Genomic DNA, 57671 nt, shown 5'->3' with positions numbered 1-57671 from the left:
TACCTGCTGAGCAATCCGCACAACCCGATCGGCAAGACCTATAGCCGCGACGAACTGCGCACGATCGCCGAAATTTGCGTGGCGCAGGATGTGTTGATCATCAGTGACGAGATCCACGCGGACCTGCAGTTCGATGGACGTCGGCATATCCCTGTTGCGTCGCTGTCGCCGGAAGTGGCCCAGCGCACCATTACCCTGATGTCCGCGAGCAAGACCTACAACGTGGCGGGGCTCAAGACAGGCTTTGCAGTGATCCAGAATCCCTCGTTGCGCGCCCGCTTCGACGCAGCACGGGTGGGCATGGTGGACAGCGTCAATCCGCTGGGGATGGAAGCCACCCATGCCGCCTATGCGCAGCCGGGCGAGTGGTTGGAACAGCTGAAAACCTATCTGCAGGGCAATCGCGACTACCTGCTGGAAACGATTCGTACGCGGCTGCCCGGCATCGTGGTGCATGCGCCACAAAGCACTTACCTGGCCTGGCTGGACTGCTCGGCTTTGGGCCTGGACAATCCGCAGCGGTTTTTTCTTGAACAAGCTCGAGTGGGCCTGAGCGCCGGCCCGGAATTCGGCGAAGGGCTGGAGCAATTCGTTCGCCTGAATTTCGGCTGCCCGCGCGCATTGCTGACCGAAGGCCTAGCCCGCATCGAACGCAGCCTGCAACACCGCACCCCGTAGCAGCGGCGCGAGCCGCGTCCGGGTTCGGTGCGTTCGTCTAGATACACCGCGGGTGCCGCCGACGCAGCTTGCGCAGCTGCTACAGGGGTTGCGACCGCGTCTGGCCTCACCGGCCCCACCGCATTCCCCTGTAGCAGCGGCGCGAGCCGCGTCCGGGTTCAACGCGGTCATCCAGAAACACCGCAGGTACCGCCGACGCAGCTCGCGCAGCTGCTACAGGGATTGCACCGTATCTGGCCTCACCGGCCTCACCGGCCTCACCCCATTCCCCTGTAGCAGCGGCGCGAGCCGCGTCCGGGTTCAACGCGGTCATCCAGAAACACCGCGGGCACCGCCGACGCAGCTTGCGCAGCTGCTACAGAGATTGCGGCCGCGTCTGGCCTCACCGGCCCCACCGCATTCCCCTGTAGCAGCGGCGCGAGCCGCGTCCGGGTTCAACGCGTTTATCCAGATACACCGTAGGTACCGCCGACGCAGCTTGTGCAGCTGCTACAGGGGTGGATTTTCTGGAGGGTTGGTGGTGCGCAGCGCGTCTGCTGTCGCGGCGCCGGAGGCGGTGTTGTCGAATATGCACCATACCTCGGCGTCGGTGGCGGCTTCGGCCAGGAGCAGGCGCAGGTGTGCCAGATATTCAGCACTGTACGCGTCGTGATAGATGCGCGGTGAACCGTGCAACCGCCAATAACGAAAGCCGCGCCAGCCTCCAGGGATGGTATCGGTGGCGATGCGTGAAGGATCGACCGCCGCTTGGGCAATGCGGTAAGCCTGCAGGATCGGCTCGGCCTCGACCCAGGAAGCATGGCGCGGTTCGAGCACCACATGGCCTGCAAATCGCTCGCGCAAACAACGGAAGAAATCCTCGGCAGCCTGCACTTCGAAAGCCAGAGACGGCGGTAATTGCACCAGCAGGCAGCCGAGCTTGCAGCCCAATTCACCACATTGCGCCAGGAATTCATCGAGGGCCGCTGCGCAGTCGCGCAAGCGCTGCACATGGGTGATCTGTTTCGGCACCTTGACCGAGAAGCGGAAGTCGTCGGGCACCGACGCGGCCCAGCGGGCATAGGTCTGTGGGCGATGCGGACGATAGAACGAACTGTTGATCTCCACGCAGCGCAGCCGCGAGGCGTAACGCTGCAAATGGATGCCGTCGCCCGTGAAGTGCTCAGCGTACTCGCGCGGCAGGCTCCAACCGGCGCAGCCCACGCGCACCCGGTCCATGCTCAAAACAAGACTCCACCGGCTTCGCGCATGAAGATCTCCACGGTTTTGGGCCCCACCCCGTCGAACTGTGCCAACCTGCGCTCAAAATCCCTGCGATCGGCACTGGCCTCACGCATCTGGCTGACACTGCCGCCGTACTCCGCCGTCAATGTCTTCGCCAGCGCGCTCAGCCGCGTCGCCGTGCTCTCGTCATAGCGCACGTAATGCGCCTCGCCCAGCATGGCCACCAACTCGCGATGCGTGCAGTGGCCCAGCTTGCGCGGCGTATCGCGACCGTGTTTTTCGACCAGCACCCGATAGGCCTGAACGGCGATATCGGCCTGAATGCGCTTACCCATCAGAAAGCTGGCCAGCAACCACTTTAACAGGCCGTGCTGCTCGGTGATGTCGATGCCCAGATCCTGGGCGGTGATGGACTTGCTCATCGGCGGTATCCCTGATTGGCTGCGGCACGGACGCTGCCCGGTAGACGCCAGCCCCACTCGGCGGTTCGATCCGTCTTCCCGCAACAGACAGCGCTGCGACGCGCGGGCCGTGCCGTTGTGGTCATTCGCCGCTACAATAGCGACCTTGACCGTGATGACTCAGACCAGAAAAACATGTCCCTGCCCAAGCACCACCTCGAACTGCTCAGCCCCGCACGCGACGTAGCCATCGCCCGTGAGGCCATCCTGCATGGCGCCGACGCCATCTACATTGGCGGGCCCAGCTTCGGCGCGCGTCACAACGCCAGCAACGAGCTGAGCGATATCGCCGAGTTGGTGACCTTCGCTCGCCGCTATCACGCGCGGGTGTTCACCACGCTCAACACCATCCTGCACGACAACGAACTGGAACCGGCGCGCAAGCTGATCCACCAGTTGTACGACGCCGGCGTAGATGCCTTGATCGTGCAGGACCTGGGGGTCATGGAGCTGGACATTCCGCCGATCGAGCTGCACGCCAGCACCCAGACCGACATCCGCACCCTGGCGCGGGCCAAATTCCTCGACCAGGCCGGCTTCTCCCAGCTGGTGCTGGCGCGGGAGCTGGATCTGGGCGAGATCCGCGCCATTGCCGCGGAAACCGATGCAGCGATCGAGTTCTTCATTCACGGTGCGTTGTGCGTGGCGTTTTCCGGGCAGTGCAACATCTCCCATGCGCAGACCGGTCGCAGTGCCAACCGCGGCGACTGCTCCCAGGCCTGCCGCCTGCCCTACACCCTCAAGGATGACCAGGGCCGCGTAGTGGCCTATGAAAAACACCTGCTGTCCATGAAAGACAACAACCAGAGCGCCAACATTCGCGCGCTGGTCGAGGCCGGCGTGCGTTCGTTCAAGATCGAAGGCCGCTACAAGGACATGGGCTATGTGAAGAACATCACCGCCTATTACCGCCAGCGCCTGGACGACGTGCTGGAGGACCGTCCGGATCTGGCCCGGGCTTCCAGCGGTCGCACCGCACACTTCTTCGTGCCGGACCCGGACAAGACCTTCCACCGCGGCAGCACCGACTATTTCGTCAGCGAGCGCAAGATCGACATCGGTGCGTTCGATTCGCCCACCTTCACCGGCCTGCCGGTCGGACGCGTGGAGAAAGTCGCCAAGCGTGACATGCTGGTCGTCAGCGAGCAGCCGCTGTCCAACGGCGACGGCCTGAACGTGCTGGTCAAGCGCGAAGTCGTGGGTTTCCGCGCCAACATCGCCGAGCTCAAGGGCGAGTTCGACGAAGATGGTCAGAAGCGCTATCGCTATCGCGTCGAACCCAACGAGATGCCGGCTGGGCTGTTCCAGTTGCGCCCCAACCACCCGCTCAATCGCAACCTGGACCACAACTGGCAGCAGGCGCTGCAGAAGACTTCCGCCGAGCGCCGAGTCGGCGTGGCCTGGCGCGTGCAGTTGAGCGAGCAACGTTTGCAACTGACCGCCATCAGCGAAGAAGGCGTGCGCGTGGACGTAGCGCTGGAAGGCCCGTTCGGACCGGCCAACAAACCCGAGCAGGCGCTGGATCAACTGCGTGACCTGCTAGGGCAACTGGGCACTACCCAGTACCATGCAACGGCCATCGAACTGGATGCACCGCAGGCGTTTTTCATTCCCAACTCGCAGCTCAAGGCGATGCGTCGCGAAGCGATCGAGGCGCTGACCACCGCGCGCGTGCAGGCCCATCCGCGTGGCAGCCGCAAGGCCGAGACGACGCCACCGCCGGTGTATCCGGAATCGCACCTGTCGTTCCTGGCCAACGTGTACAACCAGAAGGCTCGCGATTTCTATCATCGCCACGGGGTCAAGCTGATCGATGCCGCGTACGAGGCCCATGAAGAGCCGGGCGAAGTGCCGGTGATGATCACCAAGCATTGCCTGCGCTTCTCGTTCAACCTGTGCCCCAAGCAGGCCAAGGGCGTAACCGGGGTGAAAACCAAGGTCGCGCCCATGCAGTTGATTCATGGCGATGAAGTGCTGACCTTGAAGTTCGACTGCAAGCCGTGCGAGATGCATGTGATCGGCAAGATGAAGGGACATATCCTGGACCTGCCGCAGCCGGGCAGTGGCGTCAATGTGGTGGGTCAGATCAGCCCGCAGGATCTGATGAAGACCATCCGCCGCGCGCCCCATTGATACGGTGGGTTGATCGCGCCGTGTCTGGGCTGTCGCATTGGCGCCCGACGCGGCCACCCAATACCTGTAGCAGCTGCGCAAGCTGCGTCCGATGGCACTGCGTGGGGTCAGATGATCCGCGTGGCCTGTGACGCGGCTCGCGCCGCTGCTACAGGGGAATGTGAGGCCGGATACTGATGCCGGCCCTGTTTCACAGCCGGAACTCAAGCACCTGCAATGAATATCTTCACCCGCCTCTGGCCGACCCGCCAACCGATCAATGCCCGGGAAAAATGGCGTGCCTGCATCGGTGCCGCCCTGGGCGTGCTGGTGGTCGGGGTGCTTGCAGCGCTGGGCCTGCAGGGGCACTGGGCCTCCGAGCACGGCGCCCTGGGGCTGGCCATCGTGGCGCCCATTGGTGCCAGCGCCGTGCTGGTGTTCGCCCTCCCCGCCAGCCCCTTGGCCCAACCCTGGGCAGTGGCCGGTGGCAATACGCTGAGCGCGCTGGTCGGCATTGCCTGCGCCAAATGGATTCCCGATCCGACCCTGGCCGCCGCCCTCGCCGTAGGCTTGGCAATCGCACTGATGCTCGCCGCCCGCTGCCTGCACCCACCCGGTGGCGCGGCGGCATTGCTGATGGTCGTGATGGGGTGCGAACACTTCGCCTATGCCGTGAATCCGGTCCTGCTCGATTCGCTGCTGCTGGTGGCCGCCGGCCTGCTGTACAACAACCTGACGCGTCGGCCCTGGCCTCATGTGCCTGCCACGCCCCAACCGTCGGCGACAGGGAGATTCAGCCGAGCCGACCTGGACGCCGCGCTGGTGCACTACAACCAGGTCCTCGACGTCGATCGCAACGACCTGCAGGCGTTGCTCGAACTGGCCGAAGCTTCGGCCTACCAGCGCAACATGGGCGAGCTGCGCTGTGCCGAAGTCATGAGTCGGGAACCGATCACCGCACGCCAGGAGATGCCGCTACGCGAGGCCTGGGCACTGATGCGCAAGCACAAGATCAAGGCCCTGCCCGTCATCGACCGCCAGCGCCATCTGATAGGCATCGTCACCGTGGCCGATTTCATGCGGCAACTGGACCTGGACGCCCACGACGGCGTGGCCTGGCACCTGCGCGCCCTGCTGCGACCCGGACGCAATCGGCCGACGACCAGCAGCGTCGGGCAGATCATGACCCGCTCGGTGCGCGTCGCCAGCGCCGATCGGCTGCTGACCGAGCTGGTGCCGGTGTTTTCGGAGAACGGCCATCGGCACATTCCGATCATTGACAGCGAGCGCCGTCTGGTGGGCATCATCACTCAGTCCGACTTGATCCGCGCGCTGTACCGGGCGGTCAGCGCCTAGTTGGCGTTAGCACCGGCAAGCTGGATATCGGTCAGCCCCATCCGTGCCGCCTGCTCCAGAACCTGCTCGTCGCTGTCCTCGGCGGTGGGCATCACCAGGCTGTTTTCGCCGTCGCCAAAGTGCAATTGCAGCAGGTGCATCACCACAGCGTGGAGGCCTGGCTCGATCCGAGCCGGTGGCGTCCAGCTGCGCGGCTCACCGTTGAAGCGGTATTGAACGGATGCGGTCGCCATGGGACATCTCCTCTTGGTAGCGGACGGGTGGGCGCGCTCGGCCCTGCAGCAACTGACTGGAGTGATCCGCCAGCGTTCCTTCGGTTCGGCGCGAGAGGCACCGGGAGATTGTCTTGAACGTCTGCGTGCAGGTGCTTTCTGAACACTGTGCTTTCTGAACACGGAACCGGGCAATGCCGTGCATTGCATCCCCACACCTGCAGGAGAAATGTGCATGAAGATCTTGATGGTTCTCACGTCCCACGATCAGTTGGGCGATACCGGCAAGAAAACCGGCTTCTGGCTGGAAGAATTCGCCGCCCCCTACTATGCCTTCATCGACGCCGGCGCCGATGTGACGCTGGTGTCGCCCAAGGGCGGCCAGCCACCACTGGACCCCAAGAGCGACGAGCCGGATGCGCAGACCGACGCCACCCGCCGCTTCGCCGACGATGCACAGGCCAAATCTGCCCTCGCCGACACCTTTCCGCTGAGCGAAGTCGACCCCTACGATTTCGATGCCGTGTTCTATCCCGGTGGGCACGGTCCGCTGTGGGACCTGGCTGAAGACACGGATTCGAAAACCATCATCGAAGCGTTCTATGCCGCCAACAAACCGGTCGCTGCCGTCTGCCATGCACCGGGTGTGTTCAAGAACGTGAAGTCGCCGGATGGCGATTCCATCGTCAAAGGCAAGAAGGTAACAGGCTTCACCAACTCCGAAGAAGACGCGGTCGGGCTGACGGATGTGGTGCCCTTCCTGGTCGAAGACATGCTCAAAGCCAATGGCGGTGAGTATTCCAAAGGTCCGGACTGGGGCAGCTATGTGGTCGAGGACGGCCACCTGATCACAGGGCAGAACCCTGCGTCCTCCGAAGCTGCGGCTCAAGCCTTGATCAAGCGACTGCAGCAGGAAGAGAGTGCCTGATTGGTGACTGCCTGACACACGGCGGCGCTCTGTTCGCGGCCGATGACCGCTCCTACAAGGAGTGCCGCGTAGGAGCGGTCCGTGGCCGCGAAGGGCCTCACCGGTTTCCCATGACACACAGTGGCGTTTTTTGCGGCCGGTGACCGTTCCTACGAGAAATGCTCGCACAGCGGCAATTTCAAATTTTCACGTTATATCGTAACATTCGCATCCCGATTTATTTTTGGATGCCTGCCCATGGCCGACGCTGCCCCTTCACCATCCTTTCCCAGTTCGCTTTCCACGGCCTCGACCCAAGCGGTATCACGCACGCGCATGCTGGCGATCGATGCACTACGTGGATTGGTCATGCTGTTCATGCTCGTCGATCATGTGCGCGAAACGTTTTTTCTGCATGTTCAGGTCAGCGATCCCATGGATCCGGTCAACACACCTCCCGAACTGTTCTTCACTCGCATCAGCAGCATGGTCTGCGCCCCGGTGTTCGTTTTCCTTACGGGCCTCTCGGCTTGGCTGTACGGACAATCCCATAGCCCACGGGAAGTCTCGATATTCCTCCTCAAGCGCGGACTGTTTCTGGTCTTTCTGGAACTGACGCTGGTCAACTTCGCCTGGAACGCGACTCTGGTGCCCACCACCTTGTGGCTGCAAGTGATCTGGGCCATCGGCCTGAGCATGATCGCGCTGGCCGCGCTCATCCATCTGCCCCGTACTGCGCTGGCGATCGTGGGTGTCGTCATCGTCGCCGGCCACAACCTGCTGGACGGCATCGTTCTGACCGCAGAGTCGCCCTTCTTCGAGATCTGGTCGATCCTGCACCAGCGCGCGTTCCTGGAAATCACCGAGTTCACCCGCGCGCGCACGACCTACCCCATCCTGCCGTGGATCGGGCTGATCGCACTGGGCTACTGCGCCGGCCCCTGGTTCGGTCGCGACGCCGACCCGGCACGGCGCCTGCGTCTGCTGCTGAACTGGGGTGTGGGTTTGCTCGTGGGGTTCATTGCCATCCGCTACCTGAACGGCTACGGCGAGAAGCCATGGAGCGTGCTGGACGACAACGTCCGCACCTTCATGAGTTTCATGTCGCTGACCAAGTACCCACCGTCACTGCTGTACCTGATGCCCACTATGGGCGCCGGGCTGCTGCTGCTAGCCTTGTTCCAGCGCCTCGAAGGCCGCCCGGTGCTCGAAGTGCTGTCACGCTATGGCGGCGCGCCGATGTTCTTCTATGTGCTGCACCTGCTGGTGCTCAAAGCCATGTACCTGATCGCGGTGCAGATCTGGGGCCTCAATCAGGGCAAGTACTACGGCTTCGACAGCCTGAGCGGGATCTGGCTATGGACCGTGGCACTGGCCCTTGCACTGTACTTTCCCACTCGCTGGTTCGCGCAACTCAAGCAACGCCGCCGTGACATCGGCTGGTTGAAGTATTTCTGAGCAAACCAGGGAGCATGCAGGCACAACCGCTGGCGCCGGGTAGACGACCGTTGATCGCTGCCCGTCCCCGCCTGCCGGGAAATAAAAGGCGGTCGCGCAATTTAAATGCGTAGAGGGGGTCCGACCGGTAGGCGTAGTGCTAATATCACCATGATGTCAAAATGACATGTCGTGACAGGAGGTCGCCGCTCCCCTCCTTGCTTGGATCCTTCATATGTTTGCAGCTGTTCCTGAAAACGCTACATCGAACACCGCTTTGAAAGGTCTGGTCCAGGCGGCAGCGGCGATCACTCAGTGTTGCGGCGGCTTGCTCATCGAGGGTCCGCCCGGTGCCTGGCGGGTGACCGCCGCCTACGGCACGACTCGGGACGTGCCGGTCGATGCGGCCACTGAGTCCTGGCTGCGCATGTTGATGTCCTACGGCGATGTGGTCGATATCGGTGACGGCTCGCCCTTCATCCATTCGGTCCCGGATTTCCTCGGGCCGCTCGCAGACACCTACCGTGTGTGCATCGCTGTGAAGGACAGCAGCGATGTCCTCGCCGGCATCGTCCTGCTGGCGCTGACACCGCCGTTCAAGCTGCTCAGCGCTGCGCAGATCTATGCGCTCAAGACCCACTCGGTCGCTCTGTACCACACCGCTCCGCACCCGGCGGTCAGCAATGGCCCCACCGGGGTCATCGAGCGGCTGCGCCTGCTGGAGTCGGTGGTCGTGCATGCCAAGGATGCGATCCTGATCACCGAAGCCGAGCCGATCGACCTGCCCGGCCCGCGTATCGTCTACTGCAACCCGGCGTTTCTGGCGACCACAGGGTTCAGCCTGGAAGAGATCGTCGGCAAGACACCACGCATCCTGCAATGCGAAGAAACCGATCGCAGCACCCTGGATCAGATCCGGAGCGCGCTGACCCGGTGGCAACCGGTCGAGGTCGAACTGATCAACACGCGCCGCGATGGCACCCGTTTCTGGGTGCAATTGAGCATCGTGCCCGTGGCCAACGAAAAAGGCTGGTTCACCCACTGGGTGTCGGTGCAGCGTGATATCAGCGAGCGCAAGGAAGCCGAAGAAGGCCTCAGACAAGCGCAGATCGACCGTGAGGAACAGGTGGCGTTGCGTTCTCGCCTGGTGGAGCGCGAGCGGATCGAAGAAGAGCTGACCTATGCTGCCTTCCACGACGACCTGACCCGGCTGAAGAACCGCGCCTACTTCATGGCGCAGATCCAGGAGGTCTTCAATCTGGCCCAGACCGAGCGCGATGCGGCGGTGCTGTACCTGGACCTGGATCGCTTCAAATACATCAACGACGGCATGGGCCACCGCGCCGGCGACATCCTGTTGCAGATCGTGGCGCAGCGACTGCAATCCTGCCTCACCGACAACGCTGTCCTGGCGCGCATCGGTGGCGACGAGTTTGCCATCCTTCACACCGGCCAGGCGTCCAAGCAGGCGGCCATCGAGACCGCAAAACGCGTTATCCAGGCACTCGGCGTCGCCGTCGAAGTCGAGGGTCAGGCGATCTTCACTTCGTGCAGTGTCGGCATCGTCACCCTCGACGCCGCGCACACGGGTGCCGAAGATCTGGTGCGCGACGCCGACGTCGCCATGTATGCCGCGAAGAAGCAAGGCCCGGGCAAATGGGCGCTGTTCGACCTGTCCATGCGCCAAGCGGCGGTGGACCTGCTGTTGATGCGCAATGCGCTGAAGCACGCCCTGGCGCGCGAAGAGTTCTACCTGGTCTACCAGCCCATTTTCCACGCCGGCTCGCGCCGCATCGCCGGCGTCGAAGCACTGGTTCGCTGGCAGCACCCGGTGCTCGGCAACGTACCGCCCGACGTGTTCATCGCTGTTGCGGAAGACATCGGCATCATCCACGAGATGGGCCGCTGGGTCATGCAGACCGCCTGTGCCGAGATCAAGCGCTGGGACGCCAGCCCCGCTGCGGGGTTGCGACTGAACGTCAACGTCTCGGGCGCCGAACTCAATCATGTGGGATTCGTGGCGAAGGTCGCGCAGATACTGGAAAGCACGTCGCTGAGCCCACGCGATCTGCAGATCGAAATCACCGAATCGGTGTTTCTCAACGAACCGGAAACCGTGGCCATTGCCCTGGCCGACTTGCGCAAGCTGGGCGTGCACATCGCACTGGACGACTTCGGCACCGGCTACAGCTCGCTGGGCTACATCGACCGCTACCCGATCGATTCGATCAAGATCGACCGTTCGTTCGTCACGCGCATGATGACCCACCGCCGCACCATCGCCATCGTCACCAGCATCCTGTCACTGGGCAGCGCGCTGGGCGTCGACATCGTCGCCGAGGGCGTGGAAACCCAGGACCAATTGGACCGCCTGCAATCGCTGGGTTGCCCGTTCGTCCAGGGTTACCTGCTCAGCCCGCCGTTGCGGGGCGAGGAGATGAAGCATTTGCTGGGGCTGCGCAACGAGGACTGAGCGCACCCGTGCGCCAGGCCAACACCAAGTAGCCTTTTGGAGCAGACAAAGGCTAAGCTGCGCGCTCAATGGAAAGGAGTCTGCAATGAAAGAATTGGCTGCGATATTGATCTTGGGCCTGCTAACCGGCTGCGCCTCCTACAGCGACAGAGGCACAGGCGAAGGCGGGCGTGAGATCGGTAGCAAGGGCTACACCGTACGCTGCGATGCCACCCCTGCCAATCAACCAGGCTGTTACTCTCCCCCGCCCTCCTACTCGTGGAACTTCATGAAGAACTTCCATCTCAAGCTGGGGCAGAACTGATCGGTTCGATTGGCTGCCCTCAAGGCTTCCAATGACCCCCTTCAACGATGACCAGATTGGGATCGGTGTCCGCTGGCAAGTCCTTGCGCACGTACTGGTCATAAAGCTTGAGCAGGGCTTTCTCTTCGCCAAGCTTTGCCAACTCCTCGTTCACCCAATCGCGCAACTCGGTGTTGCCCTTCTTCACGGCCGGCGCGATAGGCGCTTCATCACCCAGCTTCTCGGCAAGCACGCGATAACCGGGGTTCTGCTTGGCCCAGTTGAACAGCACCAGATTGTCCTGGGCGTAGGCATCGCCGCGGCCGCTGGCCAGGGCCTGCAGTGATTCGGAGTTCTTTTCGAACTTCAGCAACTTCCAGTCCGGGTGGTTCTTGGTCAACCACAGATCGGCCGTGGTGCCGGTGGTGACGATGGTGGTCTTGCCGGCCAGGTCATCGAGCTTCTGGACGCTGCTGGCATCGGCCACCAGCGCCTGCACGGCCACCCGCAGGTTGGGGTTGGTGAAGTCCACCACTTGGCTGCGCTCGGGGGTCACGGTCATGTTGGCCAGGATCAGGTCGACCTTGTCGCTTTGCAGAAACGGTATGCGGCTGGCCGGCTCGACGCTGACGAACTCGATTTTCTTCTCGTCACCCAGCAGGTCCTTGGCGAAGCGCTTGCCCAGGTCGGTGTCGAACCCGACGTATTCGCCTTGCTCGTTGACGAAACCAAAGGGCGGCTTGTCGCTGAATACCCCGACGATCAGTTTGTCGCGGGCCTTGATGGTTTCCAGGTAGCTGGTGGCAGGCTTCGCCGTCGCGGCCGGGGTGGCGGCCTTGGGCTCGGCCGGTTTGTCGCAACCGGCCAGCAGTCCAAGGGCGAGTACGGGTAGAACCAGGGCAGATTTGAAGTTCACGATGCTTTCCTTTTCGGCATGTTTTCTACGTAGGAAAACCTTTCCAGGAACTGCTGCGCGCGTGCGGTCTGCGGGGCGCTGAAGAAGGTTTCGGGATCGTTCTGTTCCGCGATGCGGCCGCGGTCCATGAACAGAATGCGGTCGGCCACCGCCCGGGCGAAGGCCATTTCGTGGGTGACGATGAGCATGGTCATGCCGCCCTGCGCCAGATCGAGGATCACCTCCAGGACTTCCTTGACCATTTCCGGATCCAGCGCAGCGGTGACTTCGTCGAACAGCATGACCTTGGGGTTCATGCACAGCGCCCGTACGATGGCGATCCGCTGCTGCTGGCCGCCCGAGAGCTCGCGGGGGTAGGCGTTGGCGCGCTCGGCCAGGCCAACCCGAGCCAGCAGCGCCTCGGCCTGCTGCCGCGCCTCCTGGGCATCGCGCTTCTGTACCTGCAGCGGCCCCAGCAGCACGTTCTGCAACACGGTCATGTGCGGAAACAGGTGATAGCTCTGGAACACCATGCCGATCTGCTGACGCACCCGGCGCCAGTCGGCATTGGCGGGCAGTCGCTGGCCATCGAAAGTGAAGGTGCCGCTGTGACCCAGCTCCAGGCCGTTCAGGCAGCGCAGCAAGGTACTCTTGCCACAACCGCTGGGGCCAAGGATCACCACCACTTCGCCTTCGCTCACGCGCAGATCGATGTCGGTCAACACTGGTGTGTCGGCGAATTTCTTGCTGAAGCTTGCGAGTTCGATCAATGCGCTCATGCGTGATTCCAGCGCCGTTCGAGCACGCGGGAGGCGGCCGACAGCGGATAGCAGACGATAAAAAAGAAGACGAACAGAAACCCGTAGATCAGCACCGATTCGTAGGTGCGCTCGATGATCTGCTGGCCGACCTTGGTGATGTCGACAACGCCGATCAGTACCGCCAGCGAGCTGGTCTTGAGCAAACGAGTGCAAACGTTGATGACCGGCGGGGTAAGGCGCTTGAGCGCCTGGGGCAGCAATACCCGGCCGTACAACTGGCCCAGGTCCAGGCCGATGGCCAGGCCCGCTTCGCGCTGCCCGCGGGGTATGGAGCGCAGCGCACCGCGCACGACCTCGCCAATCTCGCTGGCGCCCCACAGCGACAGCACCAGCACCGCGCACCAGAACGCAGGCAGGCTGACGCCGAAGAAGATCGGCAGGCCGAAGAAGAACAGGTACAACCAGACCAGTACCGGAATGGCGCGAAACAGCTCCAGGTAGACCCTCAGCGGCACGTCCAACCAGCGTTTGCCGAGGCTGCGCAGCACGCCATAGAGCAGGCCGCCGATACTGCTGAACAGGATCGCCAATGCGGAAATACCCAAGGTGCGACCGGCCCCGGTGAGCAGTTGCGGTGCCGATACCCAGAGCAACTCAAGACCCGAACTGGCCATGTTGGAGCCTCCTTTCCAGCAGACCCAGCAGCAACGACACCGGCAAGAACAACAACACACATAGGCCCGTCATCACCGCCAGCATCTCGTAGGTCTTGTAATACAGGGCGATGTAGCTCTTGGTGGTGTAGAGAATTTCCGGCACGGCAACGGCTGACACCACCGTGGTTTCCTTGAGCAGGAACACGAAGTTGGCGAACAGCGCAGGCAGGCTGAGAATGCCTGCCTGGGGCAGGATCACGTGGCGCAGCAGCTGCCAGCGCGACAGACCGATGGACAGCCCCGACTCGATTTGTGCCTTGGGCACCGCTTCGATACCGGCACGCAGGATCTCGGTCAGGTACGCACCCCCCATGAACGTCATGGCAATGACGGCCGCCGCGAAACCGGAAATCCGTACGCCCAGAGCGGGCAAGGCGAAATAGATGAAGAACAGCTGGATCAACAGCGGCGTGTTGCGGGCGAGTTCGACGTACAGCGGCACCAGCCGATGCAGCAGCGGAACCTTGAACGTGGCGATGGCCGCATTGAGCACCGCAACGGCGAGTGAACTCAGGATGGCTATCAAACCGACCTGCAGGGTGACCCCAACTGCCTGCACGAAGGCGGGAAGCGTGGACAGCGCAAACGCGTAGTCGAAAGTCATCGTCCGACCTTCAAACCGTTGGAAATGGACAAAGCGAACATCGGAAAGCGCCTGCGTATGACGTGCGGGCGGTGAGTGTAATCGACCGTTCCAGATCCAATTAATACTGAATAAACATAAGCTTAGACAGCGATCGCCCTCTGTTCCTCAGGTAGCGGACTTCTCCTGGCTCCCATGACGCCGGTTTTACCGAGCGCGGCTTGATGGCAACCTGAATCAACGTTACCGAGGCGATAGCCTGTCATGAAAGGTAACACTGTGATGCTGAAACCCACCGAGGCCTGAGGCGTGAGCACGAGCGGGGATGTCTGGACAGGCAGGAAGCAGAGCTGAACGCGACCTGACCACTGCGATGAGACGAGCGATGAAGGTGTGGGAATGAAACGTGCATGATCACGTCAGCCCGCTGTCTTTTCACCGAGGGACCCTGCCCCATGCGCCATCTCGACACAGACTGTCTTGCCGCCTTCGTTGCGGTCATTGATTACGGCGGTTTCACCGCCGCCGGTGAGCGGATCGGCAAGACACAAGCGGCCGTGAGCCTGATGCTCGGTCGGCTGGAGGCCAGGGTCGGCCGCAAATTACTGGAGCGCTCACGTCGCGGAGTGACCCTGACCGAACACGGCGAACGCCTGATCGGCTATGCGCGGCGTATTCAGATGCTCGAAGATGAGGCACTCACGGCCCTCGAATGTGGCCAGGAAGCCACACGCATCCGCATCGGCATGCCGGATGATTACCTGGAGACCCTGGGCTGTGAACTGATGCAGGCGTTCACGCAGCGTCATCCTCATCTTCAGGTGGAAATCATCTGTGATTTTTCCTCGCGTCTGGAAGCGATGATTGCCGAAGGCAGCATCGATATCGCCATCATCACCCGTGCCAATGGCAAGCTGCAGGGCGAGCTGCTGCGCTGCGAACCGATGCTGTGGTGCGCATCGCCAGAACACTTTCCCGAACAGCAACGCACCCTGCCGTTGTCGTTGTTCACCGACAGTTGCCGGGCAAGGCCGCAGATCATCGAAGCACTGGACCGCCTCGGTACGCCGTGGCGGGTGGTCAGTTCCTCATCGCATCTACCTGGCGTGATGCATGCTGTGCGTTTGGGTACGGCGGTCACGGTGCTGCCGGCGTCCGTGGTGCCGCCGGGCTGGCGAATTCTGCGCGGCGAGCAGTTTCCGGAACTGCCGAGCATCGAACTGGCGTTGCTGATGCCCGAGCATGCCTTGCTCAACACTCGCCGCCTGGCCCACTTCGTCCTTGACCGATTCCGGGCGGCGAGTGCGCCTCAGAGCAAGGCGATTGCGGCCTTGTAGCCGTCGAGCAGCATCTGCAGGGCCTCGTCGTCGTGGGCGAAAGTCAGGTAGACCCGGCCAAAGGCGAACGGCATGGTCATCACTCCCTGGCGACGCAAGGCCTTGTGCAGGGCGAGGGTCCAGTCGCTGTCAGCCACCTGCACGGCTTCGGCGTAGGTGAGCGGTGGTGTTGCAGAACGCCACAAGGTGAACACCGAGCCGTAGCCGGTGGTGCTGACCGCTATCCCCTTCTGCGCGAACGCAGCCACCAGATCGGCGCGCAGCTTGTCACCACGCGTAAGCAGAGCCGGGTAGTTAGCGCTCGCCAACTGTTTCAACGTGGCCAGTACCGCTGCGCACGCCGGCGGCGCGCCGCTGTAAGTCCCCGCACGGATGATCTTGCCCTGCTCGAACAACTCCATGTACTGCGGCTTGCCCACCAGGGCGGCCACCGGCACTCCGCTGCCGATGGCTTTGCCGACGGTGGCCAGGTCCGCTTCGGCGCCCAGCAGGGTACCGCTCAGACCAGGATGCAGGCGCAGCCCCATCAAGACTTCGTCGAGGATCACCAACGCGCCGTTGGCGTGGGCCAGGTCGCTGAGATGCTTCAGATAGCCTGGCGCCGGCACAATGCAGCCGGCATTGGCCAACACCGGCTCCACCACCACGGCGGCGATGTCGCCGCAATCGCGGAACAACTGCTCGGCATCTGCGAAATCGTTATAGCGCAACAGCAGCATGCCGTCCTGTTCAGGGCGCTCGTTACCCGCCATCAGCGCCGCCGGTTGCCCGGCGTTGCCAAAGGCCACCGCGTCGTACCAGCCGTCGTAACCCGCGGCGAACTTGGCAATGCGGGTGCGGCCGGTGGCTACCCGAGCGGTTCGGCAAGCCAAGTGCACCGCTTCACTGCCGGTGTTGACGAAGATCACTTGGCTGAGCTCACCAGTGAAGCGGGCCAGCGCCGCGGCGGCACTCTCTTCGTCGGCATGCGCGAACGAGGGCATCGGGCCATTGCGCAGGGCGGCGCTGCTGGCCGCGACGACCTGGGCCTGGGCATGGCCTAGCATCGTCGCGCCAAAGCCCATGGCGGTATCGACATAGCGCACGCCCTGCTCATCCCACAGCCAAGGCCCGTCACTGCGGCCGACACCGAAGGCCTGGCCATCGATTTCAGGCAAAGCGCGGCCGCCGCTGGAAATTCCACCGATCAAATGTTTCATCTGCAATTCTCTACACAATGAGGGGGCTCAGTAGCCCATGACACGTGGCAGCCACTGGGTCAGGCCAGGGAAGAAGACCAGTAGGGCGATGGCGAATGCGGTGGCGATCCAGAACGGAATCAGCCGGCGCGATACGGCACCGATTTCGATGCGACCGACGTTGCACACCACGAAGATATTGGTGCCGATGGGCGGTGTGAACAGTCCCCAGCCCAGCGTCATGGTGAAGATCAGGCCGATCTGGTAGGGCTCGAAACCGGCGGCCTTCGCCACGGGGACCAGGATCGGCGCGAGGATGATCATTGCAGGGCCCAGATCGAGCCAGAAGCCCACCACCTTGAGCACCAGAATCACCAGCAGAATGGTCATCAACGGCCCAGTGTGCATATCGACGATCCACGACGCCACGGTGTGCGGTACCAGTTCGAAGGTCAGTATCCAGCCGAACGGCATGGCCACGGCCATGATGATCATCACCGAGCCGGTAATCGTCACCGCTTCGGTCACAGCAGGGAACAGATCACGCCAGCCCAACTGTCGGTAGATCACGGTGCCCACCGCCAGCGCGTAAAGCACCGACAATGAGGCAGCCTCGGTAGCCGTGGCAAAGCCGGTCACGATCGAGCCCAGCACCATGATCGGCATCAGCAACGCCGGCAAGGCCCCCAGCAGGTCTCGCCGCAGTTCGGCCCAGTCCATCTTGCCCTCGACCTTGGGAAAGTGCTCGCGTACGCCGACCACATACGCCGTCACCATGAACACCGCCGCCAGCATGACGCCCGGGATGACCCCAGCCATGAACAGGCCGCCGATGGAGGTGTTGGTCAGCACACCGAACATGATCAGAATCACGCTGGGTGGAACGATGATGCCCAGGGTGCCCGACGCAGCGGTCACCGCGGCAGCGAAGGCCCGCGGATAGCCCCGCTCCTCCATCACCGGGATCATCACCTTGGCCACGGTGCCCGTGTCAGCGGTGGCCGAGCCTGTCAGGCCGCCATAGACAAAGGCGGTGGCAACGTTGACCAGGCCCAGACCGCCGCGCAGGCGACCGAAGCAATGTTCGGCAACACGCATGATGCGCAGGGTGAGTCCGCCGCGGTTCATCAACTCACCCGCCAGCAGGAACAATGGAATTGAAGCGAGGGTGGACGAGTCGGCGCCGCGCAGGGTTTGCTGGGCGAGCCAGGCCAATGGCAGGTGCAGATCGCCGAACAGCAAGGCGGCAATGGTGCCACCCGCCATGGCCCACACCACCGGTAGACCGGCGAGCAACAGGCACACGAATGCCAGGAACAAGATCAGGACGGTCATGGGCGAACTCCGCTACGAGTCAGGCGGATCAGGCGGATCAGCGCCAGGACGGCAAGCATGGCGGCGGCACTGACCAGCGCTGCCGAGCTCAGGCCCGCCGGCCAGCGCAGCACCGGCGTCGGCGCCCAACCGGTGCGCGCGATGAACGCACTGCCGCTGTACAGCAACCAGCCGCTGATGCTCAGCAAAGCGAGGCTGGCGAAGGCGTCCAGGCCTCGCTGCACAGGGGCTGGCAACAGGTTGACCAGGCCTTGGAAGCGCACGTTTTCATGGCGGATCTCGGCAATCACGGTGCCGATGAAGGTCACCCAGATGAAGCCGAGGGTGGCGATCTCGAATGACCATTCGAACCCATGCAGGTTGAAATAGCGCGAGAACACTCCTGCCAGGATGGCCAGGAAGGTCACGGTGAACATGACCGCCCCGGCCACTGCCAACGTACGCTCCGGCCAGCCCTTGGGCGGAAGGTCCGGGTGTTGGGAAATAGACATGGTTACTGGCCCTGGGCGTCGCGACGCAACTGATTGACGAAGTCTTCACCCCAGACCTTGCCGAACTGGGCGTAGACCGGGCCGGCCAGCTCGCGGAACGGGCCCGTTTCGACCTCGTTGAACTTCACGCCCTTGGCTTCCATTTCGGTCTTGATCTTCGCGTAGACCGCTTCGAGCTGGGAGCGATACCAGGCGGTGGCGTCAACGACGGCTTTGTCCAGCGCGGCACGTTCGCTGTCGTCCAGGCCTTCGTAACGGTCTTTGTTGATGAACCAGAAGTTGGCAGACCACACGTAGTTGGACACCGAGACGTTCTTGGCCACTTCGAACCACTTCTGGTCGTAGAAATCCCGCAGTTCAGGCTCGACCCCGTCCACCACGCCCGATTGCAACGAGGTGTAGACCTCGCCGAACGGGATCGACTGGCCCAGGGCGCCAAGCTGTTTGATGGTCGCCAGAATGACCGGGTTGGGCGGAGTGCGGATCTTCAGACCGTTGAGGTCAGCAGGCTTGAAGATCGGGTGCTTGCTGTTGGCGAACTGGCGAAAACCCGAGTCCAGGGCCGAGAGCATCACAAAGCCATGGTCCTGGCCCATGGTCAGGAATTTCTTGCCGGCCGGGCTATCCAGATAAGCATGGACCGCAGCGGCGTCCTTGAACAGGAAAGGCAGCGACAGGGCATTCAGGCGCGGGTCGATGCCGTCGGTCGAACCGCCCAGGCCGATATCGATTGCTCCAGCGCCGACCGAATCGACGATCGGGGCCTCGTCACCCAACTGGCCGTCCGGATAGAGCTGTACTTTCAGCTCGCCTTTGGTCTGTTCACTGACCTGCGCAGCGAAACGCACCATGGCCTGGTTGATCAGGCTTTCAGAGCTCGAGGCATGGGCCAGACGCAAGGTCTGCGCCGCCATCGCGCCGTTCGCGCCGATAAGCAGCGCCAGGCCGGTCAGGGCGCTGAGCGCTAGTTTTTTGCGGGGAAACGTTCCGAACATGGCAGCGACCTCTGGGTGAAATAGCGTCGAAGCTATTAATCACGACAGGTCGCTGGAGCGTCAATCGAGCGATGGCCTTTTGCGATTAAGATCTGAAATGTGACCATACGATTATTTATGAGAGCGCGAGATCCCCCTATAAAACCTAGTCGGATCGGCGTCAGGCAATGGAGGCCCGCCGGTCAAGCTCGCCGTGATCAAGCAGATGAAAACCATCGGCCACGGCGCCTTGAGCATCGCTTTCTGGTCTTCACCCAGGCTCATTTCGCTGCAGCTCGGAGCCGGTCAGGAAGGCAACCAATTCAACCCCCACCCTTTGATAATGGTTCTTATCTCGTTTAGATTAGCGTCTTTCTTTTCAGGACCCTTCCATGTTCGAGTTGCAGGCCGCGTCCTTCTGCATTCCCGAGTGCACCCTCCTGCACCCCCTCGACCTGACCCTGCCCCACGGCCAGATCATCGGTCTGATCGGGCACAACGGCTCGGGCAAATCGACCCTGATCAAGCTGCTGGCCCGCCAGCAAGCCGCCAGCCAGGGCACGGTGAAGCTCGATGGCGTACCCCTGGCAGACTGGAAAAACCGCGAGTTCGCCCGGCAGGTGGCGTATCTGCCTCAACAACTGCCCGCCGCCGACGGCCTGAGCGTCCGTGAACTGGTGCGCTTTGGCCGCTATCCGTGGCATGGCGCGCTGGGACGCATGAGCGAAGAGGACCATGCTCAGGTCGAACAGGCCTTGGAGCTGACCCACACCCGCGCCTATGCCGAGCGCCTGGTGGACAACCTCTCCGGCGGCGAACGCCAGCGGGTCTGGCTGGCCATGCTGCTGGCGCAGAACAGCCGCTACCTGTTGCTCGATGAACCGACCTCGGCGCTGGACATCGCTCATCAGATCGAAGTGCTGGGCCTGATCCGTGAACTGAGCCACAAGCTGGACCTGGGCGTGGTCGTGGTGCTGCACGAGATCAACATGGCCGCGCGTTACTGCGATCACCTGGTGGCGTTGCACAGCGGGCGGCTACTCGTTCAGGGGCCACCGGCTGAGCTGATGAACGCTGAAGTGCTGGAGTCGATCTACGGCATCCGCATGGGGGTCATGGCGCATCCGGGCGATGGCTCGGCGATCAGCTTCCACTACTGAGCGCGACTGCCGGACTGAATCAGGCCGGTACCCTGACGGGATTCACCTTCAGCGGGCAATTGCCGCACAGCTTGAGCTCGGGCAAGAGATAACGCACACAGCAGACCTTGCGCTCGCGGCGCAAGGTGGGTTGGCCGCTGGCGTCGTCGATGGGCAGGTAGCGCACCGGCTGGAACAGCGGGTTGCGGGTGCCATCGGGGCGTGTCTTGGTTTCCAGCAGAGCGCGGCCTGGCGCAAGCCGTTCGGCGGGCATGCCGGCCTTGGCCATCAGGTTGAGCAGGTTTTCGAAGTAGTTGCCGGCGTTGCTCCACAGCACCTTGGGCGAGAGCTTAGTCTGGCTGGCGAGGGCCTGGAACAACGGCTGCAGGTGATCGTCGAGCAGGCCTGCGAACAGCTCGAACGGCTCGTTCACATCGGCGGCGAACGGCGTGCCTTTGTCGCTCAGACGAAAGCCTTGCGGCAGCGCGCCGTCGTCCAGCAACAAGGCCGTGTCGGCCAAACCCAGCGGCAGGCGCCAGCGCAACAGCAACGTGGCGCCCATCACCGGCGGCAACAGCTTGACGATGTAGTGCTTGGCCCACAACGACACCCAGGCACGGCGATCATCTCCGCTGTAGCGCTGACCGAATCGCCGCTGAAGCTCGGCGAAGGCATCGGGCGCCAGCAGCTCGTCGTACACCGTGGCTGGCCGCGGATCGTCGGCCAGCACCAACACATCCCGGTAGGCTTCGAAATCGCCGCGAAACAGCGGCGCAAGCACGTCTATCATCAGCCCTTGGCACCTGTGGTCATGTGAGCAAGTGAATGAGAAACAGCATCATTCACCCAGCATATCCGATCCGCCGCTCCTGTTCAGCCATCACGCCGAGAGGCTTCGCCCGACCGCGCGGCGTGCGGCGTTCGGGCGGGCCTGGCCGACGCCCTCCAGGCGCTGCTCCAGGGCAGCGGCGATCTCCCCGGAGCGGGCCGGAAGCACCGACAGCAGCGTGTCGCTCAGGCCGTGGGAATGCTGGCTGAAGCCCTGGATGAAGACCGGCGTTTCAAGCTCCGGGCGGGCGATCAACTGGTAGTCGCGGTCGACCCGGAAGTCGTCCAGATAGTCCTTCAGTGGAGCGAGCAGTTCGCGATGGGAACGACGCTCGTAACCGGTGGCCAGAATCACCGCATCGTAACGCCGCGCTTCGGTGCTGCCGGTGGCCAGGTCGCGCAGTTGCAGTTGCACGCGGCCATCGACGTCAGTGGCGCTTTCGATCATGCGTCGGCAGAGGAAACCATGGCGCTCGACGCCGGAGACTTTCTGGCGATAGAGCATGGCGTAGATGCGTTCGATCAGGTCCAGGTCCACCACCGAGTAATTGGTGTTGTGATACTCGCGGATCAAACGCTCACGCTCTGTTTCGGGCTGATTGAACACCAGGTCGGTATAGTCCGGGCCGAAGATTTCATTGACGAACGGGCTGTCGTCCGCCGGCTTGAGCACGGCCGCGCGCAGAATCATGTCGACCTGAACGTTGGGGTAGCTGTCGTTGAGGTCGATGAACGCCTCGGCGGCGCTCTGCCCTGCGCCCACCACCGCAATGCGCATCGGCTCGCCACGGCTGCAGGGTTGGGTGGCCATGGCCGACAGGTAACGGGCATGGTGGAACACCCGTGGGTCGTCCTTGAACGAGGCGAACGCCTGGGGGATCTTCGGCGTGCCGCCGGTGCTGACGATTACCGAGCGGGTCTGGCGCTGGACTTCGCGGCCCTGGTGCTGGCTGACCACGTTCAGGCGCTGCACCCGGCCATCCCCTTCCACGATCGGCTCGACACGCAGCACCTGCTCGCCATAGCGGCTCTGCTCGGCGAACTGCTGAGCGACCCAGCGCAGGTAGTCGTTGTACTCCATGCGGCAGGGGTAAAAGGTGCCCAGGTTGATGAAATCCACCAGGCGACCGTGGGCCTTGAGGTAGTTGACGAACGAGAAGCGGCTGGAGGGGTTGCGCAGGGTCACGAGGTCCTTGAGAAAGGAAATCTGCAGTTCGCTCTGGGCGACCAGGGTGTTGCCGTGCCAGCTGTAGTCGGGCTGACGCTCCAAAAACAGCGCGTCGAACGGCCGCCCGCCCTGCTCCGCGCGCTCTTGCAAGGCGATGGCCAGGGCCAGATTGGACGGGCCGAAGCCGATGCCGATGAGGTCGTGGGGAGCCGTCGGGGTGAGGTGCTGCGTCATGTGACCGATTCCTTCCAGAAGAGGGTGAGGGAGCGAGGGCCGCCGGGTTGCCTGCGGCCTTCGGTTGACGTGTTCCTAGAAGACGCTCGTGGCCTCGGCGAATTTAGCCACCTCTGGTCGCCTACCGCTTTCGAGGGCCTTCAGGGCCTGCGCCAGCTCGGCCATGAAGCCGGGGTGACGGACGATGTCCAGGTGATGCGCACCCGCTACACAGTGCTGCTCGACCACCTCGACCAACCCGTTCCAGTCGCGCAGGCGCTCGCTACGGGTCAGGGAGTCCTCGGCCTGCCAGACGTGCGCCGCTATGGCCAGGGGTTCGAGCACATGGCGCGCGGCTTTCAAGCGCTTGTCGAGCAATGCCCACTGCTCGAATTCGCGGGACAACAGGTCCGGTCCGTCGCAGGGCAATTGGCCGTCGTGGGCCAGTACGTACTCGGTCAACGCATCGCGTTCGCGCGCGTCCATCAGCGCGAACAACCCGCGCCATTGCGTCGCCATGGCCGAGCGCGCCAGCCAGTGCTCCAGCAGCGGTTGCGCGCGATCCCGGGTGCCAGCGTCCAGTGGCTGGCGTGGATGAAAGGGCACCGACTCGAACACGTCCACCAGGCCGAGGAACTCGACCTGGGCGCGCCCTTGCAGCAAGCGTGCGGTTTCCAGCGCCAGTTCGCCTCCGGATGACCAGCCGAGCAAGGCGCAGCGGCCCCCCTTGACGGTACGGACGATGTACTCGGCATATTCGCTGGCCAGCGCCAGCACGTCGTAGCCACGCCAGCGCTGCTCGGTGTAGACATGGCTGACGAAACCATACACCGGCCGATCCTCGCCCAGTGCCGCCACCAATGGCTTGAACTCGCTGCTGTTGACGATCAGCCCGGGCAGACAGAACAGCGGCACGCCGTGGCCAGAACGGGCCAGAAACACCACCTCGGGCTCGGCCACCGGCGGTGGTGTCAGGCGCTCCGCCAAGGCAGCGAGGCTGGAGGCATTGAGCACGTCCGCCAGGGTCAGCTTGCGCTCGCCTTGCAGCCCTTGTTTGCGGATGCGCGCGAGCAGCTTGAGGCTGAGCAGCGAGTCGCCGCCCAGTTCGGTAAACGATGCGCTGCGTGGAATGTCGCTGCGTCCCAGCAGGTCGCACCACAGCTGCGCGAGGGCCTGCTCGGTCGGCCCTTGCGGGCCTTGGCGGGTTGGCAGCGCCGCCTCCACTGTGGGCAAGGCCCGCCGATCGAGTTTGCCATTGGCGGTGAGCGGCAGACTGTCCAGCACGGTCCAGTGAGACGGCAGCAGCGCGTCCGGCACCTGGCTTGCAAGGGACTGGCGCAACGTGGCTACGTCGGTCTCAGCCGCCAGCACCACATAGGCGTGCAGCTGGTGAGCGCCGTCTTCGCCAGCGACCGCGATCACCGCCGCCTCACCGACGCCGGCCAAGCGGAGAATGGCCGTGGCGACCTCCCCCGGCTCGACGCGATAACCGCGAATCTTTACCTGATCGTCGCTGCGCCCCAGGTACTCCAGGCTGCCATCGGGCAGGCGCCGGACGCGATCACCGCTGCGGTACAACCGCGCACCGGGCGCGCCATAGGGGTCGGGCACATACCGCTCTGCGGTCAACTCCGCACGCTCCGAGTACCCTTGGGTCACGCCAACGCCACCCAGGTACAACTCACCGACCACGCCGTCGGCTACCGGGTTGAGGTAGGCATCCAGCACACGCGCCTGTACGCCGGGCAGTGGCGTGCCGATGGGCAAGGTTCGCGCGCGCAGGCGATCGGCATCGGCGGCGTTCTGGCACAGGGCACCGACCGTGGTTTCGGTGGGGCCGTAGTGGTTGAACACGCGCAGCTGTGGAGCAAGCCGGCGAATCTCGTCGAGCAGCGCCCAGGACGTCGCTTCGCCACCCAGGATCAAGGTGTGCCGCGGCAACACATGCAGCGGATCGCGGGCATTGAGCAGGGCCTGCAAATGACTGGGGGTGATCTTCAGCACGTCGCTGCCCTGCTCGCTCTGCCATTGGGCAAAGGCATCGGGGTCGAAGGCCTGCTCTTCGTCGGCCAGGTGCAACGCACCGCCCTGGCTGAGGGCGAGAAACAGCACCGTGTGGCCAAGGTCGGCGGCCACCGTCGACACCATGGCGAAGCGGCTCTGCGCGGGCAACTGCAGGCGCTGGCCGACGCCCGCGACATAGGCGGCCAGGTTGGCACGGGTGGCGACGACGGCCTTGGGCGTGCCACTGGAGCCGGAGGTATAGATCAGGTACGCCGGCAGCTCGGGCACCGTACGCGGCCAAGGCAGCGGCGATGGCGGCGCGTCCAGGTCCAGATCGAGGGCCAGCCACGCAAGGTCCGGCACCTGGGGATCGGCGCCCAGCACCAGACAGACCCCGCTGTCGGCCAATACCGCCGCCTGCCGTTCTGTCGGCCAGCGCGGATCGACCGGCACATAGGCAGCACCACACTTGAGCACCGCGAGGATACCGACGACCATGGCCGGCGTGCGCGCGCTCAGCAGCGCCACCCGCGCGCCGGGCCCGACGCCCTGGGCGAGCAAGCGCTGGCCCAAGGCGTCGGCTGCGCGTTCGACCTGTGCACGGCTGAAACTCATGCCGGCGCCGGTCAAGGCGACGGCATCCGGGTCGAGCCGGTACTGGTGCTGCCACAGGCTCACTACGTCCTGGGCCTCGACCGCCGGTTCGCCCTCGTCGCTCTCGTGCTCAACGGCCAGTTCGAGCAGCCGCCGTTCGGGCTCATGGCTAACCGCTTCGGTCAATGACAACAACTGAGCGGCGAAGCGCTCGATGCGCACGGCGTCGAACAGGTCGCATGCATAGGCGATCGACACCTCGATGCCTTCGGCGCGGTCGGTGAAGTCGACGCTCAAGTCGAAATGCACCTCCCCTGCGGTCAGCCCTTCCAGGCTCATGGACAGCTCGGCAAAACGCTGCGGACGGCTGGCCGGTTGCTCGGTGCACTTGACCTGAAACAGCGGATGGGTGCCGGCCTCGCGCGGCGGTGCCAGCGCCTGCACCAGTTGGTCGAACGGCAGCTGCGCATGTTCCTGGGCGTCGAAGAGGGTGCTGCGCACTCGATCCAGCAGCGCGCTGAAGCTCTGCCGCTCATCGACGGCGGTGCTCAACACGCTCAGGGTGGTGAAGTAGCCCACCACGCGCTGGGTTTCGGCGCGGGTGCGGTTGGCCAACGGCGAGCCGATGCGCACGCGGTCGGCGCCGCTCTGGCGCGCCAGCAGCAGCTTGAGCACGGCCAGCATGGCCATGAACGTGGTTGCCCCCTGCGCCTTGGCCAGGCTGCGCAAGCGCGCGCTGGTGTCGGCGGCCACCTGCACCCGGACGCTGGCACCGCGGGCATCGCGCTGTGCACTGCGTGGACGGTCCAGCGGCAGCGCCAGGGGCGTGTGGTCATCGCTCAGTTGCTGGCGCCAGTAGTCGAGCTGGCGCGCCTGTTCGCCCGCCTCCAGCCAGCGCCGCTGCCAGCCGGCGTAATCGGCGTACTGCACGGCCAGCGCCGGCCATTGCGGGGCTTGCCCTTGGCAACGCGCGGCATACGCGGCAGCCAGGTCTTCGATGATCAGGCCGATGGACCAGCCGTCGGCCAGAATGTGATGCAGCACAATCACCAGACGATGCTGCTGCGCATCCAGGCGATGCAGTTCCAGACGCAGCGCCGGGCCGCCCATCAGATCGAAAGGCTCTTGGGTCAATACCCGAGCCCGCTGCTGCGAGCCGGCTTCGTCCAGTTCCAGGCACACCAGGGCTTGGAAGTGATGCGGATGAATGCACTGCTGCGGCTCGCCCTCGGCATCCTGGGCGAACGAAGTGCGCAGCGCTTCGTGCCGGGCACGCAGATCGTTGCAGGCCTGCTCCAGCGCCTGGACGTTCAGCGGGCCACCCAGGCGCATTACGCCCGCCAGGTTGTAGGCCGGGCTGTCGGGCTCGCGCTGCCAGGCGATCCACAGACCGCGCTGGGCCAGCGACAGCGGCGCTGTGGGCGAGCGCGGCACCGCGACCATGGGCAGGTCGGTGAAGCGCATGCCGTTTTCCTCGAGCCGAGCCAGGAAGGCCTGGCGACGCTCGGGGCTCAGCTCGGCAAACCGGTGGGCGATTTGATGCGGATCGATACTCATCTCAAACCTCGAATTCATCCAGCCAGCGGGCCATGTCGTTCAGCCGCTCGCGGTGATCGGCCGCTGCGGCGAACACGTCGCTGGGCAGTTGCCGGGCCAACTTCTGCACGGTGACGTGATCGAAGAAAGCGTTGATCGGTAGGTGACAGCCGTGACGCTGCTGCAACTGGGCGCGCACCTGCATGACGCTCAGCGAATGCCCGCCCAGCTCGAAGAAACTGTCGGTGACACCGATCTGCTCCAGACCCAAGACCTCGGCCCAGATCGCCACAAGGGCGCGTTCTGCATCGGTGCTCGGCGGGACATGGGCGCTGGTGCTGCCCTGCCCTTCGGGCTGTGGGAGGCGCTTGCGATCCAGCTTGCCGTTGGCCGACAGCGGCATGGCTTCGAGTTGCAGCAGTCGCCACGGCACCATGTACTCAGGAACGTGCTGGCCGAGGTGAAATTTAAGCGCAGCCTCATCGACGGCATCGCCGACCCAGTAGCCCAGCAGTTGGTTGTCGCTGGCGATGACCACGCATTCACGCACTGCCGGGTGAGCCAGCAGCACCGCTTCGATCTCGCCCAACTCGATACGCAGGCCGCGCAATTTCACTTGGTGATCGAGACGGCCGAGGTAGTCGATGGCGCCGTCGGCACGCCAGCGCGCCAGGTCGCCGCTGCGGTACATGCGTGAGCCAGGCGCGCCGTAGGGGTTGGCGACGAAGCGCTCGGCAGTCAGCGCAGGGCGGCCCAGATAACCACGCGCCAAGTTGACGCCGGCGATGTACAACTCACCGGCCACACCCACGGGTACCGGATTGAGATCGGCATCGAGGATGTGGATCTGCGTGTTGGCGATGGGCCGACCGATCGGCACGCTGCCACCGTCGTCGCGGCAGGCCCAAGCGGTGACGTCGATCGCCGCTTCGGTCGGTCCGTACAGGTTATGCAGTTCGCTGGACGTCTGCGCCAGCACCTGGCGCTGCAATTCGGCCGGCAGGGCTTCGCCGCTGCAGATGATGCGCTTGAGCGAGATGCAGGCAGGCAACTCGCCTGCCGCCACGAACGCTTGCAGCATCGACGGCACGAAGTGCAGCGTGGTGATGCCGTGCTCGACGATCAGCTCGCGCAGCGCTTGCGGATCACGGTGCGCACCGGGCGGTGCCATGACCAGTGCGGCACCGCTGAGCAGCGGCCAGAAGAATTCCCATACCGATACGTCGAAGGTGTAGGGAGTTTTTTGCAGTACTCGGTCATTGGCGGTGAGGCCGTACTGGGCCTGCATCCATTGCAGTCGGTTGAGCAGACCCGCGTGTCGATTGCCGACGGCTTTGGGTTTGCCGGTGGAGCCTGAGGTGTACAGGCAGTAGACGAGGTTTTCCGGGTTGATGAGAACGTCCGGTGCATTCATGGGTTGGCCGTCAAGCGGCAGAAGCTCAAGCGCGTAAACCGGTACGCTTGCCCAGGCGTCCATCAGGTGCTTCTGAGTCAGCAACAACGGACTGCCACTGTCTTCGAGCATGCCCTGCAGCCGCTCCCGCGGATGCTCCGGATCCAGCGGCAGATACGCGCCACCCGCCTTGATCACACCCAGCAACGCCACCACCAATTCCACCGAGCGATCGGCACACACCGCAACCGGTACATCCGGACCAACACCCTGCCCTTGCAGCCAATGAGCAAGCTGATTGGCGCGGGCATCGAGTTCGGCATAGCTCAAACGCGTGTCGCCATGGACCAACGCCAGCGCATCGGGTGTAGCGCGCACCTGTTCGGCGATCATCGCCGGCAGGCTTGGATACTGCGGATACCCGCTATCGGTCGCGTTCCACGCCTCGATCTGCTGAACCTCGGCAGGACTGAGCAAGGTCAGGCTGGCCAGTGGACGCTGGCTGTCCTCGAACTGCGCCAACAGCCCGGCCAGGTGTTCGCTGAAGCGCAGGACATCGGCTTCGATGAACGCGTCCTGGCGGTAGCTGAACTCGATCTGCAACTGCGCCCCCGCGTGGATCACCAGGGTCAGCGGATAATGGGTGGTTTCGTGGCGCTGCACGGGTGAGAAACGCAAACCGCTGGCCTCGGCGAGGGCCTGTTCCACCGGATAGTTTTCGAACACCAGCAGCGTATCGAACAACGCCTGGCCACCCTGCCCGGCCCAACCCTGGATCTCGAACAGCGGTGTGTGTTCATGTTCGCGCAGCGCACTGTTCACGCCCTGCAACTGCCGCAGCCAGTCGCCCAACGGCTGCCGAGGAAGCGGCGTCTGAATCACCGGCAATGTGTTGATGAACAGGCCCAGCGTGCGTTCGGCCTCGGGCAACTGCGCCGGACGACCGGCCACCGTTGCGCCGAACGCCACCGTGGCCTGCCCGCTGTAGCGCTGCAGCAACAGGCTCCAGGCACCTTGCACCAAGGTGTTCAAGGTGACCCGCTCGCGGCGGGCGATGGCGCTCAGGCGTGCGGTCGTCGCCGCATCGCATTGCGAGAGGTGCTGGCGGTGACCCACGCCCTCGCCCGCGCCGCTCACCGTGCTGGCGAGCAAGGTCGGCTCGTGCAGATCGACCAGGCGTTCACGCCAGAACCGTTCGCGCTCGGCCAGATCGCGTTGCTGCAGCCATTGCACGTAGTCGACGAAACGCCCGGCCGGTTCGGCAGGCGGCGTGCCGCGATAGTGCTGCAGCACCTCGGCGATCAGCCGCGACGAACTCCAGCCGTCGAGCAACAGGTGATGGCTGGTGAGAATCAACTGGTAGCGTTGCTCGTCCAGGCGCACCAGCAGCACGCGAAGCAGGGGCGCCCGCGCCAGATCGAAGCCTTGGTCACGCTCCTCGTTCACCAATACCTCGACCGCACCGTCGCCCTCGCTCCGGTCACGCCAGTCGAGCAGGCGCACCACCGACGGCACGCTGCGCCGCACGGCTTGCAAGGGCTGGCTCAACTCTTCCCAGAGGAACGCGGTGCGCAGCACGTCATGGCGAGCGACCGTGGTATCCCAGGCCTGTTGGAAGCGGGCTGCATCCAGGCCATCGATGGCCAGGCTCAGTTGGTTGAGATAATGGCTTTCATCGGGCGATTGCAAGGCATGGAAGAGCATGCCCTGCTGCAACGGCGACAGCGGATACAGTGCTTCGGTATCGGCGGGCAGTTGCAGGCCATCCAGCGCCGCTTGATCCAGCCCGGCCAAGGCGAAGTCCGAAGGCGTGAAACGCTGTGCGTCGGGCTGCAGGCAATGTTCGATGAGCTGCTGCAACTCGTCGCACCAGGCTTGGGCCAAAGGTTCGACCCATGCCGAGGCGAGCCGCGCGCCGCTGTACTGCCAGTTCATGTGCAGCTCACCCTGGCGCACCTGGGCATTGATGACCAGCTCATTGCCCAGCGGCGCATCGGGCGCCTGATCGTCGCCGCCACGCTCGCGGGCAAGGCGGAACAAGCCTTGGCCCTCCATGCCCAGATCGGTCTGGCCAAGGTAGTTGAAGGTGATCGAGGGTTGCGACCCGGCAGCCAGTTCGCCGCGCACCTGCGGCTCGCCCAGGTAGCGCAGGATGCCGTAGCCCATACCGTGATCGGGGACCTGGCGCAGCTGTTCCTTGATGCCGCGAATGGCTACACCGGCGTCCGCTTCGGGGTCGGTGTGCAGGCGCACCGGGTAGACACTGGTGAACCAGCCGACGCTGCGGCTCAGGTCGACATCGCTGTATTGCGCCGGGACCTCGCGACCATGACCTTCCAGGGCCACCAGCACACTCTGACCGCCGGTGGCGCGCAAGACCACACGGGCCAGCGCGGTGAGCAGCAGTTCATCGACGCGGCTGCGATAGGCTTGCGGCGCCTGGGTCAGCAACTGACGCGTGAGGGGCTCGGCCAGGCGGGCCTGACACTCGCGGACCTGGTCACGACGGCGGCTGCCCGCAGCGTCCAGCAGCGGCAGGCTGACGGCCCCAGCCGCAACCGTAGCGCGCCAGAAATCCAGCTCCGCCAGGCGCGTGGGCGCCTGCTCCAGAAGCACTTCGCCCCAGCGCTGGAACGCACTGGTCTTGTGCCCAAGGGTCGGCGTCCGGCCCGCCTGCAACTGTTCATACACACGTTGCAGATCATCGAGCAGGATGCGCCACGACACACCGTCCACCACCAGGTGGTGAGCCACCAGCAACAGGCGCTGCCCCTGCGCCGTGTCGAGCAGCAGCGCGCGCAGCAGCGGGCCTTCGCTCAGATTCAGCAGGGCTTGGCTGCGGCTGCACGCCTGGGTCATTTGCGCGCTGTCGGTGACCTGCAACTGGTCCAGCGGCACTGTGGCCGTTTCGGCGTGAGACTGCTGCCAGTGCCCGTCGTCGTTCTCGACGAAACGCAGGCGCAAGGCGTCGTGGTGGGCCACCAAGGTCTGCAGGGCCGCTTCGAGCAGCGTGGTATTCAGCGGTTCGGTCGGCTGCAGCAGGACGGACTGGTTCCAGTGCTGCCGCGCGCTGACCGGGCTTTCGAAAAACCACGCCTGGATCGGCGTCAAGGTCGCTGCACCGGTGACCGGCCCCTGCGCCTGGACGACACTTGCCTGGCGCTTGGCAACCTGGGCCAGGGCCCGAATCGTCTGCTGTTCGAACACCTGCCTGGGCGTCAGCAGCACGCCGGCCAGACGCGCCCGGCCAACCAGTTGCAAGGAGACGATGGAGTCGCCGCCCAGCTCGAAGAAGTTGTCGTTCGCGCCCACGCGCTCCACGCCCAGCAACTTTTGCCAGAGGCCAGCCAGCACGATCTCCACCTCACCCTGAGGTGCAAGGAAATCGCCGCTCTGCGCGTGCCAGTCCGGAATCGGCAATGCGACCCGGTCGAGCTTGCCGTTGGGCGTTACCGGCAATTGCGGCAACCACAGCAGGCGGGACGGGATCATGTAGTCTGGCAGCTGCTCGGCCAGCGCCTGCTTGACGCGCACCTCCAGAGTCGACTCATCTGCCGTCGACGCGGCCACGCCATAGGCGACCAGCCGCACACCGGACGGTGAAGGCCGGGCCAGCACCACGCAGCTTTCGACCTCGGGGTGCTGCTGAATGCAGGCCTCGACCTCGCCGGGTTCGATGCGATAGCCGCGAATCTTGATCTGCTGGTCGATGCGACCCACGTATTCGATGACCCCGTCGGCGCCCCACAGCACGCGGTCGCCGGTTCGGTACATGCGCGCACCGGGTGCGCCGAACGGATCCGGGACGAAGCGCTCGGCGCTGAGCGCCGGTCGGTCATGGTATTCACGGGCTAGGCCGCTGCCGCCCAGGTACAGCTCGCCGCTGACCCCGGCCGGCACCGGTTGCAGGCGCGCGTCGAGGATGTAGGCACGACGGTCACCCACCGGTCGGCCGATGGGGGCGTAGGCCGACCGACAGGCCTGGCTCGCTGCGACCTTCCATACCAGCGGCGTGACCACGGTTTCGGTAGGCCCGTAGCCGTTGATCAAGGTGCGCGGCGCCAGGGTCTGGCGGATGCGTTCGAAGTTGGCCTGGGGCATGGCTTCGCCACCGAAGGAATACAGGTCCAGCTTCGGCGCCTGCCCCTGCGCCTGGGCTTCGGCGGCGAGCTGCGTCAGGTATACCGGCGGAAAGCCGGCATTGGTGACCTGTTGCTCGGCCAAGGTCTGCAAGGTGCGCGCCGCCGACCACAGTTCTTCGTCGCGCAGCACTAGGCTGGCGCCACAGGTCAGCGCGGTCATCCAGCGCTCGTGGGCGCCGTCGAACGCGAATGAGATGAAGTGGAATTCGCGGGAGGCCTCGCTCATGTCGTACAGCGGCGCGGTGGCAGCGCAATGCATGGCCAGCGGACCATGAGCGACCGCAACCCCTTTGGGCGTGCCGCTGGAACCGGAGGTGTAGATCAGGTAGGCGAGATTCTGCGCCTGCACATCGACCTCGGGGGCGTGTTCGCTGTAGTCGTCGAGCGCCTGGCGGTCGAGGTCCAGCAGCGGCAGTCCCGGCGTTTCAGGCAATCTCTCAAGCGCCAGCTGCTCGGTGATCAGCAGGCTCATGCCACTGTCCTGCAGCACATAGCCCAGACGTTCGCGGGGGTAGTCCAACGCCAGCGGCACAAAGGCGGCACCGGCCTTGGCCACGGCGAGCAACGCCACCAGCAGCCGATTGGAGCGCTGCAGCGCCACGCCGACGCGCATCTCCGCACCGATGCCGCGGGCAATCAGGGCATGGGCCAGACGGTTGGCCTGCCGCTCCAGTTCACCTCGGGTGAGGGTCTCACCGGCGCAGATCAAGGCGACGCGCTGCGGATCGGCAGCGGCATGGGCGGCAATGCGCTGCGGCACACTGATGAACGCGTGCGGTGCGTAGTCCGAGGTGCCCCAGGCCATGACCTGGCGGTATTCGCGGCTGCCGAGCGGGCTGATCGCCGCCAGCGGCTGCTGGGCGTCTGCGATCAGGCCGAGCAGCAGACTGTTGAGATGCTGCACCAGCGCCTCGACGCGCACCGCAGCAAACGCATCGCGGCGGTAGCCGAAGGTGATGTCCAGCGTCTCACCGGCGAAGATCGCCACGGACAACGGATAATGGGTGGCTTCACGCGTGCTCGATGCTTCGATACGCACGCCGCTGCGCTGGCGCATGGCGTGGTCGACAGGGTAGTTTTCGAACACCAGCAGGCTGTCGAACAGGCTTTGCCCGCTCAACCCTGCCCAACGCAGAATGTCCGCCAGTGGCGTGTGTTCGTACTCCCCCGCGTCGGCGCTGCGGGCTTGCAGCTCGCGCAGCCATTCACCCACTTTTTCGCCCGGCTCGCCACTGCCGATCACCGGAACGGTATTGATGAACAGCCCCACCACCGACTCGGCATCGTCGAGCGCCGTGGGTCGGCCCGACACGGTCGTGCCAAACGCCACCTGCGCCTGCCCGGTGTAGGTTTGCAGCAAGAGAATCCAGGCGCCTTGCACCAGGGTGTTGAGGGTCACCCGCTGGCGACGGGCGAATTGGCGCAGGCGCTGGGTGTCCTCGGCCGACAGGCCGCTGCGAATCACTCCATGCCCCGTTGCATCGCTCAGACCTTGAGTGTCCTGGGCCGGCAGGCTTTGAGCGAGCAGCGTCGGTCCGTCCAGCGCCGCCAGACGCGCCTGCCAGTACGCTTGCGCAGCCTCGCCGTCGCGGGTAGCCAACCAGGCGATGTAATCGCGATACTGGCTGCGCGGCGCCAGCGGCTGCTCGCCCGCGTAACGTTGCAGCACCTCGCCGATCAGGCGCGCACTGCTCCAGCCATCCAGCAGAATGTGGTGGAAGGTCCAGATCATGCGGCAACGGTTGGCGTCCAGCTGCAACAACTGCACCCGTTGCAGCGGCAGGCAGGTGAGGTCGAACCCTTTCGAGCGCTCTGCAGCCGCCCAGTCGTCCAGCGCCTGTTGGCTGAGCCCACGGGCATCGTGTACCTGAGCCACGGCCGGGCAGCGGTGCAGAACGGCCTGCAGCGGCACCTGCAGTTCGCCTTGGCCGAGGAACACGCTACGCAAGGTGGCGTGCTGCTGCACGGTGCTGTCCCAGGCCTGCAGGAACCGCTGCAGATCCAGCCCTTCGAGCACCACATCGATCTGATTGACGTAGGCCGCCTGGGCATCGCCTTGCAGGCTGTGGAACAGCAGGCCTTGCTGCAGCGGCGACAGCGGATAGAGGTCTTCCACGTCGCGTGCGGTCAGAAGCAAGGCGTCGAGTTCGGCCTGGGTCAGTCCGGCCAGCGGTACGTCGGCAGGTGTCAGCGCCGCGTTCGCCGGGGCGAGGCAGTGGGCGGCGAGCAGGCTCAGTTCGGCGCGCAGGTCGTCCAGCAGACACTCCAGTTGCGAGGGGCTGTAATGACTTGCATCGGCCCGGGCGTCGAAGTGCAGTTGGCCTTCCACCAGGCGTGCATTGACGGTCAATGCATGGCTGAGCGGCGCCTGGTCGTCGCGCTGCCGGCCCTGCGGTTCACTGGCCAGGGTGAACAGACGCTGAGCATCGAAGCCGGTGTCGTATTGGCCCAAATAGTTGAACATCACCTGTGGCGGGGCCTGCTCGGCTAGCGATGCCTGGGCGGACGACGGGCCCATATAACGCAGCACGCCGTAGCCGATGCCCTTGTTCGGCACCTGGCGCAGTTGTTCCTTGACCGCCTTGATGGCCGTGCCCAGATCGCCCAGGCCCGGACTCAGGCGCACCGGGTACAGGCTGGTGAACCAACCGACGCTGCGCTCGATGTCCAGGCCGTCGCTGTAGGGCGCGGGCAAGGCGTCACGGCCATGGCTTTCGAGGGCCACGCTCAGCGAGGTCTGGCCGCTGTGTCGGCAGAGCACGCGGGCCAGGGCCACCAGCAGCAGTTCATCCAGACGCGTGCGGTAGGCGCCCGGTGCTTCCTTGTGCAGGCGGCGGGTCAGCTCGGCCGGCAGGCGCAGCCGGTGTTCCACGGCCTGGCCTTCGCGACCCAGGGCCTGAGTCGGTTGCCCTTGTGTCTGCGCGTGCCAGTATTCCAGTTCAGCGAGCAGCGCCGGGCTTTGCGCGAAGGCCAGCAGCCGTTCGCCCCATTGCCCGAAGCTGGCACCCACCGGCGCCAGCGTCACCACCCGACCGGCGCTGTGTTGCCGATAGGCGTGCTGCAAGTCCTCCACCAGCACGCGCCAGGACACACCATCCACCACCAAGTGGTGAATCACGATCAACAACCGTTGGCTGCCGTCGCTCAACGCCAGCAACGCGGCGCGCAATACGGGCCCCTCGTTCAGGTCGAGGCTGGCTTGCAGGCGCTCGGCCTCGTGAAGGAAGGTTTCGGCGTCCGGGGCATCGATTTCCACCAGCAGGTCGTCGCTGGTGAACGCGGTGTAGCGTTGCTGCCAAGTGCCGTCGGCACCTTGGTGGTAACGCAGACGCAGGCTGGCGTGGTGCTCGGCCAGAGCCGCCAGGCTGGCGCGCAGTGGCTCGGCCTGTAAGGCCTGCAAGGGGCGCAGCAAGGCTGACTGGTTCCAGTGCTGAGGCTGGGCAATGTCCTGGCTGAAGAAGTAGTGCTGGATCGGCGTCAGCGGCGCCGGCCCGCGGGCCACGGTCGGCACCCGCTCGGCACACTGGCGGGCGCTACGTGCGGCCTGCGCCAGCGCGGCCAGGGTCGGGTGCAGGAACAGGTCTCGCGGGCTCAGCTGCCACCCTGCCTGTCGCGCCCGACTGATCACCTGCAAGGACAGAATGGAGTCGCCGCCCAGTTCGAAGAAGTTGTCGACGACACCGACCTGTTCGACGCCCAAGACCTCGGCCCAGATCGTTGCCAAGGCCTGTTCGACCTCGCTGCGCGGTGCGATGTAGGCCTCGACGGCGACCTGCCCTTCGGGCGCTGGCAATTGCTTGCGATCGAGCTTGCCGTTGGCCGACAGCGGCATCGCCTGGAGCTGTACGAGGCGCCACGGCACCATGTAGTCGGGCACGTGCTGGCCTAGATGGGTCTTGAGCTCGGTCTCATCGGTAGCGCCGCCCACCCAGTAACCGATCAGTCTGTCGTCACGGGCGATGACTACGCTTTCCTGTACGTTCGGGTGAGCCAACAGCACCGCTTCGATCTCGCCCAGTTCGATACGCAGCCCGCGCAATTTCACCTGGTGATCCAAGCGACCGAGGTAGTCGATGGCACCGTCGGTACGCCAGCGCGCCAGATCACCGCTGCGGTACATGCGCGAGCCGGGCGTGCCGTAGGGGTTGGCGACGAAGCGCTCGGCGGTCAGCGCGGGGCGACTCAGGTAGCCGCGCGCCAGGTTGATCCCAGCGATGCACAACTCACCGGCCACACCCACGGGTACCGGATTGAGATCGGCATCGAGGATGTGGATCTGCGTATTGGCGATGGGACGGCCGATCGGCACGCTGCGACCGTCTTCGCGGCAGGCCCAGGCCGTGACATCGATGGCCGCCTCGGTGGGGCCGTACAGGTTATGCAGTTCGCTGGACGTCTGCGCCAGCACCTGGCGCTGCAACTCGGCCGGTAAGGCTTCGCCGCTGCAGATGATGCGTTCGAGCGAGGTGCAGGCCGGCAACTCACCCGCCGACACGAACGCTTGCAGCATCGACGGCACGAAGTGCAGCGTGGTGATGCCATGCTCGACGATCAGCTCGCGCAACGCTTGCGGATCGCGGTGTGCACCGGGCGGTGCCATGACCAGTGCTGCACCGCTGAGCAGTGGCCAGAAGAATTCCCATACCGATACGTCGAAGGTGTAGGGAGTCTTTTGCAGCACTCGATCATGACCGGTGAGGCCGTATTCGGCCTGCATCCATTGCAGTCGATTGAGCAGACCGGCGTGGCGATTGCCAACGGCTTTGGGTTTGCCGGTGGAGCCTGAGGTGTACAGGCAGTAGACGAGGTTTTCCGGGTTGATGAGAACGTCCGGTGCATTCATGGGTTGGCCGCTAAGCGGCAGAAGCTCAAGTGCATAAACCGGTACGCGTGCCCAGGCGTCCATCAGGTGCTTCTGAGTCAGCAACAACGGGCTGCCACTGTCTTCAAGCATGCCCTGCAGTCGCTCCCGCGGATGCTCCGGGTCCAGCGGAAGATACGCGCCGCCCGCCTTGATCACACCCAGCAACGCCACCACCAGCTCCACCGAGCGCTCGGCACACACCGCAACCGGCACATCCGGCCCGACGCCCTGGCCTTGCAGCCAATGGGCAAGCTGATTGGCGCGGGCATCGAGTTCGGCGTAGCTCAAACGCGTGTCGCCATGGACCAACGCCAGCGCATCGGGTGTGGCACGCACCTGTTCAGCGATCAGCGCTGGCAGGCTCGCGTAGGACGGATAGTCTTCCTGAGTGGCGTTCCAAGTGATCAACTGCGCCTGCTCGGCCGGTGTCAGCGGCGCCAGTTCATGCAGCGCGCGCTCGGGCTGTTCCAGCACCTGTTCGAGCAGGTGCACGAAGTGCGCGTGCCACGCCTGCACCGTGGCAGCCTCAAGCAGGTCGGTGGCGTAGCTGAAGGTCGCGGTAATCTGGCCTTGGGAGTTTTCTTCGGTGGTCAGGGCCAGGTCCAGCTGCGCGGTCTGGGCCGTCTGCTCCAGACGCTCGAATACCAGGCCGCCGGCCTCCACCTCACGGTCGCCACGTTGCAAGTGGTTGAACAGCACCTGAAACAACGGGTTGCGGCCCAGGCTGCGCGCCGGTTGCAGCGCCTCGACCAGATGCTCGAAGGGCACGTCCTGGTGAGCCTGAGCCTGCAACGCCTGTTCACGCACGGCCTTGAGCTGGCCGACGAAAGACGCTTGCCGCGACACCTGCAGCGGCCAGACCTGAGTATTGACGAAACAGCCCATCAAACCCTGGGTGGCTGGGGACGTGCGATTGGCCACCGGAATGCCGATACGCAACTGCGACTGACCACACAGCCGGCCGAGCCACACCCCGTAAGCCGCCAGCAGGACCATGAACGGCGTGGCGTGCTGAGCACGAGCGAACTGGCGCAGGCGCTGGCTGAGGGCGTCGGGCAATGCTTTGCCGACCCGGGCGCCGCGGTAGCTGGGCAAGCCGGGCCGCAGATGATCCACCGGCAACTCCAGCACCGGTTCCTCGGTGCCCAGGCGCTCGCACCAGTACGTCAACTGCTGCTCGCCCTCACCCGCTTCCAGCCACAGGCGCTGCCAACGGGCGTAGTCGCTGTACTGAATCTCGAGGCTGGGCAAGGCATCGGCATCGCCCCGCAGACGGCGGGCGTAGCCGCTGGCCAACTCTTCGACGAAGAGCTCGACCGAGACGCCATCGGCAACGATGTGGTGCAAGGTGACCAGCAAGGCATGCCGCTCGGCCTCGCAACGCACCAGGCACAAACGCAGCAAGGGGCCTTGGGTCAGGTCGAACGGTCGTGTGGCCTGCTCTTGCGCCAGACGCGCCAACGCCGCATCGCGGGCCGACACCGATACGTCGCTGAGGTCTTCGCAGGTCAGTGTCACGGTGCACGCATCGACGTCGTGCACGCGCACCACCGGTTCGCCGTCCTGAGTGGGGAAGTCGCTGCGCAGCACCGCGTGTCGGGCCACGATGTCGGCAATCGCCGCCTGCAAAGCGGCCTCGTTCAGCTCGCCGGACAGTCGCAGGCCACCGGTGATGTGATAGGCGCTCGCCGTCGGCTCCAACTGCCAGAGCAGCCACAGCCGCTTCTGACTGTAGGACAACGGTGATTGCGCCTCGGTAGGTGCCGGGACGATCGGCAGGCGACGGGCGTCGATGCCTTTTGCGCGCAGTTGCCGCAGAAATATCCGCTGCTTTGGCGCTGGAAGCGCGTTGAACCGTTCCGCCAACGGGCGCAACGGATCGTCACGCAGGCTCGGGCCGTGGGGTTGGCTCAGGTCGTTCATTCGATGCGCTCCAGTTCGTTCAGCAATTGGGTCATGGCGTCCACCTCCTCTTCGGGGGCGTGCGCCGGAATGTGCTCCAGGTGCCGAGCGAGCGCCTCGACGGTGGGCGTATCGAACACCGCGCCGAGATGAATCTGTACGCCCAATTGGTGGCGGATCTGCGAAGCCAGACGGGTCGCGAGCAGCGAATGCCCGCCCAACTCGAAAAAGTCATCCGTCACCCCGACCCGCGCCACGCCCAACACTTCGGACCAGATCCTTGCCAGGTCGCGTTCGGCGGCAGTGCGCGGTTCGACATGCCCTTTGATGGCCTGAACCTCGATCTGCGGCAGGCGCTTGCGATCCAGCTTGCCGTTGGCCGACAGCGGCATGGCTTCGAGTTGCAGCAGTCGCCACGGCACCATGTACTCAGGAACGTGCTGGCCGAGGTGAAATTTAAGCGCGGCCTCGTCAACGGCGTCGCCGACCCAGTAGCCCAGCAGTTGGTTGTCTGCGGCAACCACCACGCATTCACGCACCGCAGCGTGGGCCAGCAGCACCGTTTCGATCTCACCCAGCTCGATACGCAGGCCGCGCAATTTGACCTGGTGATCGAGGCGACCGAGGTAGTCGATGGCGCCGTCCTCGCGCCAGCGCGCCAGGTCGCCGCTGCGGTACAGGCGCGAGCCGAGCTCGCCGTAGGGGTTGGCGACGAAGCGTTCGGCGGTCAGTGCGGGGCGACCCAGGTAGCCGCGCGCCAGGTTGACGCCAGCGATGTACAACTCGCCCGCCACCCCGACCGGCACCGGATTGAGGTCGGCATCCAGGATGTGGATCTGGGTGTTGGCGATGGGCCGACCGATCGGCACGCTGTTGCCGTCTTCGCGGCAGGCCCAGGCGGTGACGTCGATGGCCGCTTCGGTGGGGCCGTACAGGTTATGCAGTTCGCTGGACGTCTGCGCCAGCACCTGGCGCTGCAACTCGGCCGGCAGGGCTTCGCCGCTGCAGATGATGCGCTTGAGCGAGATACAGGCCGGCAATTCGCCTGCCGACACGAACGCCTGGAGCATCGACGGTACGAAGTGCAGCGTGGTGATGCCGTGCTCGACGATCAGCTCGCGCAACGCTTGCGGATCGCGGTGCGCACCGGGCGGCGCCATGACCAATGCGGCGCCGCTGAGCAACGGCCAGAAGAATTCCCATACCGATACGTCGAAGGTGTAGGGAGTCTTTTGCAATACCCGATCGTTGGCGGTCAGCCCGTATTCGGCTTGCATCCACTGCAATCGGTTGAGCAGACCTGCGTGTCGATTGCCGACGGCCTTGGGCTTGCCGGTGGAGCCCGAGGTGTACAGGCAGTAGACGAGGTTTTCCGGGCCGATGACGACGTCCGGCGCGCTCATCTGCAAACCGCTCAGGGGCAGATCTTCGAGCGCATAAACAGGAACATCCGCCTCGCCCGGCCATTTTTCCATCAGGTGATTCTGAGTCAGCAACAACGGGCTGCCACTGTCCTCAAGCATGCCCTGCAACCGCTCGCGCGGATGCTCCGGATCCAGCGGCAGATACGCGCCGCCCGCCTTGATCACACCCAGCAACGCCACCACCAATTCCACCGAGCGCTCGGCACAGACGGCAACCGGCACATCCGGACCAACGCCCTGCCCATGCAGCCAATGGGCAAGCTGATTGGCGCGGGCGTCCAGTTCGGCGTAGCTCAAACGTGTGTCGCCATGGACCAACGCCAATGCATCGGGTGTGGCGTGCACCTGCTCGGCGATCATCGCCGGCAGGCTTGGATAAGACGGATACCGAATATCCGTAGCGTTCCAGTCCGACAACTGACGTTGCTGCACCGCATCGAGCAGGCGCAGCTCGCCCAGGCGTAGCGAAGCCGTGTCCAGCGCCGGGGCTGCCATCGCCAGCAACAGGTTGCGCAAATGCTCGCCGATCCGAGCCACGCTGTCCGCCGCGAAAGCGCTCAGCAGGTAGCTCATCTGCACATTCAGGGTATCGCCGGCATGGATCACCACGGTCAGCGGGTAATGGGTGGTCTCCCGCGAAATGACCTGGCCGAACCGCACGCCACTGCCGCTGCGCAAGGCGCTGTCCACCGGATAGTTTTCGAACACCAGCACGCTGTCGAACAGCGCCTGACCACCCTGTCCGGCCCAGCGCTGGATATCGAACAGCGGCGTGTGCTCGTGTTCGCGAAGCGCCAGATTCAGCGACTGCAGATCGCGCAGCCACTCGCCCAACAAACGCTCGGGGCCGGGCGCCTGAATGACCGGCAAGGTGTTGATGAACAGCCCGAGCATGCGCTCGGCATCGGCCAGCGCGGCTGGGCGGCCGGCCACGGTGGCGCCAAAGGCCACGCTGCGTTGCCCGGTGTAGCGCTGCAAAAGCAGGCTCCAGGCACCCTGCACCAGCGTGTTGAGGGTCACCCGCTCACGTCGGGCGAACGCCGCCAGTGCCGCGGTGGTCGCCTCGTCCACGTGCAAGCGCAGGTCACCGTGCCCCGCCTGCTCGGGCACTGCTGGCAAGGCGTCGGCCAATCGCGTCGGCGCATCCAGGTGACGCAGCTGCTCGGCCCAGAACGCCTCGCTCGTCTGCGCATCCTGACGTGCCAGCCAGGCCAGATAATCGCGATAGGCGCTCGCGCTCGGCAGCGGCGACTCGCCGCGATAATGCAAGAGCACTTCTTCGAGCATTCGCGCGGTGGCCCAGCCATCGAGAAGGATGTGATGGCGGGTCCAGATCAGTTGGTAATCCCGTTCGCCCAGGCGCACCAGCAACAGCCGTTGCAGCGGCGGTTGGCGCAGGTCGAAGCCTTGGTCGCGCTGGGCGTCGGCCAGTTCGGCCAGGTCCAGACGCACCTGCTGCGCAGGGCGTGCGCGCCAGTCCAGGTGCTGCACCGGCGAAGGCAAGTGGCGATGAATCCATTGCAACGGTTGCGGCAGATCGCCGTCCCAGACGAAACCGGCGCGCAGGATCGCGTGTTCGCGGGTGACACGCTCCCAGGCCTCCGCAAACCGCAGGCCGTCCACGTCGCTCAGCGGCACGCTGACCTGATTGACGTAGGTGCTGCGAGTGTCGCCTTGCAGGGCATGAAAGAGCAAACCCTGCTGCAGTGGCGACAACGGGTACAGGTCCTCAAGGTCGGTCGCGGCGACCGGCAGGGCGTCCAGTTGCGCCTGAGTCAGCTGCGCCAGGGGAAAGTCCGCCGGCGTGACGCCCGCGGCCCCAGGGCTCAGGCAATGGTCGATCAGCCTGGCCAATGTCGCTAGATACCGTTGCGCCAGGGCTTGCACCACGACCGTATCGAATCGCTCGACGCCGTAGCGCCAGCTCAGATGCAGGCAGCCGTCACGTACCTGGCCGGTCACCACCCATTCGCTGTCGGCCTCGGCGCTGGGGTCCAGGGAAGCACCCAGGGGCTCATCGGCCCAGGCGAACAGGCCACCGGCCGACCGACCCGGGTCGAACTGGCCGAGGTAGTTGAAGGTGACCTGCGGGGCCTTCCGGGCCGCCAGTTGCTGTGCCAGCTCGCCCTGGTCGAGGTAGCGCAGTACGCCATGACCCAGCCCCTCGCCCGGCACCGCACGCAGCTGTTCCTTGATCGCCTTGATGGCTTGCTCCGGGGTGTCACTGCCAGGCGTGAGTTGCAGCGGGTACAGGGCGGTGAACCAACCCACGCTACGGCTCAGATCCATATCCGCATCAGCGTCGGGTGTGCGGCCGTGACCTTCCAGAAGGATGTCCACCGCCGACTGGCCACTCCAGTGGCACAGCGTCTGCGCCAGCGAGGTCAACAGCAGCTCGTTGATGCGCGTGCGATAAGCACCATTAGCAGCGCCGAGCAGCGCCTGGGTGCGCGCCGCATCGAGTTGCAGGCGCACCTGAGCGGTGTCAGCCAAGGCACGACTGCCCTGCGGATGCTGCACGTTCAGCGAAGCGGCCGAAGTCTGCGCATAGGCGCGCCAGTAGTCGCGCTCGGCCTCGCTTACCCCCAGTCGCGCCTCATTGACGAGGTACTCGCCCCACGCCTTGAAGCTGGCCGTGCGCGGAGCCAGTTCAAGTGGCAAACCCGCCAGCGCCTGAGTGTGCAGCCGCGCCAGATCTTCCAGCAGGATGCGCCAGGATACCCCATCCACCACCAAGTGATGGGCGACCAGCAACAGCCGCTGGCTGCCGTCGCCCAGTTCCATGAGCACGGCCTTGAACAGCGGACCCTGGTCCAGATCGAAGCCACGCTGGGCGGCTTCACACAGCGCAGTGATCGCCTCGGATCCGGCGTCGCCCAGGCTCTGGCACTGCAGCAGCGAGGTCGTAGCTTGCCCGTGGTGTGCGCGCCAGCGGCCTTCGACACGCTGAAAGTGCAGGCGCAGAGCATCGTGATGGGCGTACAGCGCCGTCAGCGCCCGATCCAGCGCCTGTGGCTGAAGTGTTTGCAGCGGCCGCAGCAGCAACGCCTGATTCCAGTGGCCGGGGACAGGCACCGCCTGGGCGAAAAAATGCGCCTGAATCGGTGTGATCGGCCCCTCGCCCTGTACCGGGCCGTTGTCGACACGGGCGTGGTCCAAGGCCACCGCGACGGCTGCCAAGGCAGCGATGTGTTGATGCTCGAACACATCGCGTGGCTTGAGTTGCCACCCGGCCTGACGCGCCCGGCTGATCACCTGCAAGGACAGAATGGAGTCGCCGCCCAGTTCGAAGAAGTTGTCGACGACACCCACTTGTTCGACGCCCAACACGTCGGCCCAGATCGACGCCAAGGCCCGTTCCACCTCGCTGCGCGGTGCACTGTAGGCCTCGACGGCGACCTGCCCTTCGGGCGCTGGCAATTGCTTGCGATCGAGCTTGCCGTTGGCTGACAGCGGCATGGCTTCGAGCTGTACGAGGCGCCACGGCACCATGTATTCGGGCACGTGCTGGCCTAGATGGGTCTTGAGTCCGGCTTCGTCGATCGCGTCCCCCACCCAGTAACCGATCAGTCTGTCGTCACGGGCGATGACCACGCTTTCCTGTACGTTCGGATGAGCCAGCAGCACCGCTTCGATTTCGCCCAGTTCGATACGCAGGCCGCGCAATTTGACCTGGTGATCAAGACGACCGAGGTAGTCGATGGCGCCGTCCTCGCGCCAGCGCGCCAGGTCGCCGCTGCGGTACATGCGCGAGCCGGGCGCGCCGTAGGGGTTGGCGACGAAGCGTTCGGCGGTCAGCGCAGGGCGACTCAGATAACCACGCGCCAAGTTGACGCCGGCGATGTACAACTCGCCCGCCACGCCGACCGGTACCGGATTGAGATCGGCATCGAGGATGTGGATCTGGGTGTTCGCGATGGGCCGACCGATCGGCACACTGCTGCCGTCTTCGCGGCAGGCCCAGGCGGTGACGTCGATGGCCGCTTCGGTGGGGCCGTACAGGTTGTGCAGTTCGCTGGACGTCTGCGCCAGCACTTGGCGCTGCAACTCGGCCGGCAAGGCTTCGCCGCTGCAGATGATGCGTTCGAGCGAAGTGCAGGCTGGCAACTCGCCTGCCGACACGAACGCCTGGAGCATCGACGGTACGAAGTGCAGCGTGGTGATGCCGTGCTCAACGATCAGCTCGCGCAGTGCTTGCGGATCGCGGTGCGCACCGGGCGGTGCCATGACCAGCGCGGCGCCGTTGAGCAGCGGCCAGAAGAATTCCCATACCGATACGTCGAAGGTGTAAGGGGTCTTTTGCAATACTCGGTCATTGGCGGTCAGCCCGTATTCGGCCTGCATCCACTGCAGGCGGTTGAGCAGACCGGCGTGGCGATTGCCGACGGCCTTGGGCTTGCCGGTGGAGCCCGAGGTGTAGAGGCAGTAGACGAGGTTTTCCGGACTGATGAGAACGTCCGGCGCGCTCATCGGCAAGCTGCCAAGTGGCAGATCTTCCAGTGCATAAACGAGAACACCCGCCTCGCCCGACCATTTTTCTACCCACTCACTCTGAGTCAGCAACAACGGACTGCCGCTGTCTTCGAGCATGCCCTGCAACCGCTCCCGCGGATGCTCCGGGTCCAGCGGCAGATACGCGCCGCCCGCCTTGATCACACCCAGCAACGCCACCACCAACTCCACCGAACGCTGCGCGCACACCGCAACCGGCACATCCGGCTCGACGCCCTGCCCTTGCAGCCAATGAGCAAGCTGATTGGCCCGGGCATCCAGTTCGGCGTAGCTCAAACGCGTGTCGCCATGGACCAACGCCAACGCATCGGGCGTCGCACGCACCTGTTCGGCGATCAGCGCAGGCAGGCTCGGATACTTCGGGTAGCCACTGTCGGTCGCGTTCCAGGCGCTCAATTGGTACAGCTCGGCAACATCCATCAGCGGCAGCCTGAACACCGACCGATCGGGCGCGGCGACCATGCCCTGCACCACCTGGGCAAGGTGCCCACCCATGCGCGCGATGGTTGCGGCGTCATAGAGCGCGGTGACGTACTCCAGCCGGCAATCGATGCCGTCAGGGTTGGCAATGACATCGAGGGTAAGGTCGAAACGCGCACTCTCCAGTTCCACGTCCAGCACCTGCACCTGCAATCCGGGCAGATGCAGGGCCTGGGCGTCCCGCGAATGGCGAAAGTTGAACAACACCTGGAACAGCGCCGTGTGATGGAGATCGCGGCTCAGATTCAGGCCGTCCATGACGCACTCGAAGGGAAAATCCGACTGCTCCAATGCGACACGGCTTTGCTCGCGCAAACGACGGCACAGCGCACGCGTGGTCAGCGCAGGCTCCAGCCGTGCGCGGTACACCTGGGTGTTGACGAAGAAACCGACGATGTTCTGCACCTGGGCATGACTGCGCGCAGCATTGGGCACACCGACGGCAAAGTCGCGCTGGCCGCTGTAGCGCGCCAGCAGCACCTGCCAGGCGCCCAGCAACACCACGAAGGGCGAGCACTGCTGCAATCGGCAGAATTCACGCAGTGCATGGGCCGTACTGGCTGGCAGGCGAAGGTCATGACGTGCCGCTTCCAGGCGCGGTTCGGCGCGACGCGGTCGGTCGCTGGGCAGTTCGAGTACAGGCACGTCCTGGCCCAGATAATCACGCCAGTAGGCCTGTGCCTGGCGGCCGGCCTGGCCGGCCACGTACTCGCGCTGCCAGGTCGCATAGTCGGCGTACTCCAGTGGCAGTGTCGGCAAGGCGCGGTCGTGGCCTTGCAGGGCAGCGGCATAGGCATGGCCGAGGTCGGCAATCAGCAGCGGGTTCGACCAGGCGTCTGCAACGATGTGATGCAGGCACAACAGCAACACGGCACCGCCGGGGTAGCGCAGCAGACTGGCGCGCAGCAGAGGTGCCTGCCCCAGGTCGAAGGGTACGGCGACGCGTTGGCGCAGGGCTGCTTGCAGCTCTGTGTCGTCAGGCAGGTCGACGCATTCCAGATGAAATTCCACCTCGGGATCGATGACCTGCAGAGGTTGCCCATCGATCTGCACGAAACGCGTGCGCAGGCTGGCATGGCGCTCGATCAGTCGGCGCAGGGCGGCCTGCAAGGCCGGGACATTCGGCTGGCCTTGAATCTGCAATGCACGAGCCGAGTTATAGGCCGGGCTGTGTACGTCATATTGTTGAAGAAACCACAAACGGCGCTGGGCGAACGACAGCGGCGCCGGTCCATCTTCGGTGCGGCGGACCGGCCCGCTGGGTGTGGCTGGCGCTGCAGCGTCCAGTCCTTCGTCATCCAGTAACAGGGCAAGCAACTCGTCGCGGTCGATATCGGTCATGGTCAATCCAGTTCGCAAAAGAGGGGGCCGACCGGGGCCGGCCCGGTGTCAGTGGGCGGCCAGCCCTTTGGCGGCCAGGGCCTGGGCACGCAGGTTGGCGCGCTCCTCGTCGCTCAGGTTGTCCAGCTCTCGGCGCAGACGGGCGATCTTCTCGAGGCGCGCCGGATCGGCGAGTTCACCAAGGGCGGCGGCCAGGCGGGCGGCGTCGGGATGGTCGAACACCAGGCCCGGCGGCACTTCGAGCTTGAACAGGGTGCGCAGGCGCGCGACCAGCTTGATCACCAGCAGCGAGTGGCCGCCGGCCTCGAAGAAATCGTCGTCCACACCCAGCGTCGCAGGTGCACAGCCCAGCAGGTCGGCCATGGCATCGCGCAGACAGGCTTGCAACTCGTTCTGCGGCGCCCGCGCCGGCGTCCGACGCAGCGGCTGGCCGGGATCGGGCAAGGCATGACGATCGATCTTGCCGTTGGCCAGACGCGGCAGGCTGGGCACCGCGAGCAGACGCGTCGGGCACAGTGCCTCGGGCAGGCGCTCGGCCAGTGCCGCCAGTAGCGGCTGCAGGGCGTCATCGGCCTGGCCTTGGGCGAGTACGACGTAGGCGATCAGGCTGGCCATGCCTTCACTGGGTGCCCACAGCCGCGCAACGGCCTGCTCGACGCCGGGCAGGGTCAGCAGCGCCGCCTCGATTTCGCCGAGCTCGATGCGCTGGCCGCGTAACTTGACCTGATCATCCCGGCGTCCCACCAGTTGCAGGCCACCTTCGGCGCGGTAGCGACCCAGATCTCCGGAGCGATACAGGCGCTGGCCAGGGTGGAAGGGATCGTTGATGAAACGGTCGTCATCGACCTGGTCCAGATAGCCACGGCACAACTGCGTACCGCCGATGTACAGCTCGCCCAGGGCACCGGTGGGCACCAGGCGCAGGCGCTCGTCGAGCAGATATATCCGGTTGCCCGCGAGCACGCGACTCAGCGGGACCCGCTCATCGTGGTCCGGCGCGTCCGCACGCACCGGGTGGTAGAGCACACCGACGGCGGTTTCGGTCGGGCCATAATGGTTGAACAGGCGCAACGAGGGCGCTTGCTCGTGCAGTTGCTCGACCAGCCTGCGTGGCGTGGCTTCGCCGCCGAAAATCAGCGTGCCGGGCAGCGGTGCCAAGCCGTTGTCCAGCAGCGCGGCGAAGTGCGACGGCACGAACTTCGCCACATCCGGACGCTCTCGGGCCAAAAAGCGGCCGAAAGCGGCACCCTCGGCAAGATCCGCCTCAGTGGCGATGACCAGCTCGGCGCCCACCTGCATTGCACCGAACAGCAAGGTATGGCCAAGGTCGACGCTCAACGGGCTGGTCAGCGCCAGACGCATGCCAGGCGCCAGGCCCAACGCTTCACTGGCCGCCTGGGCATAGTTGCGCAGCGCACCGTGTTCGACGAGCACACCCTTCGGCGCCCCGGTCGAGCCGGAAGTGAACAGCAGATACGCAAGGTGCTGATCGGTGAGCTGCGGCGGCTGAAACAGCAGCGGTTCTTCACTGCCCGCCTGCACCAGGCTGGCGCTCGGCCACGGCCCCTGGGCGCTGCTCGACCCAGGATCACACAGCACCAGCGCCGGCGCTGCACGGTTCAGCAGGTCGCGGCGGCGCTCGGCGGGCCAGCTCGGTTCCAGCGGCAGGTAGTACGCGCCGACGCTGAGGACGGCGAAAATATGCAGCACTGCCTGCAGCGAGCGCTCGCTTTCGATGGCCACGCACTGGCCGACGCCGACCCCCTGCCCTTGCAGCCAGCCGGCTCGGTGAGTCACGGCTTGGTGCAGCGCGGCGTAATCGAGGGACTGTTGGCCATCACTGAGGGCGATGGCCTGCGGGGTCTGCCGGGCATGCCGAGCGAGCCGCTGGGGCAGCCACTCGCCCGCCGCTGCCGTCTCGTTGGGGGCCAGGGCCAACAGGCGTTGGCGCTCCGTCGTGCCCACCGGATCGAGATCGGCCAAGGCCACGGCGCCATCGACCGGCAGGGTGTGCAGCAAGGTGCGCAGTTGTTCCAGCAGCCCCTCCAGGCTGGCGACGCTGTACACAGCCCCGCTGGCCTCGATGGCCAGGTAAAGGGTGCCGCCCCAGACGCGTGCGCGCAGCAGCAGTTCGAAGGCCGGACGGCTCGGGTAGGCCAGCACCTGCTCGGGCGCAAGGCGCGCGTGCTCGAAGGCGAACCCGGCCCGCAGTGGCGCGGTGCTGGTAGGCGACTGGATCGGGCAGTATTCCTGCCAGCCGAGATGATCGGCCAGACGACCTTCGGCCTGTTGCGACCATTGGGCGAAGAGCGCCGCAGGGTCGAGTTCGACGCGCAACGGCAGGACTTTTTCGAAAACCCCCAGGGTGTCTTCGAAGTGATCGTAGTCGCTGCGGCAATCGTGCAGCCAGCCACCGACGAACGCCTGCTGCCCGCTCAGGCGTCCCAACAGCACCCACCACAGTCCTTGCACAACGAAGTCCAGCGGTTGCCCCAAGGCCTCCGCCACGGCCTGGGCGGCGCCCAGGGTCGACAGGGGTACGGCAAGCTGCGCGTCCAGGCGTGACGCCTGCGGTGTCGCCGGGCTGCCACACACCCCCAGGTGCAGCGCGTTGCCGCGGGCAGGGTCGACTTCGGCATGCTGCCAATAGGCCCGACCCTGGGCAGCGTCTTCGTCGGCGGCCATGTCCTGGCGCCACTGCACATACTGCTCATAGTCCACATCGCTGGAGACCGGCGTGCGGCCCTCCACCGATGCCAGCACATCGACGGCCAGCCGCTCCAGGCTGGGCGGATCGAGAGCCAGGGCAGCCGCCACGAATTCCACCTCGAAACGGTCCTGGGACAGGGCTCGCCAACTGACCGCCAGCACCTCCCCTTCCTCCAGCGTCAACGCAGGCGCGATGGCGTCCAACTCCACCCAACGCACCGCATTGCCCTGGCTGGGACAGGTCTGGCGCCAGCCGAGGAAGCCGGGCACCTGCAGCCAGCGCGTTCCGAGAACGGGCTGACCAGCCGCATAGCGTTGCAACGCGGCTGCAAAGATGGCCGGCCCCTGCGAGGCGTTCACGGCGATGCGCAAGCGATGGCTGCCCGCGTCAGGGCGCGACGAATCGCGGCCCAGCAGGCACGCCTGCTGTTCGGGGCTCAGGGCAAAGGTGTGCAGCGCGCTTGAATCCAGGCTCAGGTCGGTCATTGCGAATATCCTTGAACAGAGAGGCCGGCCATCTGGCCCGAGCGCTCGCCGGTGTCTGCGGCAGCGCCATCGAAGACGCTGCGGTCGGTCATCTCGCCCATGGCCACGACGATTCGCCGCGGACCTTCGAAGGGGTCGCGGGCGTGAGCCACGAGCATGTTGTCGAGCATCGCCACGTCGCCGCGCTGCCACTGGAAACGCACCGCGCAGGCTTCGTAGAGCTGGCCCAGTTGCTCCATGATGGCGTCGTCGATGGGCGTGCCGTCGCCGAAGTACACCTGGCGGGGCATGTGCTCGGCGCCGACGATGCCCAGCAGGTCACGGCGCACGTCAGCCTGCAGGCAGTAGTCGTGGTGCAACTGCACTTGGTTGAAGAACGACTTCTCCCCGGTGAACGGATGGCGGATCACCGCCGGGCACGGCGTACGGGTCTGCAGGCCACCGTTGGCCAGCCACTCGAACGCCACGTCCTGCTCGCGGCAAGCGGCCTCGACCACGGCGCGATCGTCGGTCTTGTAGAAGTCGCGCCAATCCACATCGAAACCGGGAGTAAAGGTGCGCACGTACAGCAAGCCCTTGCGCTCGAAGGTCTCGGCCAGCTCAGTCGGCAAGGCGCGGTACATGGCGCGGCAGTCGACGATCGGGGTGGCGCCGCCCACGGGCGATGGCAGCTCGCAGAAGAACCACTGCTTGCGCGGCCAGCGGCGCAGGTGGGCGCTTTCGTTGTGAAAGAGGATCATCTGCCGCTCGGGGTAAGGCGTGGAGCGGTAGGTGTTGCGCCCGCCCTCCTTCTTCGGCAAGTCGCCATAGGCGCCATACAGACCCGGCTGGATGGCCTCGGCGAACGCCTCGAAGTCTTGGGCGGTGTGCAACCCGAAGCCTCGAAACAGCAAACCGGCATGACGGCGCAGGTGGGTTTCGATGAACTCGCGATGCTGACTGGCCCAGGCACAGGGATCGAGATCGGCGCTGACCGGCTCGATCACCAGCGGGAATTCGCTGTCGGCCGTCAGCGGTGTGCAGCGTACCGCCGGCGTGGCTGCTGATGGCGTGGTTTGGCGGGTGAACGATTTGAGCTTGTCGCGCTTGGCTTCCAACCGCGAGCGACCGCTGGCCGGCGCGACGGGCGCAGGCTGCAAGGCACCCAAGGACAGCGCAGACAGGGGCTGCTCAGGTGCGTCGAGCACCTGCTCGAGCAGGTCGATCCAGGCCGCGACCCAGGCACGCACCCGCGCCTTGTCGAGGATCGCCGTGGCGAACACCCACTCCCCGTTCAGCCCTTGGGCATTGGGGGTGAGGAACAGGGCCATGTCGAACTTCGAGGTCTGCGCCGGCGCGGCCAGCAGTTGCGCGCTCAACCCCGGCACGGCGAACTGGCCATGGGGCATGCTGTGCAGCACGAACAGCGCCTGTACCAGCGGGTTGCGCTGACGCTCACGAGGTACGCCGCTGGCCTCCACGATCTGCTCGAAGGGCAGATCCGCCCGTTCGAAGACCGCCAGGGAATCCTCCCTGACCTGAGCCAGCCACTGACTGAACGGCTGCTGCGCATCGACCCGAGCGCGCAACGGGACGATGTTGACGAAGAAGCCAATCAGCTGTTCCAGCTCCGCCCTGGGCCGACCGGCGATGTCGGTACCGTAGACCAGATCGTTTTGCCCCGTGACGCGATGCAGCAACCAGTCGAAGGCAGCACGCAGGACCATGAACAGGCTGGCACCGTGGGCCTGGCCGAGAGCTTCGGCACGGGCCACCTGCTCGGCGCTCAGCTGGAAGGTCACGCTGGCGCCGTCATTCTGCGGCGTCGCCGGGCGCGGCCGGTCGATGGGCAAGGCCAGGTGCTGTGGCGCACGGCTCAAGTACTCCGACCAGAAATCCCATTCCCGCTGGCGCTCGACGCTGCCTTCCTTGGCGTTCTGCCATGCCGCGTAATCGCTGTAGTGCAGGGTCAGCGGCGGCGATGCCGCTTCGCCACCGGTCAAGCGCGCCTGATACAAGACGCCCAGCGCCTGGACCAGTACGCCGAACGACCAGCCATCACCGATCAGGTGATGCAGGCTCAGCAGCAGCCGGTGCTCTCGATCGTTCAGGCGCACAAGGGTGATGCGCAGCAACGGCGCCTGCTGCAGATCGAAGGGCTCCCCGGCGGCTTCGGCTTCGGCCATGGCTAGGGCAGTGCTCTGTTCCGCATCGCGCAGCCCGCTCAGGTCGAGCAGCGGCAAGGCCAATTCGAGGTGGTCGGCGTAGTGCACGCGGGCCACCCCGTCGGGCCCTGGCACGAAGGCGCTGCGCAGGCTGGCCTGATGCTGCAGCAGATCATTCAAGGCACCGTGCAGGGCGTCGGGTCGCAGCTCACCGCACAGCCGCAGCTGCGCAACCATGTTGTACGCCGCACGCCCCTGCTCGCCGCCCAACTGCTGGGCCAGCCATAAGCTGCGCTGCACTGGCGACATGGCGTGGGGACCGCGGATATCCAGGCGTTCCAGTGGCACCCCAGCCGCCAGGCGCGGCGCAGCGTCCACCATGGCTGCGACCTGGGCAAGGGGCTTGGCGGCAAACAGCGCACTGAGCGGCAGCTCGACGCTGAACTCACGGCGCACCCGCGCGACCACCTGCACCGCCGCCAGGGAATGACCGCCCTTGGCGAGAAAGACATCGTCGCGGCTGATCTCGCCCGCTTCGAGCACCTCGGACCAGATGGCGGCCAGACGCTGCTCGGTCTGACCCTGGGGCGCATCTCCCGAGCCGCTTGCGCAGGTGTCCGTCAACGGGCGGTGGTAGACGTGATAGGCGTCCAGCTCGCCGGTTTCCAGGCGATGACGGCAGGCCGAGCGTTGCAGCTTGCCGCTGGTGGTCTTGGGCAAGGCCGCCGGCTCCAGCAAGGCGATGACGCTGGCCGGTTCCTGCTGGGTGTCGCTGACCACGCGGTCGATGGCCTCGATCAACGTCTGCGGATCGAATTTCTTCTGCGTGCTGCGACCGATCTCGGCCGCGATACCGATGCACTCGCGGCCGTCGACCTGCACCGGGAAGGCCGCGACGCGACCTTTGCGCACCGCGTCGACGCCCTGCTCCACGGCTTTCTCGATGTCCTGCGGGTAGCGGTTCTGGCCGCGAATGATGATCACGTCCTTGGCCCGAGAGGTGATGAACAGGCCACCGTTGTAGAGAAACGCCAGGTCGCCGGTGCGCAGCCAGCGTCCGTCCGGCCGATCGAGGAAGGTCTTCGCCGTGGCCTCGGGGTTGCGCCAGTAACCGCGAGCGACGCTGGGGCCGCGCACCCAGATTTCACCGACGGTATGGTCTGCGACGGGCTCCAGCGTATGCGGATCCATCAGGCGCACCTGGTCGTCGAACAGCAAGCCCCCACTGCTGACCACTTCGGTGCCAGCGGCGTCGGGCACCACTCGACCCTGGGCGAGTTCTTCGTGGTCCACGTGCAGCGTGTAGTAAGGGCCACCGCGAATGTTGCTGGTGACCATCAGGGTCGCTTCGGCTAGCCCATAGCAGGGATGCAGCGTCGTCGCCGCTAGACCGGCCGCGGAGAAGCGCTCGACGAAATCGGCCAGGGTATCGGCGCGTACCGGCTCGGAGCCGCAGAACGCCACACGCCACCGGCTCAGGTCCAGCTCGGCGAGCAGGCTGTCGCGCACGCTTTCGGTACACAGGCGGAAAGCGAAATCCGGGCCGCCGCTCAGGGTGCCGCCATAACGGTGGATCGCTTCCAGCCAGCGTGCCGGGCGCGCAAGAAAGTGTTGGGTGGTCAGCAATACTAGCGGCACGCCGGCGTAGATCGGCTGCAGCATGCCGCCGATCAGGCCCATGTCGTGGTACAGCGGCAGCCAGCTGACGAACACGTCGCCCGGGCGGCTGCCGAACCCCATCTGCAGCAGGCGCTGATTGTCCAGCAGATTGGCGTGGGTGACTTCGACGCCCTTGGGTTCGGAGGTGGAGCCGGAAGTGTACTGGAGCATGGCGATGGCCTCGCCCGATACCTCGCGCGGCTGCCAGCTTCGCGTCGGTTGCGCCTCCAGGTCCTGGACGCTGGCGACCAACGGCGCGCTTGCCAGGGTCAGGCCATCGCGCAACGCCAGCGAGGCATCCAGTGCTGCTTGCTCACACAGGATCAGCGAAGGCTCGGCATCCATGGCCATGCCTTGCAGGCGCTCGGTGTGGAACTGCCGATTGCGTTCCGGTGGATAGGCGGGCACGGCGATCAGTTCGGCATACAGGCAGGCGAAAAACGCTACGATGTAGTCCGGACCGTTGGTCATCAGCAGCAGCACTCGGTCGCCCTTCACCGTGTGCTGGCCCAGGCAGGCGGCCAGGTGGCGGACCCGGGCATCGAGTTGAGCGTAGGTATAGAGTTCGGTGGTTTCGCTGCCGTCGCCGAGAAAGCGCAGCGCCAGTTGCTCGCCCTGGTGTTCGGCGCGCTGGGCCAGCATCTCGATGAGTGATCGGGGTTGAGGCTGGTGTGGGATGGCCATGGGGCGTCCTCCTGCAATCGCAAAAAATCGGGAAATCCGGGGGTGGCTCAACGCACGTCGGCACCGTGGGGCTCGGCCATGGCCACCACCACTTTGCGCGGCCCCTGAAACGGCGCTCGGCCATGGGCGGTGAGCATGTTGTCGAGCATCAGCACGTCGTCGTCCTGCCAGGCGAACTCGACCTGCTCCTGCTGCATCACACCGCGGATGTCTTCGAGCAGGGTTTCCTCCAGCGCGCTGCCGTCGCCGTAGTAGACGTTACGCGGCAAGTCCTCTTCCTCGACCAGGTCGAGCAGGGTTTCACGCACTTCCTCGGGCAGGTTGGACACATGGAACAAGTGCGCCTGGTTGAACCACACCGCGTCACCGGTACGCGGATGAGTCGCCACGGCCTGACAGACCTGTCGCGTGCGCAGGCCGCCATCGTCCTTCCATTCCAGGCCGATGCCGTGGGCCTCGCAGTAGGCATGCACGACGCTGCGGTCCTGGGTGTTGAACACCTGTTCCCAGGACACGTCCAGGCCGTTGCCGTAGTTGCGGGTGTACATGAGCCCCTTGCTGGCGAAGCGCTGACGAATCTGTTCGCCCACTCGCCGATAGATGGCCCGGCTGTCACCGATCGGCGTCGCCCCGCCCACCGGCGAGGCCTGCTGGCAGAAGAACCAGATCTTCATCGGCCAGTCGCGGGTGTAGGCCTGCTCGTTATGCAGCGGGATGTGCTGATGCGGCGGGTATTCGGTGGAGGTGTAGATCCCGCTGGTCACGTTGCTGCGGGGCGTGGAGCCGAATTCGTAAGTGAGCAGATCGGACCCGAAACCCACGGCGAAGCGGCGAAAGCGTTCGGCGTTCTGCACGTCGAAACCACGCAGCAGGACACCGCCGGCCTTGAGCAGTTGTTCATCGATCAGCGTCTGCAGATCAGGCAGGCAGGCGGCCAGATCGAGACCCGGCTCGCGCGCCTCGATCAGCAGGGGCAACGGGGTATCGGCGTGTCGCAGAGGCCGGACATCGAAGCGTGAATCAAGCATGGAAGACTCCGCATACAGAGGAGCGCGCTCAGGCATGACTCAGCCCGGCGCGCGCGAGGAAGGAAGAAGCAAGCGAGGGGCGATAGGCCTTGGCCAGGGTCACCAATCGGCGCAGAAAGTCGGCACGCTGGCGGTGCAGGAAGAAATGCCCGCCGGCGCACATTTCCATCCGGAACGGCCCTGTGCATTCCATTTCCCAGGCCGCCAGAGCGCCGACCGCGATGCTGTCGTCGCGCCCACCGAACACATGCAGCGCGCACGGCAGCGGCTCGCGGCAAGATGGCCGATGGCGCTCGCCCAGCAGGAAATCGGCGCGTAACACCGGCAACACCATGGCCAGCAACTCGGGGTCGTCGAGCACGACCTGGGGCGTGCCGTCCAGGCGCTGCAACTCGGCGACCAGCTCGGCATCGCTCATGGGCTGCGCCTGCGGGTTGCCAGCACGCTGGCTGGGCGCGGTGCTGGCAACGGTGATGAGGGCGCTGGGCGCTTCGAGGCCACGGGCGACCAGGGCGTGGGCCACTTCCAGGGCAACCACCCCGCCGACGCTGTGGCCGAGCATCAGGTAAGGCCCATCGATCAAGGACGCCAGTTCGTCCGCCAAGGTGGCGGCCAGGCTCGGCATGTCCGCCTGCAGCGGCTCGTCACTGCGATGGCCATGACCGGGCAGCTCGACCGGCTGCACGTCGATCCAGGCCGGCAAAACGGCACGCCATGCGGCGAACGGCATGGCGCTCGCCCCGGAACACGCGAAGCAGAACAGGCGGATGCAATCGGGTGGGACGGACACTGCGCGATCTCCTTAAAAGCAGTCGGCAAGCCGGAGTGGCCTTGCCTGGAACACTGCTGATAAGGACGAAACAAAACGGTGCAGAATTAAGCGTTATTGATAAAAATTATCATTTGGGGATAACCAGAACAGGAATCGCGGCCTGTCCTGAGCAGCCTGGGCAAACTCCGCCCAGGCTGCTGGCGAGAGGTGTCAGACCACGGGCTGCAAGGGCGCCGCCTGGGTCGACGCCTCGCGATGGACGATCTGGCCGCGCTCGAGCTTGATCAACTGATCGGCGAGATGGAAGTAACGGTCGTCGTGGGAAATGACCAATAGCGTCTTGCCCTGGGCGCGCAGCTCGGGCAGCAACTCGCAGTAGAACACCTCGCGGAATGCCGGGTCCTGGTCCGCCGCCCACTCGTCGAACACGATGACGGGCCGGCCTTCCAGACAGGCAACGATCAGCGCCAGACGCTTGCGCTGCCCCTGGGACAGTTCACGGGTGGAGAACGAACCGTTGCTGACACTGACCTTGTGATCCAGATGCAACTTCGCCAGCCACTCGCCGGCCTGGGTATCCACGCTCGCATCCGGCGCTTCGAGCAAGGTGTCGAACAGGTGAAAGTCGGAGAAGACCGCCGAGAACAGCTGGCGATAGTCATCCCACTCATCCTCGCCGACCGCTCGACCATCGACGCGTACCACGCCGCTTTCCGGGCGATACAGACCGGCAATCAGCTTGGCCAGAGTGGTCTTGCCGCTGCCGTTGCCTCCCACCAGAAAAGTGATTTCGCCGGGCTTGAGGGTGAGTTGCACCGGGCCGAGGGTAAACACTTCGTCCTCGCGCTCGCTGAAGTAACCGTGGGTCAGGCCGTCGAGCGCCAGGGTCACGCCTTTGGGCGCCGGCGACGGCACGGGGGTTTGCCGCTGGGTTTCAGCCTTCAGCTGGGCCAGGGTCGCTTCGATACGCGCACTGGCGACCCGCGCCTGACTCATCTGCGGCAGGTTCAGCAGTACCCCTTCCAGCGGCCCCATCATGTACAGAAACACCATCACGTAGCCGGTGATCACCGCCGCGTCGGAAGGAATCCACAAGCGCAGAAACAGCACCACACCGATCAGCACCAGGAACAGCAAACGTCCCCAGCCGCCAGTGATGGCAAACAGCATCAACCCCTTGGCACGGTTGTGGCGCACCTGCTCGACGGCGCTGACCAACACCTCGTCGAGAAAGCG

General features: G+C 65.0%; 30 protein-coding genes (2 of these 30 running past the window's edge). 9 read left to right on the top strand and 21 right to left on the bottom strand.

Features of this window, described 5'->3' with window-relative positions; translation table 11 throughout:
- Positions 1-678, top strand: the 3' portion of a protein-coding gene (locus tag QMX89_RS02685; protein ID WP_282346586.1) for a PatB family C-S lyase. Its footprint begins 477 nt before the window's first position; the window shows 678 of its 1155 coding nt (coding positions 478-1155); its start codon lies off the left edge, out of view; the stop codon is at positions 676-678.
- 489 nt (positions 679-1167) lie between these two features.
- Here QMX89_RS02685 and QMX89_RS02680 read toward each other — a convergent pair whose 3' ends face one another.
- Positions 1168-1896: a DUF72 domain-containing protein gene (locus QMX89_RS02680; RefSeq protein WP_282346625.1), complete on the bottom strand. Its 729-nt coding sequence runs from the start codon at positions 1894-1896 to the stop codon at positions 1168-1170.
- A gap of 2 nt (positions 1897-1898) precedes the next feature.
- Entirely contained in the window at positions 1899-2324 is a 426-nt protein-coding gene (locus tag QMX89_RS02675; RefSeq protein WP_282346585.1) for a DNA methylase, read from the bottom strand.
- A 174-nt stretch (positions 2325-2498) separates the two neighbouring features.
- Here QMX89_RS02675 and QMX89_RS02670 point away from each other — a divergent pair, with 174 nt between their 5' ends.
- Both QMX89_RS02670 and QMX89_RS02665 read left to right on the top strand, forming a co-directional pair.
- Positions 2499-4496 carry a U32 family peptidase gene (locus QMX89_RS02670; RefSeq protein WP_282346584.1) on the top strand — a complete coding sequence of 666 codons (1998 nt, stop codon included), beginning with the start codon at positions 2499-2501 and terminating at the stop codon, positions 4494-4496.
- A 216-nt stretch (positions 4497-4712) separates the two neighbouring features.
- Positions 4713-5831, top strand: a complete 1119-nt coding sequence (locus QMX89_RS02665) for an HPP family protein (RefSeq protein ID WP_282346583.1) — start codon at positions 4713-4715, stop codon at positions 5829-5831.
- On the opposite strand, the gene QMX89_RS02660 is transcribed toward QMX89_RS02665, so the two are convergent.
- Positions 5828-6064 carry a hypothetical protein gene (locus tag QMX89_RS02660; protein ID WP_282346582.1) on the bottom strand — a complete coding sequence of 79 codons (237 nt, stop codon included), beginning with the start codon at positions 6062-6064 and terminating at the stop codon, positions 5828-5830. The two genes, QMX89_RS02665 and QMX89_RS02660, sit on opposite strands and share 4 nt — an antisense overlap.
- A 214-nt stretch (positions 6065-6278) precedes the next feature.
- Between QMX89_RS02660 and QMX89_RS02655 the strand changes: the two genes are divergently transcribed.
- From QMX89_RS02655 to QMX89_RS02640, 4 genes are all read left to right on the top strand, one after another.
- Entirely contained in the window at positions 6279-6971 is a 693-nt protein-coding gene (locus tag QMX89_RS02655) for a type 1 glutamine amidotransferase domain-containing protein (protein ID WP_282346581.1), read from the top strand.
- 315 nt (positions 6972-7286) lie between these two features.
- Positions 7287-8408, top strand: a complete 1122-nt coding sequence (locus QMX89_RS02650) for a heparan-alpha-glucosaminide N-acetyltransferase domain-containing protein (RefSeq protein WP_282346624.1) — start codon at positions 7287-7289, stop codon at positions 8406-8408.
- 214 nt (positions 8409-8622) lie between these two features.
- A complete protein-coding gene (locus QMX89_RS02645; protein WP_282346580.1) occupies positions 8623-10860 on the top strand; it encodes a GGDEF domain-containing phosphodiesterase in 2238 nt (745 codons plus the stop codon).
- Between the two features lie 85 nt (positions 10861-10945).
- Positions 10946-11164: a hypothetical protein gene (locus QMX89_RS02640; protein WP_282346579.1), complete on the top strand. Its 219-nt coding sequence runs from the start codon at positions 10946-10948 to the stop codon at positions 11162-11164.
- Between the two features lie 19 nt (positions 11165-11183).
- Here QMX89_RS02640 and QMX89_RS02635 read toward each other — a convergent pair whose 3' ends face one another.
- The 4 genes from QMX89_RS02635 to QMX89_RS02620 are packed head-to-tail and all read right to left on the bottom strand — an operon-like array spanning position 11184 to position 14119.
- Positions 11184-12062, bottom strand: a complete 879-nt coding sequence (locus QMX89_RS02635) for a transporter substrate-binding domain-containing protein (protein WP_282346622.1) — start codon at positions 12060-12062, stop codon at positions 11184-11186.
- Positions 12056-12817, bottom strand: coding sequence for an amino acid ABC transporter ATP-binding protein (locus QMX89_RS02630; protein WP_056842402.1), 762 nt, complete (start codon positions 12815-12817; stop codon positions 12056-12058). The genes QMX89_RS02635 and QMX89_RS02630 overlap by 7 nt, the downstream gene beginning before the upstream one ends.
- Entirely contained in the window at positions 12814-13473 is a 660-nt protein-coding gene (locus tag QMX89_RS02625) for an amino acid ABC transporter permease (protein WP_056842401.1), read from the bottom strand. Before QMX89_RS02625 ends, QMX89_RS02630 begins: the two co-directional genes overlap by 4 nt.
- The gene (locus tag QMX89_RS02620; protein ID WP_282346578.1) at positions 13454-14119 is read right to left on the bottom strand and encodes an amino acid ABC transporter permease; all 666 of its coding nucleotides are present in this window, start codon (positions 14117-14119) and stop codon (positions 13454-13456) included. Before QMX89_RS02620 ends, QMX89_RS02625 begins: the two co-directional genes overlap by 20 nt.
- A 434-nt stretch (positions 14120-14553) precedes the next feature.
- On the opposite strand from QMX89_RS02620, the gene QMX89_RS02615 reads away from it, so the two are divergent.
- Positions 14554-15435: a LysR substrate-binding domain-containing protein gene (locus QMX89_RS02615; protein WP_049859999.1), complete on the top strand. Its 882-nt coding sequence runs from the start codon at positions 14554-14556 to the stop codon at positions 15433-15435.
- Here QMX89_RS02615 and QMX89_RS02610 read toward each other — a convergent pair.
- Genes QMX89_RS02610 through QMX89_RS02595 form a run of 4 tightly spaced genes read right to left on the bottom strand, consistent with a single transcriptional unit; the run spans position 15408 to position 19434 of the window.
- Positions 15408-16634, bottom strand: a complete 1227-nt coding sequence (locus tag QMX89_RS02610; RefSeq protein WP_282346577.1) for an aminotransferase class III-fold pyridoxal phosphate-dependent enzyme — start codon at positions 16632-16634, stop codon at positions 15408-15410. The two genes, QMX89_RS02615 and QMX89_RS02610, sit on opposite strands and share 28 nt — an antisense overlap.
- Before the next feature lie 27 nt (positions 16635-16661).
- Entirely contained in the window at positions 16662-17948 is a 1287-nt protein-coding gene (locus tag QMX89_RS02605) for a TRAP transporter large permease (protein ID WP_049859998.1), read from the bottom strand.
- Positions 17945-18439: a TRAP transporter small permease subunit gene (locus QMX89_RS02600; protein WP_049859997.1), complete on the bottom strand. Its 495-nt coding sequence runs from the start codon at positions 18437-18439 to the stop codon at positions 17945-17947. Before QMX89_RS02600 ends, QMX89_RS02605 begins: the two co-directional genes overlap by 4 nt.
- Before the next feature lie 2 nt (positions 18440-18441).
- On the bottom strand, positions 18442-19434 hold the full coding sequence (locus tag QMX89_RS02595) for a TRAP transporter substrate-binding protein (protein WP_282346576.1): 993 nt from the start codon (positions 19432-19434) through the stop codon (positions 18442-18444).
- Between the two features lie 371 nt (positions 19435-19805).
- On the opposite strand from QMX89_RS02595, the gene QMX89_RS02590 reads away from it, so the two are divergent.
- Complete coding sequence (locus tag QMX89_RS02590) at positions 19806-20573, top strand: ATP-binding cassette domain-containing protein (RefSeq protein ID WP_056842396.1); 768 nt, start codon at positions 19806-19808, stop codon at positions 20571-20573.
- A gap of 19 nt (positions 20574-20592) precedes the next feature.
- Here QMX89_RS02590 and fhuF read toward each other — a convergent pair whose 3' ends face one another.
- The 10 genes from fhuF to QMX89_RS02540 all read right to left on the bottom strand — a co-directional run.
- Entirely contained in the window at positions 20593-21342 is a 750-nt protein-coding gene (gene fhuF, locus QMX89_RS02585; RefSeq protein ID WP_282346575.1) for a siderophore-iron reductase FhuF, read from the bottom strand.
- 90 nt (positions 21343-21432) lie between these two features.
- Complete coding sequence (locus QMX89_RS02580; RefSeq protein ID WP_282346574.1) at positions 21433-22782, bottom strand: SidA/IucD/PvdA family monooxygenase; 1350 nt, start codon at positions 22780-22782, stop codon at positions 21433-21435.
- Positions 22783-22857: 75 nt separating this feature from the next.
- Positions 22858-26916, bottom strand: a complete 4059-nt coding sequence (locus QMX89_RS02575) for an amino acid adenylation domain-containing protein (RefSeq protein WP_282346573.1) — start codon at positions 26914-26916, stop codon at positions 22858-22860.
- Position 26917: 1 nt separating this feature from the next.
- A complete protein-coding gene (locus tag QMX89_RS02570) occupies positions 26918-39217 on the bottom strand; it encodes a non-ribosomal peptide synthase/polyketide synthase (RefSeq protein ID WP_282346572.1) in 12300 nt (4099 codons plus the stop codon).
- Positions 39214-46953 carry a non-ribosomal peptide synthetase gene (locus tag QMX89_RS02565; RefSeq protein ID WP_282346571.1) on the bottom strand — a complete coding sequence of 2580 codons (7740 nt, stop codon included), beginning with the start codon at positions 46951-46953 and terminating at the stop codon, positions 39214-39216. The genes QMX89_RS02570 and QMX89_RS02565 overlap by 4 nt, the downstream gene beginning before the upstream one ends.
- Positions 46954-47001: 48 nt before the next feature.
- Positions 47002-50148: a non-ribosomal peptide synthetase gene (locus QMX89_RS02560; protein ID WP_282346570.1), complete on the bottom strand. Its 3147-nt coding sequence runs from the start codon at positions 50146-50148 to the stop codon at positions 47002-47004.
- A complete protein-coding gene (locus QMX89_RS02555; RefSeq protein ID WP_282346569.1) occupies positions 50145-54635 on the bottom strand; it encodes a condensation domain-containing protein in 4491 nt (1496 codons plus the stop codon). The genes QMX89_RS02560 and QMX89_RS02555 overlap by 4 nt, the downstream gene beginning before the upstream one ends.
- 47 nt (positions 54636-54682) lie before the next feature.
- On the bottom strand, positions 54683-55663 hold the full coding sequence (locus QMX89_RS02550) for a TauD/TfdA family dioxygenase (protein WP_282346568.1): 981 nt from the start codon (positions 55661-55663) through the stop codon (positions 54683-54685).
- Positions 55664-55691: 28 nt separating this feature from the next.
- Positions 55692-56453 carry an alpha/beta fold hydrolase gene (locus QMX89_RS02545; RefSeq protein WP_282346567.1) on the bottom strand — a complete coding sequence of 254 codons (762 nt, stop codon included), beginning with the start codon at positions 56451-56453 and terminating at the stop codon, positions 55692-55694.
- Between the two features lie 192 nt (positions 56454-56645).
- On the bottom strand, positions 56646-57671 hold the 3' portion of the coding sequence (locus tag QMX89_RS02540) for a cyclic peptide export ABC transporter (RefSeq protein WP_282346566.1). 621 nt of this gene lie beyond the right edge of the window; the window shows 1026 of its 1647 coding nt (coding positions 622-1647); its start codon lies beyond the right edge, outside the window; its stop codon occupies positions 56646-56648.

The sequence above is a fragment of the Pseudomonas sp. PS01301 genome (assembly GCF_029960215.1).
GTDB classification, from domain to species: Bacteria; Pseudomonadota; Gammaproteobacteria; order Pseudomonadales; family Pseudomonadaceae; genus Aquipseudomonas; species Aquipseudomonas coleopterorum.
Note: the sequence above shows the minus strand (reverse complement) of the source record. Positions and strands in the feature narration are given on the sequence as shown.

What these genes read in the sequence shown, in the direction of transcription:
- QMX89_RS02645 (WP_282346580.1), top strand. Translation starts at nt 8,623, where the DNA reads ATGTTTGCAGCTGTTCCTGAAAACGCTACATCGAACACCGCTTTGAAA.
- QMX89_RS02615 (WP_049859999.1), top strand. Translation starts at nt 14,554, where the DNA reads ATGCGCCATCTCGACACAGACTGTCTTGCCGCCTTCGTTGCGGTCATT.
- fhuF (WP_282346575.1), bottom strand. Translation starts at nt 21,342, where the DNA reads ATGATAGACGTGCTTGCGCCGCTGTTTCGCGGCGATTTCGAAGCCTAC.
- QMX89_RS02620 (WP_282346578.1), bottom strand. Translation starts at nt 14,119, where the DNA reads ATGACTTTCGACTACGCGTTTGCGCTGTCCACGCTTCCCGCCTTCGTG.
- QMX89_RS02590 (WP_056842396.1), top strand. Translation starts at nt 19,806, where the DNA reads ATGTTCGAGTTGCAGGCCGCGTCCTTCTGCATTCCCGAGTGCACCCTC.
- QMX89_RS02600 (WP_049859997.1), bottom strand. Translation starts at nt 18,439, where the DNA reads ATGTCTATTTCCCAACACCCGGACCTTCCGCCCAAGGGCTGGCCGGAG.
- QMX89_RS02560 (WP_282346570.1), bottom strand. Translation starts at nt 50,148, where the DNA reads ATGACCGACCTGAGCCTGGATTCAAGCGCGCTGCACACCTTTGCCCTG.
- QMX89_RS02610 (WP_282346577.1), bottom strand. Translation starts at nt 16,634, where the DNA reads ATGAAACATTTGATCGGTGGAATTTCCAGCGGCGGCCGCGCTTTGCCT.
- QMX89_RS02670 (WP_282346584.1), top strand. Translation starts at nt 2,499, where the DNA reads ATGTCCCTGCCCAAGCACCACCTCGAACTGCTCAGCCCCGCACGCGAC.
- QMX89_RS02675 (WP_282346585.1), bottom strand. Translation starts at nt 2,324, where the DNA reads ATGAGCAAGTCCATCACCGCCCAGGATCTGGGCATCGACATCACCGAG.
- QMX89_RS02640 (WP_282346579.1), top strand. Translation starts at nt 10,946, where the DNA reads ATGAAAGAATTGGCTGCGATATTGATCTTGGGCCTGCTAACCGGCTGC.
- QMX89_RS02580 (WP_282346574.1), bottom strand. Translation starts at nt 22,782, where the DNA reads ATGACGCAGCACCTCACCCCGACGGCTCCCCACGACCTCATCGGCATC.
- QMX89_RS02555 (WP_282346569.1), bottom strand. Translation starts at nt 54,635, where the DNA reads ATGGCCATCCCACACCAGCCTCAACCCCGATCACTCATCGAGATGCTG.
- QMX89_RS02565 (WP_282346571.1), bottom strand. Translation starts at nt 46,953, where the DNA reads ATGACCGATATCGACCGCGACGAGTTGCTTGCCCTGTTACTGGATGAC.
- QMX89_RS02595 (WP_282346576.1), bottom strand. Translation starts at nt 19,434, where the DNA reads ATGTTCGGAACGTTTCCCCGCAAAAAACTAGCGCTCAGCGCCCTGACC.
- QMX89_RS02575 (WP_282346573.1), bottom strand. Translation starts at nt 26,916, where the DNA reads ATGAGTATCGATCCGCATCAAATCGCCCACCGGTTTGCCGAGCTGAGC.
- QMX89_RS02630 (WP_056842402.1), bottom strand. Translation starts at nt 12,817, where the DNA reads ATGAGCGCATTGATCGAACTCGCAAGCTTCAGCAAGAAATTCGCCGAC.
- QMX89_RS02605 (WP_049859998.1), bottom strand. Translation starts at nt 17,948, where the DNA reads ATGACCGTCCTGATCTTGTTCCTGGCATTCGTGTGCCTGTTGCTCGCC.
- QMX89_RS02570 (WP_282346572.1), bottom strand. Translation starts at nt 39,217, where the DNA reads ATGAACGACCTGAGCCAACCCCACGGCCCGAGCCTGCGTGACGATCCG.
- QMX89_RS02655 (WP_282346581.1), top strand. Translation starts at nt 6,279, where the DNA reads ATGAAGATCTTGATGGTTCTCACGTCCCACGATCAGTTGGGCGATACC.
- QMX89_RS02660 (WP_282346582.1), bottom strand. Translation starts at nt 6,064, where the DNA reads ATGGCGACCGCATCCGTTCAATACCGCTTCAACGGTGAGCCGCGCAGC.
- QMX89_RS02665 (WP_282346583.1), top strand. Translation starts at nt 4,713, where the DNA reads ATGAATATCTTCACCCGCCTCTGGCCGACCCGCCAACCGATCAATGCC.
- QMX89_RS02650 (WP_282346624.1), top strand. Translation starts at nt 7,287, where the DNA reads ATGCTGGCGATCGATGCACTACGTGGATTGGTCATGCTGTTCATGCTC.
- QMX89_RS02680 (WP_282346625.1), bottom strand. Translation starts at nt 1,896, where the DNA reads ATGGACCGGGTGCGCGTGGGCTGCGCCGGTTGGAGCCTGCCGCGCGAG.
- QMX89_RS02625 (WP_056842401.1), bottom strand. Translation starts at nt 13,473, where the DNA reads ATGGCCAGTTCGGGTCTTGAGTTGCTCTGGGTATCGGCACCGCAACTG.
- QMX89_RS02550 (WP_282346568.1), bottom strand. Translation starts at nt 55,663, where the DNA reads ATGCTTGATTCACGCTTCGATGTCCGGCCTCTGCGACACGCCGATACC.